Origin of the sequence: Texcoconibacillus texcoconensis (assembly GCF_014202575.1) — a bacterium.
Classification (GTDB): Bacteria; Bacillota; Bacilli; order Bacillales; family Salisediminibacteriaceae; genus Texcoconibacillus; species Texcoconibacillus texcoconensis.
The window spans coordinates 1-57,671 of the sequence record NZ_JACHHB010000005.1 but is presented as its reverse complement, the minus strand read 5'-3'; the positions used below and the strand labels follow the sequence as shown (position 1 = coordinate 57,671).

The 57,671-nt window shown below is 40.2% G+C and carries 51 protein-coding genes and 1 pseudogene (1 of these 52 running past the window's edge); 39 read left to right on the top strand and 13 right to left on the bottom strand.

What is annotated here, in order from left to right; translation table 11 throughout:
- A protein-coding gene (locus HNQ41_RS06645) for an RsfA family transcriptional regulator (RefSeq protein ID WP_184663645.1) crosses the window boundary here: on the bottom strand, positions 1–596 show its 5' portion. Its footprint begins 145 nt before the window's first position; only the first 596 of its 741 coding nucleotides appear in the window; the start codon lies at positions 594–596; its stop codon lies beyond the left edge, outside the window.
- Positions 597–722: 126 nt separating this feature from the next.
- Positions 723–2,081 carry an AAA family ATPase gene (locus HNQ41_RS06640; protein WP_184663644.1) on the bottom strand — a complete coding sequence of 453 codons (1,359 nt, stop codon included), beginning with the start codon at positions 2,079–2,081 and terminating at the stop codon, positions 723–725.
- A gap of 343 nt (positions 2,082–2,424) precedes the next feature.
- On the opposite strand from HNQ41_RS06640, the gene cymR reads away from it, so the two are divergent.
- The 23 genes and pseudogenes from cymR to HNQ41_RS16955 form a co-directional block, all read left to right on the top strand.
- The gene (gene cymR / locus HNQ41_RS06635; RefSeq protein ID WP_184663643.1) at positions 2,425–2,844 is read left to right on the top strand and encodes a cysteine metabolism transcriptional regulator CymR; all 420 of its coding nucleotides are present in this window, start codon (positions 2,425–2,427) and stop codon (positions 2,842–2,844) included.
- Between the two features lie 152 nt (positions 2,845–2,996).
- On the top strand, positions 2,997–4,136 hold the full coding sequence (locus tag HNQ41_RS06630) for an IscS subfamily cysteine desulfurase (protein WP_184663642.1): 1,140 nt from the start codon (positions 2,997–2,999) through the stop codon (positions 4,134–4,136).
- 35 nt (positions 4,137–4,171) lie between these two features.
- Positions 4,172–5,293: a tRNA 2-thiouridine(34) synthase MnmA gene (gene mnmA, locus HNQ41_RS06625; protein WP_184663641.1), complete on the top strand. Its 1,122-nt coding sequence runs from the start codon at positions 4,172–4,174 to the stop codon at positions 5,291–5,293.
- Positions 5,294–5,335: 42 nt separating this feature from the next.
- Complete coding sequence (locus HNQ41_RS06620; RefSeq protein ID WP_184663640.1) at positions 5,336–6,019, top strand: tetratricopeptide repeat protein; 684 nt, start codon at positions 5,336–5,338, stop codon at positions 6,017–6,019.
- A gap of 11 nt (positions 6,020–6,030) precedes the next feature.
- Complete coding sequence (recD2, locus tag HNQ41_RS06615) at positions 6,031–8,343, top strand: SF1B family DNA helicase RecD2 (RefSeq protein ID WP_184663639.1); 2,313 nt, start codon at positions 6,031–6,033, stop codon at positions 8,341–8,343.
- A gap of 25 nt (positions 8,344–8,368) precedes the next feature.
- A complete protein-coding gene (locus tag HNQ41_RS06610) occupies positions 8,369–8,803 on the top strand; it encodes a PRC-barrel domain-containing protein (RefSeq protein ID WP_246421528.1) in 435 nt (144 codons plus the stop codon).
- A 31-nt stretch (positions 8,804–8,834) separates the two neighbouring features.
- Positions 8,835–9,026 (top strand): hypothetical protein, encoded by a 192-nt coding sequence (locus tag HNQ41_RS06605; RefSeq protein ID WP_184663638.1) that lies wholly within the window; start codon positions 8,835–8,837, stop codon positions 9,024–9,026.
- A gap of 21 nt (positions 9,027–9,047) precedes the next feature.
- Positions 9,048–9,227 (top strand): hypothetical protein, encoded by a 180-nt coding sequence (locus HNQ41_RS06600; protein WP_184663637.1) that lies wholly within the window; start codon positions 9,048–9,050, stop codon positions 9,225–9,227.
- Positions 9,228–9,378: 151 nt separating this feature from the next.
- On the top strand, positions 9,379–10,470 hold the full coding sequence (locus tag HNQ41_RS06595) for an AI-2E family transporter (protein WP_184663636.1): 1,092 nt from the start codon (positions 9,379–9,381) through the stop codon (positions 10,468–10,470).
- A gap of 402 nt (positions 10,471–10,872) precedes the next feature.
- On the top strand, positions 10,873–13,509 hold the full coding sequence (gene alaS, locus HNQ41_RS06590; protein WP_184663635.1) for an alanine--tRNA ligase: 2,637 nt from the start codon (positions 10,873–10,875) through the stop codon (positions 13,507–13,509).
- Between the two features lie 105 nt (positions 13,510–13,614).
- Entirely contained in the window at positions 13,615–13,884 is a 270-nt protein-coding gene (locus HNQ41_RS06585; RefSeq protein ID WP_184663634.1) for an IreB family regulatory phosphoprotein, read from the top strand.
- Positions 13,885–14,301 carry a Holliday junction resolvase RuvX gene (ruvX, locus tag HNQ41_RS06580; RefSeq protein ID WP_184663633.1) on the top strand — a complete coding sequence of 139 codons (417 nt, stop codon included), beginning with the start codon at positions 13,885–13,887 and terminating at the stop codon, positions 14,299–14,301.
- Between the two features lie 50 nt (positions 14,302–14,351).
- Complete coding sequence (locus tag HNQ41_RS06575; protein WP_184663632.1) at positions 14,352–14,663, top strand: DUF1292 domain-containing protein; 312 nt, start codon at positions 14,352–14,354, stop codon at positions 14,661–14,663.
- 469 nt (positions 14,664–15,132) lie between these two features.
- The gene (gene mltG / locus HNQ41_RS06570) at positions 15,133–16,260 is read left to right on the top strand and encodes an endolytic transglycosylase MltG (protein WP_343043336.1); all 1,128 of its coding nucleotides are present in this window, start codon (positions 15,133–15,135) and stop codon (positions 16,258–16,260) included.
- 225 nt (positions 16,261–16,485) lie between these two features.
- Positions 16,486–17,133 (top strand): O-methyltransferase, encoded by a 648-nt coding sequence (locus HNQ41_RS06565; protein WP_184663630.1) that lies wholly within the window; start codon positions 16,486–16,488, stop codon positions 17,131–17,133.
- 38 nt (positions 17,134–17,171) lie between these two features.
- On the top strand, positions 17,172–18,107 hold the full coding sequence (locus HNQ41_RS06560; protein ID WP_184663629.1) for a peptidase U32 family protein: 936 nt from the start codon (positions 17,172–17,174) through the stop codon (positions 18,105–18,107).
- Positions 18,108–18,125: 18 nt separating this feature from the next.
- Positions 18,126–19,400, top strand: coding sequence for a peptidase U32 family protein (locus HNQ41_RS06555; protein ID WP_184663628.1), 1,275 nt, complete (start codon positions 18,126–18,128; stop codon positions 19,398–19,400).
- Complete coding sequence (gene udk / locus HNQ41_RS06550) at positions 19,400–20,035, top strand: uridine kinase (RefSeq protein WP_184663627.1); 636 nt, start codon at positions 19,400–19,402, stop codon at positions 20,033–20,035. The genes HNQ41_RS06555 and udk overlap by 1 nt, the downstream gene beginning before the upstream one ends.
- 408 nt (positions 20,036–20,443) lie before the next feature.
- Entirely contained in the window at positions 20,444–20,917 is a 474-nt protein-coding gene (gene greA / locus HNQ41_RS06545; protein ID WP_184663626.1) for a transcription elongation factor GreA, read from the top strand.
- 180 nt (positions 20,918–21,097) lie between these two features.
- Positions 21,098–21,760: a YrrS family protein gene (locus HNQ41_RS06540; RefSeq protein ID WP_184663625.1), complete on the top strand. Its 663-nt coding sequence runs from the start codon at positions 21,098–21,100 to the stop codon at positions 21,758–21,760.
- A gap of 503 nt (positions 21,761–22,263) precedes the next feature.
- Positions 22,264–23,919 (top strand): PTS transporter subunit IIBC, encoded by a 1,656-nt coding sequence (locus HNQ41_RS06535; protein ID WP_184663624.1) that lies wholly within the window; start codon positions 22,264–22,266, stop codon positions 23,917–23,919.
- Positions 23,920–23,922: 3 nt separating this feature from the next.
- Complete coding sequence (locus tag HNQ41_RS06530; RefSeq protein ID WP_184663623.1) at positions 23,923–24,732, top strand: endonuclease/exonuclease/phosphatase family protein; 810 nt, start codon at positions 23,923–23,925, stop codon at positions 24,730–24,732.
- A 45-nt stretch (positions 24,733–24,777) separates the two neighbouring features.
- Positions 24,778–24,881, top strand: a pseudogene (locus HNQ41_RS16955) (alpha-amylase family glycosyl hydrolase); the annotation flags it as partial.
- Positions 24,882–25,288: 407 nt separating this feature from the next.
- On the opposite strand, the gene HNQ41_RS06525 reads toward HNQ41_RS16955, so the two are convergent.
- On the bottom strand, positions 25,289–26,725 hold the full coding sequence (locus HNQ41_RS06525) for a sigma-54 interaction domain-containing protein (protein ID WP_184663622.1): 1,437 nt from the start codon (positions 26,723–26,725) through the stop codon (positions 25,289–25,291).
- Positions 26,726–27,106: 381 nt separating this feature from the next.
- Here HNQ41_RS06525 and HNQ41_RS06520 point away from each other — a divergent pair, with 381 nt between their 5' ends.
- The 6 genes from HNQ41_RS06520 (at position 27,107) to HNQ41_RS06495 (ending at position 33,354) form a co-directional block, all read left to right on the top strand.
- On the top strand, positions 27,107–27,883 hold the full coding sequence (locus tag HNQ41_RS06520; RefSeq protein ID WP_184663621.1) for a 3-hydroxybutyrate dehydrogenase: 777 nt from the start codon (positions 27,107–27,109) through the stop codon (positions 27,881–27,883).
- A gap of 213 nt (positions 27,884–28,096) precedes the next feature.
- On the top strand, positions 28,097–29,380 hold the full coding sequence (locus HNQ41_RS06515) for a GntP family permease (protein ID WP_184663620.1): 1,284 nt from the start codon (positions 28,097–28,099) through the stop codon (positions 29,378–29,380).
- A 270-nt stretch (positions 29,381–29,650) separates the two neighbouring features.
- Positions 29,651–30,316 carry an acetate CoA-transferase subunit alpha gene (atoD, locus tag HNQ41_RS06510; RefSeq protein WP_221301875.1) on the top strand — a complete coding sequence of 222 codons (666 nt, stop codon included), beginning with the start codon at positions 29,651–29,653 and terminating at the stop codon, positions 30,314–30,316.
- A 15-nt stretch (positions 30,317–30,331) separates the two neighbouring features.
- Positions 30,332–30,994 (top strand): 3-oxoacid CoA-transferase subunit B, encoded by a 663-nt coding sequence (locus HNQ41_RS06505; protein ID WP_184663619.1) that lies wholly within the window; start codon positions 30,332–30,334, stop codon positions 30,992–30,994.
- Between the two features lie 22 nt (positions 30,995–31,016).
- Positions 31,017–32,201: an acetyl-CoA C-acetyltransferase gene (locus HNQ41_RS06500; protein ID WP_184663618.1), complete on the top strand. Its 1,185-nt coding sequence runs from the start codon at positions 31,017–31,019 to the stop codon at positions 32,199–32,201.
- Between the two features lie 205 nt (positions 32,202–32,406).
- Positions 32,407–33,354, top strand: coding sequence for an MBL fold metallo-hydrolase (locus HNQ41_RS06495; RefSeq protein WP_184663617.1), 948 nt, complete (start codon positions 32,407–32,409; stop codon positions 33,352–33,354).
- A gap of 67 nt (positions 33,355–33,421) precedes the next feature.
- On the opposite strand, the gene HNQ41_RS06490 is transcribed toward HNQ41_RS06495, so the two are convergent.
- The gene (locus tag HNQ41_RS06490; protein WP_184663616.1) at positions 33,422–33,706 is read right to left on the bottom strand and encodes a hypothetical protein; all 285 of its coding nucleotides are present in this window, start codon (positions 33,704–33,706) and stop codon (positions 33,422–33,424) included.
- A gap of 197 nt (positions 33,707–33,903) precedes the next feature.
- Between HNQ41_RS06490 and HNQ41_RS06485 the strand changes: the two genes are divergently transcribed.
- The 5 genes from HNQ41_RS06485 (at position 33,904) to HNQ41_RS06465 (ending at position 39,080) form a co-directional block, all read left to right on the top strand.
- Complete coding sequence (locus tag HNQ41_RS06485; protein WP_184663615.1) at positions 33,904–35,721, top strand: terpene cyclase/mutase family protein; 1,818 nt, start codon at positions 33,904–33,906, stop codon at positions 35,719–35,721.
- Between the two features lie 120 nt (positions 35,722–35,841).
- Entirely contained in the window at positions 35,842–36,747 is a 906-nt protein-coding gene (locus HNQ41_RS06480; protein WP_246421527.1) for a M23 family metallopeptidase, read from the top strand.
- A 144-nt stretch (positions 36,748–36,891) separates the two neighbouring features.
- Complete coding sequence (locus HNQ41_RS06475; RefSeq protein ID WP_184663614.1) at positions 36,892–37,704, top strand: DUF2935 domain-containing protein; 813 nt, start codon at positions 36,892–36,894, stop codon at positions 37,702–37,704.
- A gap of 268 nt (positions 37,705–37,972) precedes the next feature.
- A complete protein-coding gene (locus HNQ41_RS06470; protein ID WP_184663613.1) occupies positions 37,973–38,485 on the top strand; it encodes a hypothetical protein in 513 nt (170 codons plus the stop codon).
- A gap of 85 nt (positions 38,486–38,570) precedes the next feature.
- A complete protein-coding gene (locus HNQ41_RS06465; protein ID WP_184663612.1) occupies positions 38,571–39,080 on the top strand; it encodes a GNAT family N-acetyltransferase in 510 nt (169 codons plus the stop codon).
- 227 nt (positions 39,081–39,307) lie between these two features.
- Here HNQ41_RS06465 and HNQ41_RS06460 read toward each other — a convergent pair whose 3' ends face one another.
- The 3 genes from HNQ41_RS06460 to HNQ41_RS06450 form a co-directional block, all read right to left on the bottom strand.
- The gene (locus HNQ41_RS06460; RefSeq protein ID WP_184663611.1) at positions 39,308–41,449 is read right to left on the bottom strand and encodes an ATP-dependent Clp protease ATP-binding subunit; all 2,142 of its coding nucleotides are present in this window, start codon (positions 41,447–41,449) and stop codon (positions 39,308–39,310) included.
- A 203-nt stretch (positions 41,450–41,652) separates the two neighbouring features.
- Entirely contained in the window at positions 41,653–43,077 is a 1,425-nt protein-coding gene (locus tag HNQ41_RS06455) for a hypothetical protein (protein ID WP_184663610.1), read from the bottom strand.
- 372 nt (positions 43,078–43,449) lie between these two features.
- Positions 43,450–44,094 carry a transcriptional regulator gene (locus HNQ41_RS06450; protein WP_184663609.1) on the bottom strand — a complete coding sequence of 215 codons (645 nt, stop codon included), beginning with the start codon at positions 44,092–44,094 and terminating at the stop codon, positions 43,450–43,452.
- 279 nt (positions 44,095–44,373) lie between these two features.
- On the opposite strand from HNQ41_RS06450, the gene HNQ41_RS06445 reads away from it, so the two are divergent.
- Positions 44,374–44,883, top strand: coding sequence for a hypothetical protein (locus HNQ41_RS06445; RefSeq protein WP_184663608.1), 510 nt, complete (start codon positions 44,374–44,376; stop codon positions 44,881–44,883).
- 513 nt (positions 44,884–45,396) lie between these two features.
- Here the strand turns inward: HNQ41_RS06445 and HNQ41_RS16615 are convergent.
- On the bottom strand, positions 45,397–45,990 hold the full coding sequence (locus tag HNQ41_RS16615) for a PilZ domain-containing protein (RefSeq protein WP_184663607.1): 594 nt from the start codon (positions 45,988–45,990) through the stop codon (positions 45,397–45,399).
- A gap of 639 nt (positions 45,991–46,629) precedes the next feature.
- Between HNQ41_RS16615 and HNQ41_RS06435 the strand changes: the two genes are divergently transcribed.
- Complete coding sequence (locus tag HNQ41_RS06435; RefSeq protein WP_184663606.1) at positions 46,630–49,140, top strand: helicase-related protein; 2,511 nt, start codon at positions 46,630–46,632, stop codon at positions 49,138–49,140.
- A 185-nt stretch (positions 49,141–49,325) separates the two neighbouring features.
- On the top strand, positions 49,326–49,469 hold the full coding sequence (locus tag HNQ41_RS06430; protein WP_184663605.1) for a hypothetical protein: 144 nt from the start codon (positions 49,326–49,328) through the stop codon (positions 49,467–49,469).
- Positions 49,470–49,519: 50 nt separating this feature from the next.
- Here HNQ41_RS06430 and HNQ41_RS06425 read toward each other — a convergent pair whose 3' ends face one another.
- Positions 49,520–50,743: a hemolysin family protein gene (locus HNQ41_RS06425; RefSeq protein WP_184663604.1), complete on the bottom strand. Its 1,224-nt coding sequence runs from the start codon at positions 50,741–50,743 to the stop codon at positions 49,520–49,522.
- A 225-nt stretch (positions 50,744–50,968) separates the two neighbouring features.
- Here HNQ41_RS06425 and HNQ41_RS06420 point away from each other — a divergent pair, with 225 nt between their 5' ends.
- The gene (locus HNQ41_RS06420; protein ID WP_184663603.1) at positions 50,969–51,520 is read left to right on the top strand and encodes a hypothetical protein; all 552 of its coding nucleotides are present in this window, start codon (positions 50,969–50,971) and stop codon (positions 51,518–51,520) included.
- A gap of 90 nt (positions 51,521–51,610) precedes the next feature.
- Here the strand turns inward: HNQ41_RS06420 and HNQ41_RS06415 are convergent, their stop codons facing one another.
- The 4 genes from HNQ41_RS06415 to HNQ41_RS06400 are packed head-to-tail and all read right to left on the bottom strand — an operon-like array spanning position 51,611 to position 55,495.
- Positions 51,611–52,624: an ABC transporter ATP-binding protein gene (locus HNQ41_RS06415; RefSeq protein ID WP_184663602.1), complete on the bottom strand. Its 1,014-nt coding sequence runs from the start codon at positions 52,622–52,624 to the stop codon at positions 51,611–51,613.
- Positions 52,596–53,630, bottom strand: coding sequence for an ABC transporter ATP-binding protein (locus HNQ41_RS06410; protein WP_184663601.1), 1,035 nt, complete (start codon positions 53,628–53,630; stop codon positions 52,596–52,598). Before HNQ41_RS06410 ends, HNQ41_RS06415 begins: the two co-directional genes overlap by 29 nt.
- Before the next feature lie 33 nt (positions 53,631–53,663).
- A complete protein-coding gene (nikB, locus tag HNQ41_RS06405) occupies positions 53,664–54,587 on the bottom strand; it encodes a nickel ABC transporter permease (protein ID WP_184663600.1) in 924 nt (307 codons plus the stop codon).
- 11 nt (positions 54,588–54,598) lie between these two features.
- Complete coding sequence (locus tag HNQ41_RS06400; RefSeq protein ID WP_184663599.1) at positions 54,599–55,495, bottom strand: ABC transporter permease; 897 nt, start codon at positions 55,493–55,495, stop codon at positions 54,599–54,601.
- Between the two features lie 411 nt (positions 55,496–55,906).
- Between HNQ41_RS06400 and HNQ41_RS06395 the strand changes: the two genes are divergently transcribed.
- A complete protein-coding gene (locus HNQ41_RS06395) occupies positions 55,907–57,532 on the top strand; it encodes a glutathione ABC transporter substrate-binding protein (RefSeq protein ID WP_184663598.1) in 1,626 nt (541 codons plus the stop codon).
- Positions 57,533–57,671 lie beyond the last annotated feature (139 nt).

Here is a 57,671-nt window from a genome sequence, read left to right as displayed (position 1 = left end):
ATCTTGTAATCTTTCTCTAATTGTTGAATATTGCGTTTCATATCTTCGATTTGTGATGTTAATTGTTCGTTTTCAGCTTGTAATCTCTCTACTTGCTGTGTTGATTGTTCATTTTTTGCTAGATGCTTTAAATAATCAATCACATCGTGAAGGTCGATTGAATGTTTATCATGATGTTGGATATGAGGTTGTGATTGGCTGTTTGTTTGATTTTCAAACGTTGGTTGCTGTGATGGCATTGCTTGAGTTGGTGTCGTAGATTCAGCAGTATATTCAAAAGATGGTTGTTCAAAATGAGATGAGAAAAGTCCGTTGCTTTGTTGTTTGTTCATATAAACGTCTGGCTTTGCTTCTTCAGCTTGACGGCGTTTGTTTTCTTTTCGTTGTTTCTTTGCTAGTTTAACAGCTTCATCATAGTTATTTCTAACAACGGCGTTCCATCGAAAACCACAGGCTGCTGAAGTGCGGTTTAACCGATCACCGACTTCGTCAAATGCTTTTAATTGAGTACCTCCTTCACGAATATGTCTTAAAACCGTTTCAGCTAACAGTAGATCGTCTTCATGTGACCATGCATCTTGTCTTACTTTTGTCATAACAGGCCATTCCTTTCTCTTAAGTTTCTTTGTTATTTCTAACATGACCTGTTCTTGTAAAAATTATACTAGGGAATAGAAAAATAATAGTCGAGGAAATAGAAACGAAGGTAGGGCTGATGTTCTTCAGCCCTTGTTTTTAGGTGAAGCTGTTGACTCGCGTTGCTTACGCTTATGAAAGTAGTCGAGTCTTTTGCGAACGGTTTTTTCATACCCATTGTCAGATGGGGCGTAGAAAGAACGACCAACGTGTTGGTCTGGTAAGTATTGTTGCGGTACGTAGTGGTTTTCATAGTGGTGGGGGTACAAGTATCCTTGACCATGACCTAACGTTTTTGCTCCTTTATAATGAGCATCTTTTAAATGGGCAGGAACAGCGCCAGTGGCTTCGTTTTTTACCTTTTCTAGCGCATAATCTATGCCACTAATGACAGCGTTACTTTTAGGAGCTGTTGCTAAATACAGTGCTGCTTCTGCAAGAGGAATGCGTGCTTCTGGTAGACCAATAAAGTCGACGGCATCAGCAGCAGCTTGAGCGATGAGTAGTGCATTCGGATCGGCTAAACCGATATCTTCAGCCGCATGTACATATAAACGGCGAGCGATGAACTTAGGGTCTTCGCCAGCATATATCATTTTTGCTAACCAATAGAGGGTTGCATCTGGGTCTGACCCACGGATACTTTTTATAAACGCAGACACGGTATCATAATGGTTGTCTCCTTGTTTATCATATTGCAAGACACGTTGTTGGATAGATTCTTCGGCTGTTTCTATGTCGATGCGAATCACATCGTCATCATCAGGATCCGTGGTCAGAACAGCTAATTCTATCGCATTAAGTGCGGTGCGAGCATCTCCATTTGCAACGCCGACTAAGTGATCTTCAGCCTCTTCTTTTAAGTCGATATCATATTCACCAAAACCACGTTCTTTATCTTTGAGAGCTTGTTGTATAATTGTCCGAATATCTTCATCGCTATGTGGTTCAAGGTGAAAGAGGCGGGCGCGAGAAAGAAGAGCATCGTTGACCTCGAACATAGGATTCTCTGTTGTTGCTCCTATTAACACGATCGTTCCGTCTTCAACGAAGGGAAGGAGTGCGTCTTGTTGACTTTTATTAAAGCGGTGGATTTCATCGATGAACAGTATTGTGCGTTCTCCTTCGTATTTTTTGCGGTCATTCGCTTTCTTTACAACATCACGAATTTCATTGACTCCTGATGTGACCGCATTCAATTGTTCAAACCATGCTGAGGTTGAATTGGCAATCACTTTTGCTAGCGTCGTCTTTCCGGTACCAGGTGGTCCATAGAAAATCATCGGTGTGAGGCGGTCAGCCTCTATAGCGCGTCTGAGAAGAGTTCCCTCCCCAACAATCGATGATTGCCCAACGATATCATCGATCGTTTGCGGTCGCATTCGCGCCGCTAATGGTCCTCGCGTTTCTTGATTTTGTTTACTAGTGTAATCGAATAAATCCATTGTCTCGTCCCTTCCTTTTGTAAAAGGTCAATTGGTATTAAGTCATATAGGGCATAGTTCCGTTATTTTTTAATATACTGATGCTTCACTGAATAGATGATGAGCTGTCTCGACGCAACTACCCTCGAAGTAAGGCTAGCGGTGGAAGAGATACTGCATTGCCGATGACCACGCGCTATACGCTTTTCTTGATACTGATGATATCATTTTGCCGACGAAAATGATATTTGTATGCTATAATAGGAACCAATAAAAACGGCATTCATCGCTAATTACTGAGGCATATGAAGGCTTGAACGGTGAATGAGGTTGTAACTTTGATAGAGAAGAGAGAGGGATTACGGTGAAGATATCGACAAAAGGACGTTACGGGCTAACAATTATGATCGCATTGGCGAAAAAACACGGGGATGGGCCAATTTCCTTAAAGTCGATCGCTAAAGATCATGGGTTATCGGAGCATTATCTTGAACAATTGATCGCACCTTTACGCAATGCTACACTAGTAAAAAGTGTTCGTGGTGCACATGGTGGTTACATGGTTGCACAAGATCCAAAAGAGATCACTGCCGCAGATATCATTCGTGTCCTTGAAGGGCCGATCAGTCCTGTTGAAGTACTTGACGATGAGGAACCGGCAAAACGCGATCTGTGGATTAAAATACGTGATGCGGTAAAAGATGTCCTTGAGGGTACAACGTTGGACGATTTAGCCAATTACGAGGATAAAGGTGAGCACGAATATTATATGTTTTACATTTAATCGAAAGTAAAGACTAAAAGTGAGGGGGACTGCTAGCTTTTTGTAGTCGTTGCCTCACTATTTGTTTGTTTAATAGTATGCCGTATATACGATTGTTTTAAAAAGCTCCCTTTTACGAGAAGAGTTACGAAGATTGAAGAAGGTGAATGAACGTGAAAAACATTTATGTAGATCATGCTGCGACAACACCTGTTCACCCAGAAGTCATTGAAGCGATGATACCGTATATGAACGAGGTGTATGGCAACCCATCTAGTATTCACACTTTTGGTCGCAAAGCAAGACGTGGGTTGGACGAAGCGCGTGAAGTGCTCGCTCGCGCCCTCGGTTGCCAGTACGAAGAAATCACATTTACAAGCGGTGGAACAGAAGCAGATAACCTTGCAGTCATTGGCTATGCAATGGCAAACCGTGAGAATGGAAACCACTTGATCACGACACAAGTTGAACACCATGGGGTTTTACACGCTTTTGAATTTTTAGAGAAAAACGGGTTTGATGTCACGTACCTTCCTGTAAATGCGGATGGTATCGTGTCTGTTAAAGATGTAGAAAACGCGTTAACTGAAAATACAATTCTTGTATCGATCATGTATGCCAACAACGAAACGGGCGCGGTACAACCAATTCAAGAGATCGGTGCGTTCTTAAGTGAACATCAAGCCGTTTTTCATAGTGATGCTGTACAAGCATTCGGTATTGAACGTTTAGATATGAACGAGTTAAATGTGGATATGCTAACAGTATCTTCTCATAAAATTAACGGACCTAAAGGCGTTGGTGTTTTGGCTGCGAAAAAAGAACTAACGATTCAGCCGAACCTATATGGTGGAGAACAAGAACGAAAGCGCCGTGCGGGGACAGAAAATATTCCAGGTATTATTGGTTTAAAAAAGGCAGTCGAACTCATGGAAACGACGCGCAATGAAAAACGAGCATTGTACAAGTCACTCCGTGAAACACTCCTTTCTCGTTTACAAGAAGCAGATGTCAATATGTTGGTGAATGGTTCGCATGAGCAAGTGATGCCTCACATTTTAAACGTTAGCTTCCCTGGAGTGAATGTAGAGTCATTACTTACAAACCTTGATTTAGATGGTGTTGCAGCTTCTAGCGGGTCAGCTTGTACAGCAGGGTCTATTGAACCGTCACACGTATTAGCTGCGATGTTTGAAGACTCGAACCGTTCACAATCAGCGCTTCGATTTAGCTTTGGTTATGGTAATGACCTTGAACAGATTGAGGAAGTAGCGAAAAGGACAATAAAGATTGTCCAACGACTGCAAACGTAAAGAAAAATAGATATGTGAAAGATAGGAGGGATACGATGGCGACTGATACACAGAAAGCACCAGAAGACACACGCGTCGTCGTCGGGATGTCTGGGGGCGTTGATTCGTCTGTTTCAGCTTACTTATTAAAAGAACAAGGATACGATGTCGTAGGTATCTTTATGAAGAACTGGGATGATACCGATGAAAATGGCGTATGCACTGCGACGCAAGACTATGAAGATGTGATTCGTGTCTGTAACCAACTTGACATTCCTTATTTCGCGGTGAACTTTGAAGAACAATACTGGAATAAAGTATTTCAGTACTTCCTTGATGAATACAAAGCAGGTCGTACACCGAATCCAGATGTAATGTGTAACAAAGAAATAAAATTTAAAGCATTTTTAGACCATGCAATGTCTCTAGGTGCCGATTATTTAGCGACCGGACATTACGCACGCGTTGATCATAGCAACGGCGAAGTACAAATGCTTCGCGGAGTTGATCGCAACAAAGACCAAACATACTTCTTAAATGCACTGTCCCAAGAACAAATTAAGAATGTGATGTTCCCACTTGGTGAACTACCGAAACCGGAAGTACGAGAAATCGCGAAAAAAGCAGAACTAGCAACAGCCAACAAGAAAGACAGCACAGGTATTTGCTTTATCGGCGAACGTAATTTCAAAGAGTTTTTAAGTGAATTTCTACCCGCACAACCAGGCGAGATGAAGACCCTAGATGGCGAAGTGAAAGGCAAACATGACGGTCTCATGTACTACACACTCGGTCAACGTCAAGGGCTCGGCATCGGTGGTGCCGGCGAGCCGTGGTTTGTCATCGATAAAGATTTGAAAGAAAACGTCCTCTACGTCGGTCAAGGGTACCACCATCCAGCTCTTTATTCAGAAGGGCTCACAGCAGAAGGCGTTAATTGGCTTAGTGATAAAGGAGCACCAGACGCTTTTCGATGCACAGCGAAATTCCGCTACCGCCAAGAAGATCAATCCGTTTATGTCGAACAAGGCGAAGATGGACAAGTCCACGTCACATTCGATGAACCGCAGCGCGCCGTCACACCAGGACAAGCGGTTGTCTTTTATGATGGAGAAGTCTGCCTCGGTGGAGCAACAATCGACCAAGTTCATAAAAAAGAACGAGAACAAGTGAGATAAATAAAAGAAGTTATGCAGCACGATATGGGGAGGCGTTGACAGATGGGAGATCGAAACGAACAAGCCGTAAAAATGATGCAAGAAGGAAAGATTGAGGATGCGGCAAATTTATTGAATGAAGAAATCGAAGAGAATCCAAATGATCCAATTGCTTACATTAACTTTGGTAACTTACTAGCCGCTGTACATGAAGATGAAAAAGCTGTGAAATTTTACGATCGTGCGCTCGAATTAGACGAAGCGCTTGGAACGGCCTACTACGGTAAAGGTAATGTATTATATAACCTAGAAAAGTACGATGAGGCGATACAAAGTTATCAAAAAGCGATCGATGTTTCACTAACCGAATCAGACGTCTATTATATGCTCGGCATGTGTTATTACATGAAAGAAGAATTTGCTCGTGCATTACCGAGTTTACAACGTGCGGTAGAACTAGCGAATGATGATGTCGACGCGCAATTTTATTACGGACTCACACTGGCGCAAACATCATTCATTGATGAGGCAATGGAAGCTTTTCAAAAAGTGATTGAGCTTGATCAAAAGCATGCAGATGCGTACTTTAATTTAGGTGTAGGGTATGCATATAAAGATGACGCAAAAACAGCACTCGATTTCTTCAATCGAGCTCTAGAAGCACAACCTGACCATGCATTAAGTGCGAACGGGAAAAAGCAGATGGAACAAGTTCTCTACGGAGAAGGAGAAAACGAGGCAGAATAGGTGGGCGAAAGATGATTGAGGAAACATCTTCTGAACAGCCGTATGTCAAAGGTGAAATTACCCGCATCATTTATCACCGTGACGAGACAATGTATACTGTTGCACGCGTCCGCATCCTTGAGGCGAGCGTTGAAGAGGAGGCGGACGAAACTATTGTCGTTGGAACGATGCCTGCGATGGAACAAGAGGAAACGTATTTGTTTTATGGTCAGTGGAAAGATCACCCTAAATTCGGGCGGCAATTTCAAGTAGATCATTTCCGAAAAATCATGCCACAAACAAAGCAAGGGATTATCCTCTATTTAAGTAGCGATCGCTTTAAAGGAATCGGTCAAAAGACAGCGGAACAAATCGTCGATACTTTAGGTGAACATGCTATCTCAAAAATTCTAGAAAGTCGAGATGTGCTACACGATGTTCCGAATATGAATGAGAAAAAAGTTGATATGATTTATGAAACACTGATTGAAGAACAAGGCGTAGAACAAGTGTTAATCGCTCTTTATGAATACGGGTTTGGGATGAACTTAGCAGTTAAAGTTTATCAAACGTATAAACACGATGCGATGCGAATCATCCAAGAGTATCCGTATCGGATGATTGAAGAAGTCGAAGGGGTTGGATTTGCAAAAGCAGATGCAATCGGTCACCATATCGGTATGACGGGAGATCATCCAGATCGTTTAAAAGCGGCGATTTATTATATTGTCAGTGAAGAATCATTAAGAAACGGACATGTCTATGTACGAACAGAAGACGTAATTATAGGCGTGCAAAACTTATTAGCAGAACGCGACGAAGCGGTGATTCCTGAAGAGACAATTGCTGAGCAGATTATTGAGATTGGTGAAGAAACGCGTTTAGTTGTCGGCTCCGAGCGTATGTATTTGCCGTCATTATATTATGCAGAACGAGGTATCGCTAGTCATATTGAACGTTTACAAAAGGACGATGAACAGACGACGACGGAATATCCAGATTCCGAATTTTTAAAGGCAATCGGTGACGTGGAGGAACGCTTTGAAATCACTTACGCCCCTTCACAACGAGATGCTGTGCGTGCTGCCCTTGAATCTCCGTTAACTTTGTTAACAGGTGGTCCTGGGACAGGAAAAACAACGGTTATTCGTGGTGTCGTTGAAAGTTATGCCATGCTAGAAGATATTTCATTGGATGAAGAAGAATATGACCAAGATGATCCATTTCCTGTTTTACTCGTTGCCCCGACAGGCCGTGCTGCCAAGCGTATGAATGAAGCAACAGGACTCCCAGCTTCGACGATTCACCGCTTGCTTGGGTATAAGGGGAGTCAAGATGGTTTTGAAAAAGATGAATACGAGCCTTTAGAAGGGAAGTTACTGATCGTTGATGAAATGTCAATGGTCGACGTTTGGCTTGCTAATCAGTTATTTAAAGCGGTTCCCGACGGTATGAAAGTTCTGCTCGTTGGTGATGAAGATCAACTCCCATCCGTTGGACCAGGACAAGTACTGTTTGACTTGTTAGAATCGCACAAAGTACCTGTACAGCATTTATCAGAAATTTACCGGCAAGCAGGTGGGTCAGCAATTATCGAGTTCTCTCACGGTTTAAAATCTGGAGAACTGCATCGTTCATTAACGAAAGAAAGTAACGACTTGCGCTTCTTCTCATGTGAACAACAACAAGTTATAGACGTCGTCGAACAAGTTTGCAAGCGAGCTGCTGACAAGGGTTATCGGGCGAAGGATATTCAAGTCCTTGCACCGATGTATCGTGGTAACGCTGGGATCGAACGTTTAAACGAAAGACTCCAAGCACTGTTTAACCCGCAAAAAGAGTCGCGGCGAGAAATCCCCTTTGGTGATGTCGTCTATCGTGTCGGAGATGTTGTGTTGCAACTTGTCAACAATCCGGAAGAGCATGTTTACAATGGGGACCGTGGGGAGATCGTTGCTTTATTTCGAAAAGAGGAAACGACGGAATCCGAAGACATGCTTGTGATTTCTTTTGATGGAATTGAAGTGCAATATAAAAAATCCGATTTATCCCAAATTACGCATGCGTATTGTTGTTCGATTCATAAGTCACAAGGTAGTGAGTTCCCGATCGTTGTGATGCCAGTTGTGAAAAGTTATTACCGTATGTTAAAGCGAAACCTCATTTACACCGGTGTCACACGTGCAAAATCGTTTCTGATTTTGTGTGGTGAGTGGAACGCACTAGAACTTGCGGTTGCAAAAATTGATGAGTCAAAACGGCAAACGACGTTGAAAGAACGTCTTCAAGGTGACACATTGGAAATAGAACCCGAGGATGAAACGATGGATGTTTCCGAAGACTAAGAAATGTTCGAGAGGTGGGATACCTTTGCGAACCATTCAAAGTCTTTTGGGAGCATCCGTTTTTTTTCCACACGAACAGCCGTCTTATGCCATGATCGTTGATGTTTGCTGTAAAGGAGAACAAGTCGACTCGATTGTGGTGAAGCCAAAACATTGGTTTAAACGAGAGAAGTGTATTTCATTTGCATCGCTGAAGTGGATAGATGGAAAATGGACCGTTGAAGGTAAACAGTTTACCTCCGACAACAAACCAGCATGTACGGTTCGTTTCTTAAAGGGGAAAAACCGATTATCTGGACAGCCTGCTTACGATGAAAGAGGGGAAACGGTCGGATTGGTTGAAAATGTATATTTTTTACCAGAAACGGGCAGAATCGTAGGGTATGAAGTTACGGAAGGGTTATATGCAGATTTTTTGAGTGAAAAATTAGTCGTGAAAACACTCAACAAAAGCTTATAATTTTCTGCTGAAAAGAGGAGGTACGTACCCTATGCGCTGTCCAAATTGTCAAAATAAAGATATCGGTAAAATTGGAACGAATCAGTATTACTGCTGGCAATGTTTTATTGAATTGAGCTTATCTGGTGGACGGTTATCTTTGCATGAAGTGGAAGAGGACGGATCGTTAAGCTCCCTCGATGACTTATTTTCAGAACAGGAGCGCCAAGTAGGTACAGAATAAATCATCGGGTGGTGGATATCGATGCGTTGGATTGTTTCAATGGCAGCGATTGGAGTAGGAGCAACCGCATATGCAATGACGATGGATCGAAAAACACGGAAACGCTTGAAAAAAAGGTTCGAACCAATGAGACAAATGAATATGACGAATATGCTCCCTAAAAATGGTGGCATGCGTAAACTTCGCAAACAAATGAGCTAATTAGACATGTAATAATAAGTTGACCTCATCACTAGGCATAACAACCTAAAGTGGTGAGGTCAATTTTTTTAACTGTCCTTTCAAAAGTTTCGTTCATAAACCTGTTTTGCTTGAGAAAAGCTATAGATATGAACGAAAGGGGAGGTGGATGATGGAAGAGAAGCAAATGCGTTACTGGTTATTTCTGTTATTGGTTGTTTTGCTTATTTTGATCAACGGTTATGCCTTTATTATGCTTGTTAAAGGATTACAACCGTTGTTTCAAATCATAGGTAAAATCATCCTCCCTTTTGCGGTTGCTGGTTTGATTACATATTTGCTTCACCCTTTAATAGAGTGGGCATATAGACACCGTGTTGGACGTGGTTATGCGATATTACTCATATATTTAGCTGTAATCGGCACAATTGTTTTAGCTGTCATCAAAGGGACGCCACATTTGATTGCTGAAGGAAAAGAGATGATTGAACAATTACCTGAGATGGCTAACTCTTATCGTTCTTTTGTTCAATCTTATGATCATCAAGCAGAAACATTGCCGGAACCAATTGAACAACAAGCTGATCATTTATTGGAACAGGGAGAACAATACGCTGCTAATTTGGTAACGCGTATGGTGGCATCATTAAAAGCCCTCGTAGATTATACTTTTGCGTTAATCGTCGTTCCGTTTATCGTTTTTTATTTACTAAAAGATTACGATATCATTGAAAAAGTTGCTTGGTACCTTACGCCAAAACGTTTTCGCAAACATATGAAACAGTTAGCTTATGATATTGATAAATCATTGGGCGGATACATACGTGGACAAATTATTGTCGGTGTTGTTGTCTTTGTTTTCTCTTTTATCGGATTTTTGATTATTGACATGCCTTATGCACTGATGTTTGCACTCTTTATTGGTGCGACGAACATCATTCCGTACTTCGGGCCAATCATTGGTGCAGCTCCTGTGTTATTAGTAGCTACCGCGGAGTCATTACAACTCGCGCTTTTTGCTCTACTTGTCATCGTGATCGTTCAAATGCTTGAAGGAAATGTGCTTGCCCCTTTGATCGTTGGAAAAAGTTTGCACATGCATCCAGTTTTAATCATATTTGCGCTTGTAATCGGTGCTGAATTAGCGGGTGTGATTGGGTTAATCTTGTCTGTGCCGTTACTTGCGGTTTTAAAAGTTATCGTTGTTCACGTTCGGGGGGCAATCAGAGTACGTCGAGGAATGATTAAAGATGAAGGTGGATGATCAAAAAGCAAACGAAATTTCAAATTCCATGCGCGAAGTTATGAATTTTATGCATAAAATTTCTTTTCTATTTGACAATAGGGCTGCTTTATCCCTATAATATTTTCTATAATAAAAGATCGAAAACTTGATGATGGAACGGTACTGCTAAAGTCCATCTTGCAGAGAGGAATTCCCGAGGCTGAGAGGAATTCTAGATGAAGGTTAGCAGTCAGCTACTCCTGAGAGCAGGCAAACCCTGCCGGCACCACACCGTTAAGTGGCGAGGTGACAGGCTTAAGGACAAGTCTGTAACCAGGGTGGTACCGCGTGAGAGATCTCTCGTCCCTGTTGTGAGGACGGGAGTTTTTTGTATGGAAAAAAATCTGAACGATCTAAATCATACATAAGGAGGACGTAATAATGAAACGGTTGACTTCAGCTGAAGTTCGGCAAATGTTTTTAGATTTCTTTAAGGAAAAAGGGCACGATGTTGAACCGAGTGCTTCACTCGTTCCCCATGAGGATCCATCTTTGTTATGGATTAACAGTGGTGTTGCGACGCTAAAAAAATATTTTGATGGTCGCGTCATCCCGAACAATCCACGTATTACAAATGCGCAAAAATCAATTCGTACAAACGATATTGAAAACGTAGGGAAAACCGCTCGTCACCATACATTTTTTGAAATGCTTGGTAACTTTTCGATCGGTGATTATTTCAAAAAAGAATCCATTCAATGGGCGTGGGAGTTTTTAACGAGCGAACGTTGGATTGGATTTGACCCAGAAAAATTATCGGTAACAATCCATCCGAACGATGATGAAGCGTTTGATTTATGGAATAAAGAAGTTGGTTTACCGGAAGAGCGTATTATTCGTCTTGAAGAAAACTTCTGGGATATCGGTGAAGGTCCAAGTGGCCCGAACACAGAGATCTTCTATGATCGTGGGCCAGCATACGGTGACGACATGGATGATCCTGAAATGTTTCCTGGTGGGGAAAACGAACGTTATTTAGAGATTTGGAACTTAGTATTCAGTCAATATAACCATAATCCGGATGGCTCTTATACCCCACTTCCAAAGAAAAACATTGATACCGGTATGGGGCTTGAGCGAATGGTATCTGTCATCCAAGATGCAGAAACAAACTTTGATACAGATCTTTTCGTACCGATTATTCGTAAAACTGAAGGTATCTCCGGTCGAACATACGGGAAATCGGCTGAAGAAGATACAGCCTTTAAAGTCATTGCTGACCACGTACGTACTGTTACCTTTGCTGTATCCGATGGGGCACTTCCATCCAACGAAGGTCGTGGATACGTGCTACGCCGTCTGTTGCGTCGTGCGGTACGTTATGCGAAACAAATTGGTATTGAACGACCATTTATGTATGAACTCGTACCGACAGTCGCTGACATCATGAATGACTTCTATCCAGAAGTAAGTGAGAAAACGGACTTCATCCAAAAAGTGATGAAAAATGAAGAAGAACGTTTCCACGAAACATTAAACGATGGTCTAACGATCTTGAATAAAGTAATGAAGCAAGCGCGTGAACAAGGGAAAACGGAAATTAGTGGTGAAGACGTATTTCGTCTTTATGACACGTACGGTTTTCCGTCTGATTTAACGCAAGAGTATGTTGAAGACGAAGGGTTTCATGTTGACTTAGAAGGCTTCGAACGTGAAATGGAAAAACAACGCGAACGAGCGAGAGCGGCGCGACAAGAGTCTGAATCGATGCAAATTCAGGATAAAATTCTCGGAGAGATTGAAGTAGAGAGTTCGTTTATCGGTTATGATCACACAGAAGCAGAGGCAGGAGTACAAACAATTGTGAAAGATGGTGCGTTTGTAGATGTTGTCGGTGAAGGTGAAGATGCCCAAGTCATCCTCGATCAAACACCGTTTTACGCAGAAAGCGGTGGCCAAGTTGCAGATACAGGTACTTTTACGCACGCAGATACAATCGTTGACGTCGTAGATGTACAAGCAGCACCAAATGGTCAAAACCTTCATAGTGTGAAAGTGACGAAAGGGACGCTTCGCACGGGTATGAATGTCACTGCTCAAGTGTCGACAAATGAGCGAGTAAGCACAATTAAAAATCATACGGCGACACATTTATTGCACCAAGCATTAAAAGATGTACTTGGTGAACATGTTAATCAAGCAGGGTCACTTGTAAATGAAGATCGTCTCCGTTTTGATTTCTCTCACTTCGGGCAAGTTACTGAGGAAGAAATGAACCAAATCGAAGCGATCGTGAATGAAAAAGTATGGCAAGCACAACCTGTTGAACGGTTGCACCAAACGTTAGATGAAGCAAAAGAGATGGGGGCAATGGCTTTATTTGGCGAAAAATATGGTGATGAAGTACGCGTCATTAAAATCGGTGATTATAGCATTGAGCTCTGTGGTGGTTGTCACGTAAACAACACAGCTGAAGTAGGAGTTTTCAAAATTATTTCAGAAGCAGGAATCGGCGCAGGAGTAAGACGTATTGAAGCAGTAACAGGGAAAAAAGCGTATGAGTACTTAAACGGACAACTGAACGTATTGAGAGATGCAGCAGACCGTTTGAAAACGAACATCAATGAAGTCCCTCAACGTATCGAACAGTTACAACAACAATTAAAAGATGTAGAACGTGAAAATGAATCTCTGTCCGCGAAATTGGGTAACATGGAAGCGAGTTCTCTTTTAGATGAGACTATCGATGTAGAAGGTGTGTCTGTTCTTGCTCAACAAGTTGATGTTCCGGATATGGATCGCTTACGTCAGCTTACAGACTCCTTGAAAGAAAAGATGGAATCTGGCATCCTTGTCTTAGCGTCCGTCAACAACGGGAAAGTGCAAATTGTGACGACGGTCACTGATGATTTAGTAAAAGAAGGGTATCATGCTGGAAATATCATCAAAGAAGTCGCAACCCGTTGCGGCGGCGGTGGTGGTGGACGACCAAATATGGCCCAAGCTGGAGGTAAAGATCCAGAAAAAGTACCTGAAGCACTAAAAATTGTGCCTGAAATCGTGAAAACAAATTCCTAAATGTCCATTGATCGTGTACAATGGAGGGAGAAACGACGAACGGTAGATGCGAAGGGTCATTTGTCATGATGGACGTCTTGCCGTAAGAGGAAAGAGGTGTTTGAAATGGCTTCTATGGATCATACGATGAAGTTTAATTTCCCCGATGATTCGATGGACGCAGGTGTACAGGAAGTTCTTCTATCCGTTTATTCGGCATTGGAAGAGAAAGGGTACCATCCGATTAATCAAATCGTTGGCTATCTATTGTCGGGGGATCCAGCGTATATTCCAAGACACAAGGACGCCCGATCTCTCATACGTAAAGTGGAACGTGACGAGATCATTGAAGCGCTCGTAAAGTCGTATTTGTTACAACATCAAGAGGAGAAGTAAATGAGAGTATTAGGTTTAGATGTAGGTACGAAGACGATCGGTGTTGCGGTCAGTGATGCATTTGGTTGGACGGCACAAGGTTTGGAAACCATCCATCGAGATCCTAATCATCAGGACCAAGATTTCGAACGGCTGCGAACATTGATTGACGAACATGAAGTCGAAAAAGTGGTTGTTGGATTACCCAAAAACATGAACGGAACGATCGGTGAACGGGGACAAGCTTGCGAAGCGTTCGCCGATGCAGTAAGTGAGCGACTCGATATTGATGTGGCAATGTGGGACGAGCGCCTCTCGACTTCTGCTGCTCAACAAACGTTACTAGAGGCGGATGTTAGCAGAAAAAAACGAAAGAAAGTTATTGACAAAATGGCGGCTGTATTCATTCTGCAAGGTTATTTAGATCGCCATCAGTAAGTGAATTTGCAGCTAGCAGCAAAGATTATAAACAAAAGCGAGGGAATAAAATGGATCAATCAAAGATTAACCAACCAACTGAACAAGAACGTGTAGTGATCCCTGATGAAAATGGTGACGAACATTTATTTGAAGTGTTATTCACATTTGACGTAGATGAAACGGAAAACTCTTACATGGTTCTTGTTCCAGAAGGATCACAAGATAACGAAGAAGAAGAAGTCGAGGTTCATGCTTTTCGTTATGAAGAGAATGATGAAGGTGAGCTTTCTCTTATTCCGATCGAGGATGAAGAGGAATGGAATATGGTCGAAGAAATGTTAAATACGTACATTGAAATGTCCGAAAACAACGAAGTTTAATAAGGCTTTGCGAACAAAACGAGGCGCAATGACTGCAAACGGTCATCGCCTCGTTTTTTTATGAAATTTTATCATTTGAACCAATTTCATAATGAAGGGTTTTAACAAATATCACGAATGTAATCAGTTATCACGAAGGTTAACGTTTGTTTTGAAACGAAGTGATTGAAACGAAAGGCGGCGACGCCCAAAGGATGAGCGCAGTCTGAAGATCCAATTCAGCCACGGTTTGTTAAGCTGAATTTAGCTGAAGACAAGCCCTTGGGAAAGCGTCCGCCTGCAGTGAAAATCACAATCAATGTTTGGAAATGATCTTTACATCATCTATTATGAAATTCATTCATCTTTCGACTTATTGTATAAGAATAAAACGATTTTTCATGATAAAGAATACTCAATGTTTTTTCGACACGATCTCGAAAATTTTGCGAGTTGTAGTATAATGGATGAGGTGAAAGGAGGAAGGAATGTGACGGATTCTAAAGACAATAATCAAAATTCCAAAAAAGATACAATAAAAGAACGTGAAAAAGAGGCGAAAACTGTAAGAAAAATTGTTTTAATTACGGTCGGTTCTTTATTTTTACTCGTTCTTATTGGTAGTATTTTTAGTTATTATTATGTCCAATCAGCACTAGGGCCACTTGACGAAGAAGCTGAAGAAACGATTGAAGTAGAGATACCTATTGGGTCAAATTCTTCAACAATCGGTGAGATTCTTGAGGATGAGGGTGTGATACGAAGTGCTACGATTTTTAGTTATTACGTACGTTTCCGAGGTGAGGCGGGGTTTCAAGCTGGTACGTACGAACTCACTCCAGCCATGAGCATAGATGAGCTCATCGCTTCCTTAAAAGATGGTACCGTTTATGAGGATTATGAGTTATCGTTTACAATTCCAGAAGGATATTGGTTAGAAGAAACGCTAGAGGTTGTAGCAGAAGAAACAGATCATGAATATGAGGAATTATTGGAACTCGTTTCTGATGAAGAATATATTGAGACGCTGATCGATCAATTTGAAATACTTAGCGACGATGTTTTGGAAGGGTCGATTCGTTGGCCGCTAGAAGGGTACCTATTCCCGGCAAGACATGATTTTGTAGATGAAGACGCATCACAAGAGGAAATCATTGAGGAAATGATCCGCCGAACACAAAATGCTGTATTTCAATTTGAGAATCAACTAGAAGAAAGTGAATATTCATATCATGAAATCCTTACAATGGCTTCAATTATTGAAGGAGAAGCAGCGCATGACGACGAACGAGCAACGATCTCAGGTGTCTTATATAATCGATTAGAGAAAGGCATGGCACTCCAGATGGATCCGACGGTATCATACGCGCACGAAGAGAGGCTTTCGCGAACGCTAAATAAACATCTAACGATCGATTCACCTTATAACACGTATGAATACCCTGGTTTACCAGTGGGGCCGATTAATAATCCTGGGGATAAATCGATAGAAGCAGCGTTAATGCCAGAAATACACGATTATCAATATTTCTATCATACGGAAGACAACGTATTCTTTTCTGAAACGTATCCAGAACATCAACAAGTGTTAGAGGAACATCGTGATAACGCTAACTAATGAAAAAACGGTGGATTAGTGTAAATGATTGAAAGGGAATGTGCTTAAGTCGCATTCTCTTTCTATTTATGTTAAAATCAGACGTTGCATCTAGGTTAATAACACATTTGCGTTGTTAATAATGGTGGAAATGTCTGTTCAAAACAAGGTTTTAAAAAGCGGTAATGATCTTTTGCCATTTTGAGAACCTTTTAAAAAGACAAGAATGATAAGGTGGTACAACGAATGTGGAATGCTAATGAAACAGGTTCTTATATCACGTCTCTCTTACCCCCTTCAACTGCTTTGTTTAAAGAAATGGAGCAGTACGCAAATATCAATGAAGTGCCAATTATAGAGAAAGATGGCCTCTGTGCAATCATACAACTATTGAATCTGCATAAAACGACGCAAATTTTAGAGGTTGGAGCGGCGATTGGTTATTCTGCATTACAATTTGTCGCAAATGTAGATGGAGCTCATGTAACAACGATTGAAAAGGACGATCAGCGTGCTAAAGAGGCACGTTCATTTATTGATCGTTCTTCCTTTGCTAACAAGATCACACTTTTCGAAGGAGATGCTTTTGATCACGTTGCGTCAGTAAAGAAAAATGCGCCATATGATGTCTTATTTATCGATGCTGCCAAAGGGAAATATGACGCGTTTTTTGATACATTTGAGCCGTTAGTTAAGATAGGTGGTCTTATCATCAGTGACAATGTCTTATTTAAAGGATATGTTACTGGAGAGGTGGAAGCAGAAACACGTGGATTAAGACAGATGATTAAAAAAATTGACCGCTTTAATAAGCGGATTATGAGTGACGAGCGTTTTCATTCTATGATCTACCCTATCGGTGATGGATTGCTCGTTAGTCAAAAAAAATATTGATATAGATGGATTTGATTTCTAGAAAGTGGTGAAAGATGATGTCAGATAAAAAACCGGAACTTCTTGTAACCCCTATCTCCGTTGAGCATGTTCGTGAAGTGTTTGAAGCAGGGGCAACAGCTGTGATGATTGGCGAAGAAAGATACGGTTTACGCCTACCTGAATCGTTCAATAGAGATGAAATTGCAGAAACGGTTAAGATTGCCCGTCAATTCAATGGTTTTGTGTATGTAGCTGTTAACGCGCTATTTCACAACGACACCTTACCAGAATTACCAGACTACTTAACGTTCCTGGAAAAAGTCGGTGTTGATGCAGTCGTTTTTGGTGACCCAGGCGTGCTAATGATTGCTAAACAAGAAGGGCTTTCTATTGATTTGCATTGGAATACAGAAATGACCGCGACGAATTGGTACACTGCTAACTACTGGGGACGTAAAGGGGCAAAGCGAGCTGTGCTTGCTCGTGAATTAAATATGGATTCGATTGTTGAAATTAAGGAAAACGCTGAAGTGGAAATTGAAGTTCAAGTCCATGGCATGACATGTATGTTTCAATCAAAACGTACCCTTGTCGGGAATTATATGGAATTCCAAGGGAAAAACTTATCTGTAGAAGGGCGCAGTAAGGATCGTTCGCTTGTCATTTATGACCCAGAGCGTGATGCGCGTTACCCAATCTACGAAGACGAAAATGGTACACATATTATGAGTGCGAAGGATATGTGCATTATTGATGAACTAGAAGACATGCTAGAGGCAGGTGTCGATAGTTTTAAAATCGATGGCATTTTAAAAACAGCGGATTATATTACAAAGGTTACTGCTCTTTATCGTGAGGCCATTGATGACTACTTGTCCGATGAGTCGATATATACAGACAAAAAAGACGACTATCTTGAACGAGCACAAAAGCTACAACCAGAAAGTCGCGATCTCGATACAGGATTCTTCTTTAAGGAAACGGTCTATTAAGTAAGGGAGGAAAGCATAATGGAACAAACGCTTGAGCGAACAGAAGCAACAAAGCGAAAAATAACTAAGAAGCCAGAACTGCTTGCGCCAGCAGGTAATCTAGAAAAATTAAAAATTGCGATTCACTACGGTGCTGATGCTGTATTTATCGGTGGGCAAGAATTCGGACTCCGTTCTAATGCAGGAAACTTTTCGATTGAGGAAATGGCTGAAGGAGTGCGCTTTGCCGATCAGTATGGTGCGAAAGTATACGTGACGACAAACATTATTGCTCATAATGAAAATATGGACGGATTAGATGCGTATTTGCAAGACCTCGAGCGCGTTGGTGTCACGGGCATAATTGTCGCTGACCCATTGATTATCGAAACCTCAAAACGCTTCGCCCCGAAACTTGAAGTTCATTTATCTACCCAACAATCACTCACGAACTGGCAAGGGGTGAAGTTTTGGAAAGAAGAAGGGTTAGAACGTGTCGTTTTAGCTCGTGAAGTTGGTTTAGAAGAAATGCTCGAAATGAAAAAAAATGTTGATATTGAAATCGAAACATTTATTCACGGTGCAATGTGTATTGCGTATTCTGGTCGTTGTACATTGAGTAACCATATGACGGCTCGTGACTCGAACCGGGGTGGGTGTTGCCAATCTTGTCGTTGGGACTATTACCTTTATGAAGATGACTTACCAGGAGTGTCCAAAGAAAAGAAACAATTGTACTCAGAAGACGATGCACCATTTGCGATGAGTCCTAAGGATTTAAATCTTATAGAATCGATTCCAAAACTTGTTGATGCAGGCATTGACAGTTTAAAAATTGAAGGGCGAATGAAATCGATTCATTATGTAGCAACCGTTGTTTCTGTATATCGTAAGGTGATCGATGCGTATTGTGAAGATCCAGATAACTTTAAGATCGATCCGAAGTGGTTGCAAGAACTTGAAAAGTGTGCGAATCGTCCTACAGCACCAGCCTTTTTTGAAAATACGCCAGGGTATGAAGAACAAATGTTTAATACTCATACACAAAAAACTTCTTTCGATTTTGCGGGTCTTGTGTTAGATTATGATGAGAACAACGGGATCGTCACCCTGCAACAACGTAATCACTTTAAACCAGGGGACGAAATTGAATTCTTTGGACCAGAGATTGACAACTTTAAAATGACAGTCGACAAGCTTTGGGATGAAGAAGGAGAAGAAATCGATGCCGCTCGCCATCCATTGCAAATTGTTCAATTTAAAGTTGATCGTCCCGTATATCCAAATAACATGATGAGAAAGGGAGCATTATAATGAACAAAAGACCTGTTGTCATCGGTGTGGCAGGAGGTTCAGGCTCCGGTAAGACAACGGTAGCCAATGAAATTTACCGCCAATTTCAAGAAAATTCCATCCTGATGATAGAACATGATTCCTATTATAAAGATCAAAGTGATCACTCTATGGACGAGCGTCTACAAACGAATTACGACCATCCTTTAGCGTTTGATACGGATCTTTTGTTACAGCAATTAACGCAACTTCTGCGTTATGAACCGATTGATAAACCAGTATATGATTATGCGAATCATACACGGTCAAATCGCGTCGTTCATGTTGAACCGCGTGATGTGATTATCCTTGAAGGGATTTTGATCCTTGAAGATAGCCGCTTACGCGATTTAATGGACATTAAGGTATTTGTTGATACGGATGCTGATGTTCGCTTGATGAGAAGACTCGTTCGTGACATTGAAGAACGAGGGCGTACAATTGAGTCAGTCATTGAACAATATTCATCAGTCGTTCGACCTATGCATGAACAATTCATCGAACCGACGAAGCGCTATGCGGATGTCATTATCCCTGAAGGGGGACAAAATCGAGTCGCTATCGATTTAATGGCAACAAAAATCCAACGAATCCTTGAAGAAAAAGTCATTTTGTAATACGATTGTTGTCATAAATAGGATGTTCCAAAAATAAGGATCGTAGCACCTAATCTGTTGACTGTCATTGTCAAACTGATTAAGATATTCTAGATCCTCTCCTTCGTTATCCGATGACTAAAATAAATAGACAATATAGCGAGCAAAGAGAACTTGTTTTGTCAAGTTCTTTTGCTTGCGATGTCTGAACAGTCGCTTTCAAGTATCGAAAGCGACGCCGTTTTATATTGGTAGGAAGTGAGTGCAGGAAACGTCCATCGTTACCTTTATGAAAATAGGTAACTAAAGAAAAACAGGTGGACACACATGATGAAATCCATTCTGTTAATAAGGTATCTTGAAAGCGTTCCACCTTTTAAAAATGAAAATGTTTCAAGTTAATCATTGTTGGTAAGGAGTGACCATAACATGGCAGAAGAAAAGCACTATATGACACTAGAGGGGAAACAAAAGCTAGAAGAAGAATTAGAGTATCTAAAGACAGAACGACGTAAAGAAGTCGTTGAACGTATAAAAATTGCCCGTAGTTTTGGTGATTTATCGGAGAACTCTGAGTACGATGCGGCAAAAGATGAACAGGCTTTCGTTGAAGGGCGTATTTCACAAGTTGAGTCTATGATTCGAAATGCAGAAATCATCTCAGAAGATAACGGAAATGGTTCTGAAGTCGCGCTTGGTCGTTCTGTGAAGTTTAAAGAGTTGCCAGATGGCGATGTGGAAGCATATACGATCGTGGGCCGTGCTGAAGCTGACCCATTCGAAGGAAAAATTTCTAATGATTCACCGATGGCACAAAGCCTTTTAGGTAAATCTGTTGGTGAAAAAGTAAATGTACAAACACCAGGTGGCGACATGGAAGTTGAAATTATGGAAGTAAAATAATAAATTGGCGTGATCCATAGAGGATCACGCTTTTTTGGTTGCAAAAAAAGAATAGTGAGCCCTTCTCTTAAAAATGATAGAAAAGTTCGTCTCGAATTCTGTATGGACTTATCTTATAATAATGAAGAAGGTAATTTTAGCAAACATTCAAACCACCTAGGGATGACGAGGAGGAAAAATATGACCGAATACAATAGTTATGGACTACGCCGTTCAGATATGCGTCGCAAAAAGAAAATTAGTAATATCTTAAATATAGCCATCATTGTTGTTGTCATCGCGATATTGTTTTTAGGGTATCAACTGTTCTTTGGAGGTCCGTCTGACCAAGCATCGATCGATGATCCAGAAGAAGAGACAGAATTGATCGATGAGGAAGAATCATCTGATGATGAACGAGGAGATGTATCTGAAGAAGAGAGCGAAACAGGTGGAATTAATGACGATCAGAATGGAGTAGAAGAAGAAATTAACGGCTCTGAAGAAGAGGCTGTTGAGAGTGAAGATGAAGATGAGACAAGCCCTGATTCTGATCATAGCGAAGGAGAATGGGAGCCGATCGGTACAGAACAAGAGGTAGACGATGAATTTCGTGCTTCTTATGACATGGATTCTCTTAATTGGGCTGAGATGGTAGAGGCGATTGTTTATGCGACTGGCCTTGATGAAGATGAGATGACGATTTGGCACCTGGGTAATGGTGGCGATCCTCAAAGTGCGAAAGGTATTGTTGGAAGATCAGAAAATGCAAACACCCCTTATGAAGTTAGACTCGAATGGGTGACAAATGAAGGGTGGATGCCTGTATCCATTGAAAAACTGGAGGAAAATAACTACAGGTAGAGCCCCTTTTGGATATATATGATGATGCATACGTACATGACATGGAATGGAGAATGAACGACCCCTACCTTATGATGATCAGGTAGGGGTTTTGTTGGTCTGATCTAATAACAAATGGAAAGTATGATAGTTACTTTCATGAATTCGCGGTTTTCGAAACGTTACATTTATCTTAACGGTTACTTATTTCCTTTTCCCTCCCTTAAATTCCATAATTTTTTTATTGCGGTTTTCACTTATTCGTAAAAACATTTTCTATTCCAACACTTCATCTAAGAAGTACATTTTAATTTTTTATACACGAAAAAACCTTTTAAATTAGCTTATTTACCAGACGGAATTTTCTGTCTTTTAAAAAAACCTTGTCGTTTTATATATATTTCGTTAAACTATTTTTTGTAACTAAGTTAACGAAACCGTTTGCACATTTTAGGATAGTAGATAAGCACTCAACACATTGATGTAAAAAATGACACCTAAGACATGGAGAGGAGAATTTAAAGATGGACAAAATCAAACAATTACCGATTTTTTCATTCGATTTTTGGCAAAAATTTGGTAAGGCCTTAATGGTTGTCGTCGCTGTTATGCCTGCGGCGGGTATTATGATTTCTCTTGGTAAAGCATTAGAAATGGTTTCAGATGTATCATTTATGCAAACGGTTGCTCAAATTATGGAGGAAATAGGTTGGGCCGTTATCGGAAACCTTCATATCCTCTTTGCGGTTGCAATCGGTGGAGCTTGGGCGAAAGAACGTGCTGGTGGTGCATTTGCCGCATTGCTCGCATTTATCTTTATCAATAGAATTACAGGTGCGATTTTCGGCGTAAACGGAGATATGCTTGCTGACGAAGGCGCTAAAGTGGAAACGTTAACAGGTAACACGATGATTGTTAGTGATTACTTCATCGATGTTCTAGGCGCACCGGCTTTGAATATGGGCGTTTTTGTCGGAATTATCTCTGGGTTTTTAGGCGCTAGTTTATTTAACCGTTTTAATACATTCGATAAACTTCCAGATGCTCTTGCATTTTTCAATGGGAAACGTTTCGTTCCATTTACCGTAATTGGTGCTTCTGTCATTACATCGATTGTACTTGCGTTCACATGGCCACCAATTCAAACCTCTTTAAACAACTTTGGAGAGTGGATCGCAACATCACGAGACACCGCTCCATTTATCGCACCATTTATTTTCGGAACGGTGGAACGTTTGATGCTTCCATTTGGACTCCACCATATGCTGACTGTTCCACTAAATTATACGGAACTTGGTGGTACGTATTTAATCCAGACTGGTTCTAACATTGGACAAACTGTAGCCGGCCAAGATCCACTTTGGCTTGCATGGGCAACGGACCTTTACAATGCCTCCATTCAAGGAAACACTGAACTTTACAATGAACTAAAAGAAGAAGTTACACCGGCTCGTTTTAAAGCAGGTCAAGTAATTACTTCAACGGCAGCATTGACAGGTATTGCATATGCAATGTACAAAAATGTTGACCCTGACAGAAAAGCGAAATATAAATCCATATTCCTATCTGCAGGATTAGCCGTCTTCTTAACAGGGGTTACTGAACCAATTGAGTTCATGTTTATGTTCGCAGCACCACTTCTTTATATTGTTTACGCTGTGATGACAGGTGTTGCTTTTGGTATCGTTGATTTCATCGACATTCGCGTACACTCTTTTGGTATCATTGAGCTGTTAACGCGTACACCACTCATGATTAATGCAGGAATTGCTCGCGATTTAATAAATTTTGTGCTTGCTTGTCTTGTATTTTTCGGATTAAATTATATGATAGCGAACTTTATGATTAGAAAGATGAAGCTCCCGACACCAGGGCGTAAAGGAAACTACATCGATAATGGTGACAATCAAGAAGCAGCGGCGACAACAGACGGAAATGACAACTCCCAAGCAGCTCAAGTAATCGAACTTCTTGGTGGAAAAGAAAACATTGTTGAAGTTGACGCATGTATGACACGTCTACGAATAACTGTCAAAAATTTAGATGTTGTAGCAAATGAAGATGATTGGAAGAATAACGGTGCCATGGGGCTTGTCGTCAAAGATAAAGGCGTCCAAGCTATATATGGCCCTAAAGCTGACGTTTTAAAATCTGAAATCCTCGATCGTTTAGGAGGGTAATGATTGCGCTTACTCACTTTGAATGTTCATGCATGGCAGGAAGAGCATCAATTAGATAAAATCAACACGTTAGCGAAGGTCATTCATGAAAACCGTTATGATGTGATCGCTCTACAAGAAGTGAGCCAGCTTTATAACGAGCCGATTGAATATGATCACATTCGCGCTGATAATTATGGTCTCCTTGTACAAAAAGAGCTTGAGAAGTTAGGAAGCAACGATTACACACTTTATTGGGATGTTTCCCATTACGGGTACGATATATATGAGGAGGGGCTTGCCCTCCTCGTTCGCCACCCGGCTATAAACGTTGAGTCCTTTTACATTTCCGCATCTCAAGATATCGATTTCTGGAAATCAAGAAAAATCGTCGGTGGCACATTTGATATTAAAGGGGAAAGGGTTGCGCTTTATTCTTGTCATCTCGGATGGTGGAATGACGAGGAGGAGTCCTATACCTCCCAAGTCGATCGCCTCTTAAACAAAGCTGACGAGCATGACTCCTTTATTTTAATGGGTGACTTTAACAGTGCCAGTATCGTTAAAGGCGAAGGGTACGAGTACTTATTAAAATCTGGGTTGTACGACACGCATACACTCGCTCATACTAAGTCAGGGCAAAACACAATTGAAGGAACGATTGCTGGATGGGATCAAAATTCTTCCGGGTTAAAAATTGATTATATTTTAACCAATTGGGGTGCTCATGTCACTGCCTCTCGCGTCATTTTTGACGGTGAAAACAAACCCGTCATTTCCGACCATTATGGCCTTGACGTTGATTTAAGGTTGTCCAACAATAAACAGAAGTGAAATTGACAATGGAATAGGCTTGGGAAAGAAGCTGTCGGGTATCAAATTTACCCTCGTAGCTTTCAAGATTCTAATGGCAAGGAATCGGTGATCTCCGAGGAATGATCGAACGGTTCGATTATTTACAAGATTTAGAGGGCGGCTTCATTTAGATTTGCCCTATGTACAAATTACCATTAGATAATAATGGTTACGATATTTCTGATTTATCCCACACGAAAAACAAACAACATTCATCCTCTAACCATATGAAACGAGAGTTTACCTTATAAAATAAGGACTGTTCCACTGCTGTTGATTAACCCTTATATGGAAGTGGGAATATAATCAAAAGACAAAAAGCCACTCACGTGTAAAATATTTTTGTTACCCCTAACAAAAAAACACGGAGAGTGGCTTTATTGATAGATTTACGAAAGCGCTAAAAAGTATGGGTTCCACGATACAGCACGCATGTTTAAACTTATGAACGACATACACTTTTGGATAATTTCTGCTTCAAAAATGGATGAATTTTTGGGAGGTCGCCCTTTATTGAGATAGAGTAACGAACTGCCTAATTAATCCCATGCCGCTTACATTTTTCGTAGAAACTCGTTTTCCCGACACCTAACATTTTTGCAGCAGTCAGTTTATTGCCATCTGCAATAGAAAGCGCATGTTTAATGGCCTCTTTTTCAGCAGATGCGAGTGTTTCTTTTAAAGGTTGTACTGAATCTGGTGACATATCAATAGGCGATTTATCAGGTGAATTTCTTTCGCTTCTTGTCGCTTTATTGATCCTTCTTTCAACGTCGCCTGCATCCCGTATATATAATGGTAAATGCTCGACTTGAATCGTTTGGCTATCTAAAACATTTAGTGTGCGCTCGAGGACATTTTCGAGTTCACGTACGTTTCCGGGCCAAGAATGTTGTTGAAATTTTTCTAGCACTTCAGATGAAATGGAAGTACCCTGGCGATAAAACTTTCCTTCGAGTTTTTTTATAAGCTTGTTTGTAATAAATTCAATGTCTTCTTTTCGTTTACGTAGAGGAGGTACTTCGATATTAATAACGTTTAATCGGTAGTATAAATCTTGGCGGAAACTTCCATCCTCAACCATCTTCTCTAAATCTCGGTTCGTGGCAGCGATGATTCTCACATCAACATGAACGAGATTTTGGCCACCGACTCTTTTGATTTCACGTTCTTGTAATGCACGAAGGAGTTTACTTTGCATGGAAAATGGCATATCACCAATTTCATCAAGGAAGACGGTTCCGTGGTTGGCAATTTCAAATAACCCCTTCTTTCCTCCTTTTTTCGCACCCGTAAAAGCACCGTCCTCATATCCAAATAATTCGGATTCAAGAAGGTCTGCAGGGATAGAAGCACAGTTAACGGGGATAAAAGGATATTTATCCCTTAAGCTACTATTGTGGATCGCGTGGGCAAATAACTCCTTACCAGTACCAGATTCCCCTGTTAACAAAACGGACGAGTCACTACCGGACACCTTTTCGGCAAACTGTTTTACAGATTGGAAGACTGGACTACTTCCCATTAAGTCTTGAAAGGTATAATTACTGTTTAAATCTTTTATCGTATTGGTTCGAGTATGTTTCAGTTCCTCAATAAGTTGTTGAACTTTATTTTTGTATTGTCTAAGGTCGTCTGGATTTGGAAACATGACCGTTCCCACCGCACCAACTAACTCTCCTTTAATAATCAAAGGGTAACGATTGGCAATCATGACTGTTCCATTAATTGGTTGGATATCTTCTAATTCTTCTTTCCCTGTTTTTGCAACGATATGCATACGGGAGTTTTCAATGATTTCTTGTACAGGTTGGCCAATAGCATCGTCCAAATTTACGGACAAAATGTCACAATAAGCTTTATTTAGATAATAAACCAAGCCTTCTTGATCAACGATTACTGTGGGTAATGTCGAAATATTAATGACCTCAAGTAACCATTCATATGGCAGCGGTTTCATGTTAGTTTTCATAGAATCACCTTAATTTTTTTATTATAAATTTTAAACTGAATAATTATTTTCGATATATAATTATATTTACTTCCGGAATAGCGGGAAGTGTTTACGGAAAAACGGAAAAGCACTACGACCTATGATAACAGTATTTTTTTATTCTTCATATCGTTTTTTTGTTTTTCTGTTCGAAAAAGCGGAATAAATATATTTTCTCTACATCTAAAAAAACGATGAGGAGGGGATTTTGGACTTGGCATAGATATTGCAATATTAATAGGTGACCAAGGAGGTGGTGGAAGCGTTTATAAAAATTCTATAAACCATTGTAAAATGGAAATATTTTTTTGCAGAAAAATGTAAGCGATTACGATGAGACGACAACAGGAGGAATGAACAATGGTTGAAAACAAAGTTGTATTTATTACAGGTGCTGCAAGTGGAATTGGATATGAAATAGGATTGAACTTTGTCCAAAATGGCGCGAAGGTTGTTTTTACAGACGTTAATGAAGAGAAAGTCAACGAAGTAACTGAGGAGTTAACGCAACAAGGGTATGATTGCTTAGGTCTGAAATGTGATGTAACAAATGAAGATGAAGTCAAACTGTCGATTGATGCGACAGTAGAAAAATATGGACGTCTTGATGTTTTATTTAACAACGCTGGTTTGCAACACGTTTCATCAATTGAAGAGTTCCCAACAGAGAAGTTTGAATTTATGACAAAAGTTATGCTTGTTGCACCATTTATCGCAACAAAACATGCGTTTCCAATCATGAAGCAACAAGGGTTTGGACGTATTTTGAATATGGCTTCAATTAATGGTGTCATTGGTTTTGCTGGAAAATCTGCTTATAATAGTGCGAAACACGGAGTGATTGGATTAACGAAAGTGTCCGCTTTAGAAGGAGCAGATCACGGAATCACAGTGAATGCGATTTGCCCTGGTTATGTTGATACACCACTCGTTCGCGGCCAATTTGAAGATTTAGCGAAAAACCGTAATATCCCCGTGGAGAAAGTGCTTGAAGATGTATTATATCCACTAGTACCGCAAAAACGTTTACTAGAAGTAAAAGAAATTGCGGACTATGCATTATTCCTCTCAAGTGATCAAGCAAAAGGGGTAACCGGTCAAGCGGCCATCATCGATGGAGGATACACAACACAGTAATTATCAAAAAAATTCTGTTATACTTCTCTCTGTCCTGGGCTAACGATTGCATTAGGGATGGTTCAGGACGTGACCACTCACTTGTTGAAATGAAGTAAGTGTTCGTGAGAAGAACATTCAATTTTCGGTTTGGATTAATCAATTTTTTTTAAAACAAAAATGTATGCGCTTTCCTATTATTGTATTTTGGAATGTTGTTAAAGGGGTGATTTGATGTTTGGGATTCTTCTCGGACTTATTCTATTAATGGTTCTTGCATATTTAGGTTGGTCGATTATTTGGGTAGCACCAATTGCTGCCGGTGTTGTTGCATTAACAGGGGGATTAGATTTACTAGATGCTTATACAAGTACATATATGAGTGGATTTGTAGGCTTTGCGAAAGACTGGTTCCCTGTCTTCATGTTAAGTGCTATTTTCGGAAAACTGATGGAAGATACGGGCATGGCACGTTCAGTAGCTGAAAAGCTGTCTAATCTAATGGGGAAAGACCGGGCAATTTTAGGGGTGTTGATTGCCTGTGCTGTTTTAACTTACGGCGGTATTAGTTTATTCGTTGTCGTATTTGCAGTATATCCATTGGCATTATCTTTGTTCCGTGAAGCGAATATTTCTAGAAAATTATTACCGCCAACAATTGCGTTAGGTGCATTTACTTTCACAATGACGGCAATACCTGGTACGCCACAAATTCAAAACTTAATTCCTATGCCACACTTTGAAACAAATGCAATGGCGGCACCAATTATGGGAATAGCAGCAGCTTTGGTTATGGCTGGTGGCGGATATTTCTATTTAATTTGGCGCCAAAAGCAACTAACAGCTAAAGGTGAACTTTATGATGAGCCAAAAGATAAAAGTGCTATGACAATTGAAGATGATGCGCCGAACTTCATCTTATCTTTAATACCGCTATTAACGGTTTTAATTACGTTAAATGTTTTCGAATGGGATATTGTTGTATCATTGATTACCGGTATTTTAGTTATTATCTTGTTTAATATAAGTAAAATCAAAGGTTTCACAGGTTCTGTGAATGCTGGAGCAAATGGTTCGATTACTGCGATCATCAATACAAGTGCAGCAGTCGGATTCGGTACAGTCGTTCAAGCAGTTCCAGGATTTGAGCGATTAACACAGATGTTAATGAATGTTCCAGGAAATCCACTTTTCTCTGAAGCTGTTGCTGTTAACCTTTTAGCAGGTGCAACAGGCTCTGCTTCTGGAGGCATGGGGATTGCGCTAGAAGCGTTAGGACCACAGTATTACGAAATTGCAATGAATACTGGCATAAGCCCAGAAGCTTTTCACCGTGTGGCTTCCTTATCGTCCGGTGGTTTAGATGTTCTTCCACACAACGGTGCTGTTTTGACTTTGCTTACAGTTACAGCGATGACACACAAAGATTGTTATAAGGATATTGCGGTGGTAGGAATTATAATCCCAGTTATTTCAACGGTTGTTGCAATTCTATTAGCGACAGTAGGAATTTACTAAAATCAAAAACGTGGAGAATTCCGGATTTCCGGAAAAAGACCTCTCAAAGAGTTCTGGAAAAAAGGAATTTTCCGCAAAATAGGAAAAAGGTAGTTTCTCATTATGGTTCATCAACACACGGACAGTTTTGTTTGTAAACGATTTGGCCAATGGGATCGATAAAAATGTAGATATGTCATTGGATATGAAGTAAGTTGGTACAGAAATTGCATGATTAATAAAGTGATTATGCTAGAGAGTTTACGATATATTTTATGGGGGTGCCGTTCAATGAGTAAATTAGCTTCAAAAAATAAGATGGTTTCCAGTAAAGAAGAACTTTCCTCATTTTTTAAAAATGGTATGACATTGATGTTTGGAGGATTTATGGGGGTTGGAACACCCGAAAAACTCGTTTCGGCGATTATGGATTCAGGCGTTGAAGACCTTACTTTAATCGGTAATGATACCGCTTTCACTGAGACGGGTGTAGGTCCTTTAATTCTTAACCGTCGCGTAGAGAAAGTCATTGCTTCACACATTGGCACAAATCCAGAGACAGGTAAACAAATGATTGCTGGAGATATGGATGTCGAACTAGTTCCTCAAGGGACGTTAGCTGAGCGTGTCCGTGCTGGTGGTGCGGGTCTTGGTGGTGTTTTAACGCCTACTGGTGTCGGCACCGTTGTTGAAGAAGGAAAAGAAAAGATATTAATTGATGAACGCGAATATTTGCTAGAAAAGCCGTTGCGTGCGGATGTAGCTATTATTAAGGCGAATAAAGTAGATAAGTCTGGTAATTTAGTATTCCATCGTTCAGCGCGAAACTTTAACCCGCTTATTGCACTAGCAGCTGATGTGGTTATTGTTGAAGCAGAAGAAGTTGTTGAGGTTGGAGAGATTGACCCAGATCATGTAGTAACACCAGGTATATTGGTAGACAAAATTTTTGTTTAAAGGGAGGTCTTTAAAATGACAGAAGTAAAAACTGCTAAGGAAACGATTGCAGAGCGTGTTGCAAAGGAATTGAAAGATGGCGATGTCATTAATTTAGGTATTGGTCTTCCAACCAAGGTGCCTAAGTTTTTACCGAAAGATGTAGATGTCATTATTCAATCTGAAAATGGATATATTGGTCTTGGACCGGTTGACGGTGAAGAGGACCCAGATCTTGTTGATGCTGGAGGACAGCCTGCAGGGATTCAACCAGGTGGTGCGATGTTTGACAGTGCGTTTTCATTTGAACTAATCCGTGGAGGCCATGTGGATGCGACGGTACTTGGCGGACTTGAAGTTGACAAACATGGAAACATTGCAAACTGGATGGTTCCAGGGAAGATGGTTCCTGGCATGGGGGGAGCGATGGACCTTGTGACAGGGGCGAAGAAAGTCATTGTAGCGATGGAGCACTGTAATAAGAAGGGGGCTTCGAAAATATTAGATCAATGTCAATTGCCTCTTACAGGTAAAGCGGTCGTTGATATGATTGTGACAGAATTAGCAGTCTTCCGTGTAATAGATGACGAGTTAGTACTCGTAGAGCTTCAAGATGGCGTAGATTTAGAGACTGTGAGAGAAAAAACTGAAGCATATTTTGAACTCCATCCAGATTTCAAAATTGAGCAAACGAATTAAATCGTAAGAGGAGGATTAATTGATGCGTGATGTAGTGATTGTAAGTGCCACAAGAACGGCGATTGGAAACTTTATGGGAACGTTAAGCAATACACCAGCTCAGGAATTAGGAGCAGTTGTTATAAAAGATGCCCTAAAGAAAGCAGGAATCAAAGGGGAACAAGTAGATGATGTCATCATGGGACATGTACTACAGGCAGGTCTTGGGCAAGGTCCTGCACGCCAAGCGGCGATTCAAGCTGGTATTCCAGAAGAAGTGACGTCGATGGCGGTGAACAAATTGTGTGGCTCAGGTTTGAAAGCGGTTCACTTGGCGAGTCAATCTATTCAGACCGGTGAAAGTGATATCGTTGTTGCAGGTGGAATGGAAAACATGAGCATGGCTCCATATCTATTACCAAACGGTCGAACAGGGTATAAGATGGGCGATGGAAAAATCGTTGATAGTATGATTCAAGATGGTCTACAGTGTTCAGTAAATAACTATCACATGGGTGTGACAGCTGAAAATGTTGCTGAACAATATGACTTGACACGTGAACAAGAAGATGAGTTTGCCGCTTGGAGTCAGCAAAAAGCAGAGAAAGCAATTCAAGAAGGAACATTTAAAGATGAAATTGCACCGGTTGAAATTCCACAACGCAAAGGGGATCCAATCGTATTTGATACTGATGAATTTCCACGTGCAGGTGTGACAGCGGAAAAACTAGCAAAGCTTAAGCCAGCATTTAAAAAAGATGGCACAGTAACAGCTGGAAACGCATCGGGCATTAATGACGGAGCAGCAGCACTAGTGTTGATGAGTCGTGAAAAAGCAGAAGAGCTCAACTTGAAACCGATGGCCGTCCTTCGTGGTAATGGAAGAGCAGGTGTTGATCCAAAAGTGATGGGTATAGGACCAGTTCCAGCAACGAAAAAAGTTTTAGAACATACAGGATTATCGATGTCAGATATTGACCTCGTAGAAGCAAATGAAGCATTTGCAGCTCAAGCTCTTGCTGTAGGAAAAGATTTAGAAGTGGACGACGAAAAACTAAATGTCAACGGTGGTGCGATTGCACTAGGTCATCCAATTGGCGCCAGTGGCGCGCGCATTTTAGTTACGTTACTGCACGAAATGAAAAGGAGCGACGCACAATACGGCTTAGCAACACTTTGTATCGGCGGTGGAATGGGTGTAGCAAGCATTGTGGAAAATGTACAGTAAATGTTTCTTTAGTTAGTTAAAGAGTAGGTGCTACCGAAGTAGCACCTACTCTTTATCACTTTACACAGGTAAAGTGAGAACCTTTTCTATCTGCTAATAAGACGATCACCTTGTCCATTTGTTTCACTAAGTTGAAATGTTTTCGTTTGCAAAGATGTGATACGATGAGTATATCTAAAATATGAATGGGGAGGAGTTACATATTATGAAGGAAAGAGCACCGATTCGCTACGATGAACGTATCAGCTTGATCGATGGATTTGATTTAGATGCACCAGGGAGAACTGGCACATATGTCATTAATGAAGAACAATTAACGATCGTCGAAACTGGACCGAGCCCATCTGTAAAATATGTAAAAAAGGGGTTAGAGCAATTAGGTTTCTCCCTAGATGAAGTGAAATATATTATTGTCACACACGTTCACCTTGATCACGCTGGTGGAGCGGGACTCCTAGTCAAAGAATGCCCGAATGCGCAAGTCGTCGTTCACCCACGTGGAGAGCGTCATATGGCAGACCCGAGAAAGTTAGCAGCAGGGGCGCGAGCGGTTTATGGTGATAGTTTTACAGAGTTATTTGACCCAGTTGAACCCGTTCCTGAAGACCAGCTACTCGTAAAAGGTGAAGGTGATACGCTGCAAATTGGTCCTAATTGTACATTGGAATTTCTCGATACTCCTGGGCATGCCAAGCACCACTTTAGTATTTATGACCCAGTAAGTCACGGCATGTTTACAGGGGATACGGTCGGCATTCGCTACGATGGCCTTATCCGAGAAGGGGTTGACCTATTTATGCCTTCCACCTCCCCTAACCATTTTGACCCGAACGATATGCGTGCTTCCATTCAACGTATGGAAGAAAAGAACCTTGATCGTATTTATTTTGGTCATTTTGGCATGACGGAAGCCACCACACTAGCATTACACCAAGTTAACGACTGGCTCGATGTCTTTATGGAAGAAGCAGAAAATGTGGTCACAGAAGGTGGTCAATACGATACACTTGCAGACCGTCTACTAAGTCGAGTACAGCAACATCTACGGAAGCAAGGGATCGATGATGAACACGAGATTTATATTTTCATCAATATGGATATGCAGCTGAACGCACTAGGCATGGTTGACTATTTTCAAAAACTTAATCAATAACACGTGCGCATTATATGTATAGAAACCAAGGTGGTTTACTTTTATAGACCACCTTGGTTTTTTTCAACTACTGATAACTACTTAATAATCCCCACATTCGGCTACGGTGCCTAGGGTTGTGTGGATCAACACCACAAGTCATTAAATAATGTGCCCCATAGTCACGCTGCTCCTTTGTCAGTTTTACACCACAACAGTGAGCTAACTGATCTACAACCCAATATGCCCCCTCTGGCGTACATAATTGTTGGTACGTACAGCTATTTAAAACTTTATACACTTTTACTGCACAGACGGGATTACAAATTTTACAATAAAATAATCTCATCAAATGTGGATCTGGATGTCCCATCATCTCACCTCCTAGTGCAGTGTATGAGTGTGTGTTGTTCTTGAAACGGCATGTATTTATGTTGGTTATGGCAAAAAACAAAAATCCAGTCTCAAAATGATAAATTCATAGACACTTATGACTGTCTTTTTTCGCACCTTCAACATAAATTAATCCAAGGAAGAAAAGGGAATTTCTCCACCTTGGAGGGAGTTGAGATGGATAGACAGTATATCAAAGATTATCAACAAAAATATATCGATAATTTAAAAGAGAAGCAAAGGCAGGATGGCTCATGGCACTTTCCGTGTGAGAATGGTCCGTTAACTGATGCTTTTTTATTAATTCTTTTACGCGTATTAAAGGTTAATGATAAGTCATGGATTGATCGGTTAGTAGATAGGCTTTTATATACACAAAGCCCTGAAGGTGTGTGGAAAATTTATGAAGATGAAGAGGGAGGCAATTTATCAGCGACAGTTGAAGCATATACAGCTTTATTATTTTCAGGAAAAGTGACAAGAGAAGATAGAAATATGAAAAAAGCAGAGGCGTTTATTTTAAATCGAGGTGGATTATCGCAGCTTCACGTGTCTACAAAGTTTATGTTAGCTTTAAACGGCTTATACCCTTGGCCACGTTTTTTTCCGCTACCTCTTTCTCTTCTAGTGATGCCGAAATCCCTCCCTTTCACATTTCATCGCATGACAAGCTACGTAAAAGTACACTTTGCTTCGGTTCTGATTGCTGCACATGAACGATTTACAATCGAAAATGAATGGACACCTGACTTAACCCATTTAATAAAAGAAGACAAAAGAATAAAAAGGTTACACAAACAGCGAAAAGAACGAACACATTCATTAAAAAAGGTGCTCTCCCCTCAATTTTTAAAGAAAAAAGCGTACCAAAATGCCGAGGAATATCTCTATCAAAATCTTGAACGTGACGGCACTTTAGGTAGCTATACGAGTGCAACATTTTATTTTATTTATAGCTTATTAGCATTAGGTTATCAATCCAATGCACCGCTGATTCAACATGCGCTCTCAGGTATGAAAGGGTTAGCGACACGTATCGATGGGGAGTATCATATCCAAAATACCCCTTCTACGATTTGGGATACGTCCTTAATCTCTTATGCTTTACAAGAGGGAGAAGTTTCTCCCGATGCCCCAACGATAAAAAAGGCGGAAGCGTTCTTGCTCCGTCATCAACAATCATTACAATCAGGAGGCGCATGGGGTTTTTCTGAAAATAATACCGAAAATCCTGATGTCGATGATACCCAAGCTGCACTACGAGTCATACACAAGACGTCCTATAAACACGAACCGTATCGCCAAGCATGGAACAAAGGGTTTTCCTGGGTGTTATCGATGCAAAATAAAGATGGCGGATGGAGTGCCTTTAACAAAAACCGAAACAACCCTATCATTGCCCGCTTACCAATCGAAAATATATCAGACACAGCAGTTGATCCATCAACAGCAGACATAACAGGAAGAACGCTACAATTTTTGGGCGAGTATTCCCGTTTAACTTTGGACAATCGTCACGTAAAAAAAGCAGTGAATTGGCTTTTCAATCATCAAGAAAATAACGGGTCTTGGTACGGCCGGTGGGGTGTTTGTTATATTTACGGTACATGGGCAGCTGTGACAGGTTTAAAAGCTGTGGGGGTAGAAAAGAATCACCCAGCAATGAAAAAGGCTTCCGATTGGTTAAAAGAGATTCAGCATCGTGACGGGGGATGGGGAGAATCTTGTGCAAGTGACAGTGAGAGAGCGTTCATTCAACTTGATAAAAGTACGCAAACGCAAACGGCTTGGGCTGTCGATGCACTTATTGCGTTAGAAGAAAAAATCACACCTGAAATTGAGCGTGGTATTGCTTATTTAGTAAATGAAAATGGTGACGATGATTATCCAACCGGTGGTGGGCTACCGGGCAACTTTTATTTGTATTATCATAGCTATCAATATATTTGGCCTCTTCTTGCAGTGAGTCACTATTTAAAGCTTTCAGAAGACTGAGGGTTCATCACCCTCAGTTTTTTTGATAACCATTTCAAATAATAAAAATGTAAAAGATTACATAGTACCTTATAATATATGTTACGTGAGATGTTTAAAATTTAGGTGGTGGCAGCAACGATGCTCGTTTTACAAGTGATCTTCATTCAAATGATTTTACCGATTGCATTTCTTTATGACTTATGGAGAGGGAAATATGAAAACAGGCTAGACTGGATGATAAAAGTCGCTTTTTCGGCATTGTTTGTGGCGTGGCTTTTTCAAACAGGGCGATGGGATTGGTTAGGTATTTATATAAGTTATGTATGGCCCTTGCTCTTTTTTGTTGCAGGATTTGTGTCTTGGAAAAAAACGAGCGATCTGCCCTTTTTAACACCGTTAAAAACAAGCGATAAAATCTCTAAAGGAATTTATGTCGTACTCCTTGTTGTGTTTGGATGGTATAACTTATCTGCCCTAAGTGGTTACTCAACAGAGAATGAAACATTAGATTTGACGTTTCCGCTTCAAGATGGGTCATATTATGTTGCGCATGGGGGAAGTTCAACACAACTTAATTATCATCATGCTTATGAACCACAGCAGTATGCGCTAGATATCATGAAAGTCAATTCGTATGGGGCGCGAGCAAATGGATTGTTACCTGAAAATCTTGATGATTATTTGATTTATGACGATCAGCTTTACAGTCCTTGTGATGGAGAAGTCGTAGAAACCAAAGATGGAATTGCTGATATGCCTCCATCAAAGGCCAATCCGCAACAGCCAGAGGGAAATTATGTAACGGTCCAATGCGAAGAAACCGAGGCGGTGGTTTATATTGCGCATATGCGGGAAGGAAGCACGCTTGTTGATGAAGGGGAAATGATAGAAGAAGGTGACCCAATAGGAGCGGTAGGGAATTCTGGGAATACATCTGAACCCCACTTACACATCCATGCAGAAAGAGATGGAGTCGGTGTTCCGCTAACTTTTGACGGACGCTTTTTAACAAGAAATGATATTGTTAGAGTCCCCGTTCATTGAAGCGGGGATTTCATTGTCCCTAAACCAAGAAGTAATAACCTATGACGCAATATGATTTAGCGTAGTACATAAAAGTCCGTCCATTCTCATAAGTTTCATGATTTTGACCTAATCCGTATAAGTATTATATTGGAGGTGTGTGGATTGGGGAAAAATTTTCGTGAGGAAGCATTGTTTGAGCTTAACTTTTGGTTACAAGTGTTAGGGGATCATGGCCGTTTTATCCATGATTCATTATCACCGAGTGAAAAAGAATATGTGCAAAGAGCCAGTCAGTTTATCAAACGATTTGATCAATTGTTGGAAAAGGCACGACAACAGTCATTAAGTGAACAAAATTTGATGTCGTTATTGAATGAAACGAATGCAACGGCAAAGGAGTTACGCCAGTTAAAATTAGATATCATTGAAGATCACTTAGTAGGTGATGTCAATATTCAGCTTCCGCCGTCTTTTTTAAACCATATGGTGAATGAACTTGATGAGGCGTTGAGAGTACTTTCTTATTTGGTACAGGGAGAAGTGCCAGCGGACGTTCATCCCCTTCACCACGATTTGATTTGGTTGTTAGACGCGGCAGGCCATGCAAATGCCATTTCAGGGAATTTAGATCGTGTTGAATATGATTTAAAACAAAAAGGTGATCGTTTTACAAAGGATTGGGAAGAATTTTATCTCAAGGCTGTTGAAATGGTAGGGTACTTGCGAGCCAATGTCGACCGTTTCCCTGCCCTTACAAGGTTTCACAAAGATATTGAATTGGAAATGGCTGTCTTTAAAACATTTTTACGTGAATTAGAAGAGATGGAATTAAATAAAGAAAATTTAGGTGTCTTATCACCTTTAATGGCCGATCATATGGCAAGGGAAGAATGTTATTACTTAATGAAGTTAGCCGAGACGACAGAGGTTTCTATGCCTGAGTGTGATCCGACAAAGCCAAGAACCGAAGCATAAAGAATACGTTAAAGATTGATCGCATGGTTTCTAATGAGAATTCATGCGATTTTTGTTTTATAATGATGATAAACGGATGATATGATGTTTTTTGGAATGAATGCTGGGTGGATAGGGTTTCTTTACATGACGATCTATACATACAAACCTCCATTCTTGTACGTTCAGGTCAAGGTTGAAAATATCGAATCATGCCGTCGTGATTTTGTGTATATTGCAAACGCGCCATCATATGACGGTCAGATCCTTTTGAAAGAGAGTGAAACAGGTGAACATCCAATTTGACCGACCTTTGTTCGGAGCAAGTACGAAAGCATTAGCAGTGGAAAAGGGTGGTTATGATATAGCGGAAATGAAGCGCTGGTTTCGTCGCAAAGAAGAGCAGGAAGCGGCGAATAATCCGATGTACGATGTGAATATCAAGGTTGTCACGGCAAATGAAAACTACGAAATCATTCAACGCTCAGTCTCCTTACGGGAAGGTCATCACTGGGAAGTTTTCAAAGATAATCAGTTCATTGGTGACATTACAAGTGCTCGAGAGTTGAAAACAAAAGCACGTGTAGATCTAAAAGGTGAAAACCTTCCTAATCTTTCCATAGAAGCGACGTGGAGAGGGAGGGGAAAAGTAACGGTCAATGGCCAAGATTCTGGAGAAACGAAACGGAGTGGTTTTTTGGTCAATATGAAGTACCTCATAGAGATTGAAAACAATGATGTATCCATTGATCCTACATTACTTGCTGGGGTTACTTACGCATTTTGGGCGTCTTCTGAATAGTTAGGTCTGAAAAATAGTGTGTGATTTCCATTTAAAATAAGTTAGCATGAAGTATCAAAGTTTTATCATTCAAGGAGGAAGAGAAATGGAAGATAAGCTACAATTCCGACCACTTGAGAAAGATGACTTGGAATTTATCTATAAAATGAGAATAAATCCAAATGTCATGGATTATTGGTTTGAAGAACCTTACACAACGAGGGAAAAATTGAAGAAATCTTTTGAGGAAGAACAAGACAACAACTCGCACAGAGAATTCATACTATATAACTTAAAAGAAACCGTTGGTTATACTTGTCTTTACGATATTGACCATCGTCACCGGAACGCAGAATTTGCGATCATGATTGACCCTTCTCAGCAAGGCAAAGGTTATGCAACTGAAGCTACACGACTGATCGTAGAGTATGGCTTCAATCAATTGAACCTGAAAAAGCTTTATTTGTACGTGATAAAAAACAATGAAAAAGCCTTTCACATTTATCGAAAATTAGGATTTCAAACTGAAGGAGAGCTGAAAAAGCACTTTTTTGTGGATGGAAAATATCATGATGCATTGATGATGGGGTTGCTGAGGGAAGATTATGTAGCCTAGCAATAAAAGAAAGCCTGGTTCAAAAATAAAAATGAGATGACCTATTAATATTTGAGCTTCTCAAAATGACTATCAATAACAAAAGGTTGTGTTCAGCGAAAGAACACAACCTTTTATTCGGATATTTAACTAATATTGTATGCGTCATTAGAACGATACTCAATTACATGGATATTCTACTCGGTGACGAAGCTTCGCTAAAGTCACCGAGTAGAAAAAGTAGCAAGTTACTTAGATTGAGCTTCTACAATGATTTTTTCATCTATTACATCGACGTGTAAAGACTTGCGATCTTCGTTGTCAATCAGTTGGTCTGCAATGGGGTCTTCAATTTGCTCTTGAATCACGCGACGAAGCGGGCGCGCACCAAATGCAGGGTGATAACCTAAGTCAGCAAGGCGTTGTTTTGCTTCACTACTAACGGTTATTGTCAAATCTTGTTCCTGTAACGTTTCTTCAAGGTCACTTAACATCGTATCGACGATGGCAATTAAATGATCCTCGTTAAGGTGGTTAAAGCGGACGATATTATCGAAACGGTTCAAGAATTCAGGCTTAAAGTAAGCACCGAGTGAATCGAGAATATTCACTTCCTCATGTTTGTCATTTTCCCCGAATCCAACGGTTACTTTCTTTTCATTTACCCCTGCGTTACTTGTCATAATAATTGCTGTATCCTTGAAACTGACCGTGCGCCCTTGGCTATCAGTCAATTGACCGTCTTCAAGGATTTGTAAGAACATATGATGCACATCAGGGTGTGCTTTTTCGATTTCGTCTAGCAAAATGATGCTGTACGGATTGCGACGAACGCGCTCTGTTAGTTGTCCTGCTTCCTCGTGCCCTACATATCCAGGTGGAGAACCGATTAATTTAGAGACAGCATGTTTTTCCATATATTCACTCATGTCTAAGCGAATCATCGCATCTTTTTGACCGAACAATTCTTCAGCAAGCTGTTTTGTCAACTCTGTCTTACCGACACCTGTTGGTCCAACAAATAAGAATGAGCCGATCGGACGATGTTTTGCTTTTAAACCAACGCGACTACGGCGAATCGCTTTGGCCACTTTTTGAACGGCTTCTTCTTGTCCGATCACCTTTTCAGCAAGGCGTTTTTCTAAACTTTTAAGTTTCGATTGTTCATCTTCTTGAAGTTTACTAACAGGGATACCTGTTTTTTGCTCAATAATATTTTGGATATCGTCGACTTGAATGACCACTTTTTCGTTTGTTGATTCTTCTGCGTGATCAAGTTTGTCCAAAAGTTCTTTTTCTTCTTTTTGCAATTCAGCTGCTCGTTCATATTTTTCTTCTTTGATCGCTTGTTCTTTTTCAACATAAATTTCATTCAGACGTGCTTTTGGATCTGTGGAAGTTTGACCATCACTATACGCTAAATTCATTTTCGATCCTGATTCATCCAATAAGTCAATCGCCTTGTCTGGCAATTGTCGGTCTTGGATGTAACGATCTGCTAGCGTCACACAAGCACGAATAGCCTCATCAGTAAATGTGACTTCATGATACGTTTCATATTTATCTTGAATTCCTCTTAGAATCTCAATCGCCTCATCAACAGTTGGCTCCTTAACGATAATTGGTTGCAGACGACGTTCAAATGCAGCGTCTTTTTCAATTTGACGATATTCACTGAGTGTTGTCGCACCGATCATTTGAAACTCACCGCGTGCAAGCGCCGGTTTTAAAATGTTTCCTGCATCCATCGACCCTTCAGCAGACCCAGCACCGACAATCATATGAATCTCGTCGATAAACAAGATGACATTCTGACGTTCTTTCAATTCCGCAATTAGCTGTTTCATTCGTTCCTCAAACTGACCTCGAACCCCTGTGTTTGCGACAAGTGAAGTAACGTCTAACATATATACTTGTTTATTTCTCAGTTTCTTTGGCACGCCGTTTTCAGCAATTTTTAAAGCTAACCCTTCAGCAATCGCAGTTTTTCCGACACCCGGTTCACCAATCAACATCGGATTACTTTTATTTCGACGGTTGAGTGCCTCAATCACTTGCTGAATTTCTTCATCACGTCCAATCACAGGGTCGATGAGACCCGCTTTGGCTGAATGACTGATGTTTTGTGCCAATTCATCTAAGAGTCCATGATCTTGATCTTTGGCATGGTTGGACTGTTCTTGTTCGGAACCCATGTCAGAATGCATCATTCCGCCAAGGAACTTGTTGAAGGGACTACCGTTTCCAAAGGATTGCATATTGCCAACAGACATGCCGTTTTTCAATTCTTGATAACAAGATTCACATAAACGAATGCGTTGTCTTTGCTCGTTAACCTGAATATTCATTTCAACGACAGCTTGTTTGTTTTGACACTTTTGACAATTCAATGTGATTCCCTCCTTGATATGGTTTTATATAGGTTTATGTTCATAATTGACTTTGACTATCTTTGACCTTTGTTGACTATATTATACTTTAACCTTCTTTGACCTTCAAGAGGTAAGTCTAAAAATTTGATCAAATCAACATTAAAAAGAACCTAAAGCTGGAGAGCTCTAGGTTCGTCAATAAGTTGAGCGGGGAGGTTTCTTTAAATGATCAAGATTGCAACAACGACTGCGACTAAAAGGCCTATCGAAACTGGAATAAAGTTTTGGCGGACGAGATCCATCGGTTTTACACCGGCGATTCCAGCATCTGCAGCTGCACCAAATGCCCAGGCTGCAAGTGTTCCACCACCTGCGAAAATGGTTGCTACTTGCCCGATGGATGCCAAAACGGCAACATCGATTCCGACGCCTTCACCTAAACCAGCAGCCAGCGCACCCACTAATGGCAACCCAGAAAAACCTGACCCATCCATTCCAGCAAGAATCGAAATGACGACCATACCTAAAACAACGGTAATAACATTGCCATCAATGTAATGTGCAAGGGCTGTTCCAAGGTCAAAGAGAAAGCCAGGAGCGCCTTCACCAAGCACTTCTTCTGCGTTATCTGGATGCCCTAATAAGAAAAAAGCGGCAATCGGAATCACAGGCGCAAAGATTTTTATAGCGAAGAAGAAACCTTCGCGTATATGAACGACGATGTCTTCAAATGCTTTCGTCCCTTGTGTTGTAAATGAAGAAATGATTAGAAGCGTTACCGCTGTACCACCGAGTAATGCTGTCGCTTCACCACCTTGAATCGCTTGTTCTTGATTAAAAAATGCTCTGTAAAGCATGAGTAATACGACAGAGAATAAAACAAATGGTACAAAGGCAGCCAAAAATTTCGTGCTTTTTGTTGGTGTAACAGTTGGTTCATCTGCGATCTCTACACCTTTTGTCTCTAACTGATCCCATTTCCCATTTGTCATATTACGGCGCATTTTCAAGAAAGCCAACCCGATGGCTACAAAACCTACAATCAATGAAAATAAAGCTGTGTAAGGTAAGATATCAACTGATTCCAAACCTGCTGCCGAAGAAGTGATACTCGTTGCACCTTGAATGACTAAGTCCCCAGATAGTGCCATTCCATGCCCGAATAAATTGATTGAAACAGCTGCCCCCATTGCAGGCAAACCAGCTTTCATGGCCACGGGAATAAGCACAGTTCCAACGAGTGCAACTGCAGGTGTTGGCCAAAAGAACGTAGCAGCAAGATACATCGCTGTGCCGAGTACGAAGAAGGCTGTTGTTGGATTGACCATTAGGCGTCTTAAAGGAGATACCATGAGTGTGTCCGCACCAGCATGTTGTAGGGATTTAAGCATCGCAACCATCAGTGCGATGACTAACATAATGTCAAACAAAACCATACCTGAATTTAAAAATGACTCAAAGACGGTTTGAAAGGAAGCAACGATCCCGTTTAGAAAACCTTGATCAAGGTTATATACGAAACCGAGTATAAAGATCCCAATAATTGAAGGGAGGACAACGTCTCTCCTAAGGATCATAAAAGTAAAAATCGTTAAAATCACGAAAAGGAACACCCAATGAGAAAACGTTAACGTTACAGCTTCCATGTTATCTCCTTTCACCCCAAACACAAATCATGGAGTTTCTGACGGTGTCTAACTATGATTAATGTATGGCGTTTCGTAGGCAGGAGTGACATGGGCAGTTGCGGAGAAAGAGATAGGAGCTGCTGCATGGGTTGCCATTGTGCGGAGCGGACATGAGTTCCGTTATCTGTGACAAAAAGGGCTTTTCTGAGGGTGTGGCGGACATTGGTTCCGTTAATCGGTAAAAAATGAGTTGAAATGGTAGGTTTTGCAGCAAATAGCGGAATGTATGTCCGTGGACCATTCAAAAATACAGTTTTTTGAGTAAATAACGGAACATATGTCCGGAGCGACGTAAAAATTATATAATCATTGAACAATTGTTGAACAATCTCATCTTAGTTGATACGTTCTCACACGTTCTTTTCCACTTACAACTTGTAGAACCTGAATATCAACAAGTTTATGCAAAATACGTCTAGCATGGCGGTCACTTATTCGTAAATGATGGGCGACTTCCAAAGGAGTAATCGGTCGTAATAAGCGACGACATAGGCGGATAACCTCGGCTTCCGAAGAGGATAATTGTGAAGGGACGTCAGAAGAAGTGAATTTGCCTATAAAAGAAAGAATCAATTGTTGACATTGTTTGGGTTCATCTTTAATGGACAAATAAGCAACAGGTAAAAAGGTCCAACCATCAAGGGCTAATAGTGAGTGGCGCCAGCATAAATCTTTAAACCGTCTGACATCAAGGTCCCGGGCATGGGGTCCATAACCTTGAATTTCAATCCCTCCTTTTGCACCAAAAGGCATGTAAGCAAGGTCTAAATAACGATATCCATTGTTGAAATCACGTACCTCCCATTCAGGGTACAAATGATCGAAATGCCCTATAGTTGGGAACCATATGTACCGAAGGAATTCAACTGTACCGTGACCAAGCCCCTTACGAAGTATTTCTTGTCTCCTGTGATTGTTCTCTTCCAAGAGATTTTTTTGAAGCCATTCTTCGTATGCTTGTTCGAATTGCGACATGTAAGCACTCCTTTCTATTTGGGTAAGGTTATGAAAATGTTAGTCCCTTGAGTTGGATCAACTCAAAAAATATATTCCCAAAAAAACAACAATATAAAACAAATTTTACATTAGAGAAGGTAAATAAAAACTTTCTCATAGGTGAACGTGTCTTTTGCATCATCAATCCACGCCGCAATCTAAATCTCGTGTTTTTTTCAATACATTCATTTACACATAAAAATCCCATCAATTAAAAAACTAAGAAAAGAACTTCCAAAAATAAAGGAGGAAGAAAATATGAAGAAATTATTCGCACTACTAATAATCGTTCTCTGTCTCGCCTTCGTAACGGTCGCTTGTGGTGGAAATGACCCAGTCGATGAAGAAAACGGGGATGATCAAATGGAAGAAACGACAACGGAAGAAGAGACTGATGAATTAACAAGTGAATATCCATTTCCTGATGATGCTGATGAAACTGGGGAAGGTGAAGTGACGGTCGATGAAACGAGTGGCGACCCAGAAGATATACCGGTCAAATTTGTCTCCTCTGATACTATGCTCACGCAAATAGGCTATACGATAGAAAATTTCGATGCAGATAAAGAAGTCTTTATTTACGTAAACGAAATATTTGTGGAGGCGAGACAAGGTGCAGAATTAGCGCAGTCTTCTTTGAACTTAGAAGGGTGGTTACTGGAACCAGGAGAATATGAAGTCGTAGCTGCTCAATTTGAAGATAACGATCCTGACAATGATGTTCTACATTTATCGAAGTCACGATACAAAATTGAAGAGGGCAGTTAAACAAGGATCGACTTTTTATTATGTTCTTTTCTTAAACTTTGTTGTTTGGGATAAGCTGATAGAAGCGAAAGGAACGACTTCAGAATGGTTAAATGCGGTCACGTCCACTGTTTCAGTCGATCCGGACATTGATTCCGTTATTCACTAAAAAAAGGCTGTTTTTGAGCTTTTTCCGGACATGAGTTCCGCTATTTGCAAAAAATCGGCCTTTATAGCATGCCAAATTGAGGATTAACGGAACATATGTCCGTCCGACTCCTAAAAATGGCGTATTTGGCTGAAATAACGGAATGTATGTCTGCGTGTCCGCATCCGCAAGTGAAGATATTTATATTTACGCGCAAAACATTTACGGGGATTTTGAGTGGCGGAAAATAGCAATGAACTAATCGATCTTCAAATAAAAGAAAAATTAGCGTGTCTATAATGTTTTAAGAGGTTGTGTAAAAATTGAGTTTTAGGCTCATTTTTGACAACCTCTTTTTTCAATTTCCGTATATCATAATATCTAAATCAATTCTTGTAATTTTCGAAAAAATGAACGTTTTTATACCCCTTTGATCTCATGTATTCACGTTCTGTTGCGATAAGCAAAGAGGATAACTGTTCTTGCTCTTGAATAGACATACCAATAAATTCGATGCCAAATTCTACATGATTACCTTCAAAATGTTCAATTTTACGAACGAGTTTGGCTCTAAAAGAAAAGTGTTCTTCTCTAAATATAAAATCAATACCAATGATAATTCCTTTTCGAACGGGTAAGTCGTAGTGACAAGCGAGTCTAGCCCCGTTTGCACTTAAGTCATGAATAGTCCCGGTTCCTTTTTTTCCAATAAGGTGGTTAAGCTTGCGGTCTCCTATTCCATTCAAAGTAATTTCACAATCTACATTAGAGACTTCCAACCGAAATGCTTTTCTGCGCTCAATCTCTTGTTGTTTTTGTTTTAAATGATAAACATTTTCTAAAAGACGCTCATTTTCACCTTTTTGTTTGACTAAATTTTTTTTCAATCGGTATGTCAAAATTGAAAAAGTGCCTAAAGGTAAAAATAGAGATAAAAAAATGGTCACTGAGGCGATCAGTAGTGGCGGCTCGAATGTCACTCCCTCCTTCGTAAAGCTACTTTAAAATGAAAACTAGGCAGTTGACAAATTCCCTAAAAATTAACATCTAAACATAAAAATCGACAATGTCACAAAAATGTAACAATAGAACCAATTTCATCATGAAGGGTTTTAACAAACATCACGAAGGTTAACGTTCGTTTTTGAAACTGATTGAAACGAAAGGCGGCGACTCCCTCAGAAAAGTTGATCTGAAGGGCTCCCAAAGGATAAGCGCAGTCTGAAGATCCAATTCAGCGACAGTTTGTGGAGCTGAATTTAGCTGAAGACAAGCCCTTGGGAAAGCGTCCGCCTGCAATGAAAATCAAAATCATGTTGGGAAATGATCTTTTCATCATCTATTATGAAATCCATTCAATATACAGAAAATTTAAGTGTATCCGTAAATACCGTAAAATGATATCCGTATATTTGAATATAGTCGATATCGACACTCTCCTTCGTTTTAGATAGAAAAGGATTGGATTGTCCATTGAATAATGTATAATGTTAACCGTTACAATAAACAATAAGCTCATTTTACACAATCGGAGAAAAAGTCTGTTTTTTACATAGCAATATCTTAATTGGAAATAAAAGAAGGTTTCCCCCTAATGAAGAAAGGAGTTTTAGAACACAATGGATCAGCTAGAAAAAGTTCACCATCACGCTGTTGAACATACGAAAAGAAAAGTTCATGAAGACATCAATCGTTTTCTTGAAACAAAGGAAGAAATGCCTTCTTTTGAAACGTATAAACGAGAGCGACAACCGTATATCGAACAAATTTGGACGAATGTATGGATTAATAAAGCGTCAAACGATGTATCTAAAAGAGGGAAACGTGCCTTTTTGACGGATATAGGGTATGACGTTGAAGGCGTGAGCCGAAAAATTATCAATAAACTATTTCGAGATGAAATCAAATTGTATATGCCTTTTGATGTCATTGGCTGGCTTGATGAAAGGTACGCCGAGAATCATGAATATTGGGCGTCAAAGTACCAGAAATCGCGAAGTGCCTATATAGAACGAGAAGAAGAGCGGATTTTAAAAGAGAAAAGAAGCGCGATAGAACGAGAAATCGAAATAACAGCGTATAAGAAGTTAGAGAAGCGAGCGTTTCTCTATTTTTTGTATGTACGTCATTTAATGGGGGAGCACATTGCGAAGGTTACACCTGAAATCACTGCTCGTGTAGAAAAAGTATGGGAGCTTTACGAAGAGCCGACAGGTGCTGTTTTGTTTGGGGACGATTGGCGTTCATACAAACATGGCCGTGTAGACGAAACGTACTATCACGTATTTGACCAACTTATTGACAATAAATTGTATGGTCCTATTGCCAAGGAAATTTTAGACGACCTCCCTAAACATTTACGTGAACAATATGACGCTCTTTCAGACCAAACGTTAACAAGTTCGACATTAATGTGGATGATTATGGAGGAGATTGAGGAATTCAAAATTGATTGGCTATCACATATGCAAGAGGAATATATTGATGATTTGCTTTTATTGGCCCATGTTCCATTTGACGAAGAGCGTCATCAAGCGATGTACGAAGAAAGTCTAGAGAAACGAAAACAAAGAGAAGCAGAAGAATTGGCGGAGATCGAACGACAAAAAGAAGAAGAAGAGCGGATGCTTGAAGATATTTTCGGTCGTGAATATCGTCCACAAACAGGCAGAGATATACGGTATGTTTTACATATCGGAGAAACGAACACAGGAAAAACACACCATGCTTTAAAGCAAATGAAGAAAGGAAAAACGGGTTTGTATTTGGCGCCTCTTCGCCTTCTTGCCCTCGAAGTATATGAAAAGTTAAACAATGAAGGGCTTGATTCTGGCTTAAAAACAGGAGAGGAAGAAAAAGATCTTGATGACGCGACACACTTATCTTGTACTGTAGAAATGTTCCACGAAAGAGATTTTTTCGATGTCGTCGTGATTGATGAAGCTCAGATGATCACGGATAAAGACCGGGGGTTCTCGTGGTATAAAGCGATTACCAATGTTAATGCAAACGAAGTACATATTATCGGAAGCAACAATGCGAAATCGATCGTTCTTGAATTGCTCGGTGATGCAAACATCGATATTTACGATTATGAACGAGATATCCCTTTGCAAGTTGAATCAAGTCCATTTAAAATCCAACAAACGGAAAAAGGGGATGCGCTTGTTTGTTTTTCGCGAAAGAGAGTGCTCGAAACGGCATCAAAGTTACGAAAAGACGGATATTCTGTCAGTATGATTTATGGAAGCATGCCTCCTGAGACGAGAAAGAAACAGATGGAAAGGTTTATTAAAGGGGAGACGACGGTTATTGTTTCGACAGATGCGATTGGCATGGGTTTAAATTTACCGATTCGCCGCATCGTGTTTTTAGAAAATGAAAAGTTTGATGGCACGAAACGACGTCGTTTAACGTCTCAAGAAGTGAAACAAATTGCTGGGCGTGCTGGAAGGAAAGGAATCTACAATGTAGGAAAAGTAGCCTTTACGAAAGATATCCAATTAATGACACGTTTGATTGAACAGCCAGATGAACCTGTTCAATCGTTTGCGATTGCACCTACGAACAATGTGTTTGAGCGTTTCCAAAAATATTATCGTGATTTAGGTACATTCTTTGAACTTTGGGATAAATTTGATAGTCCTTATGGGACAATAAAGGCGACTTTATCAGAAGAACGTGAACTGTACGAACTCATCCGTGGAACTGAAATCGAGGGACGTCTGTCAATGATGGACTTGTACGGGTTTTTACACTTACCGTTTTCTAAAAAGGAAATGCCGCTCATTTTACAATGGAAAAATAAGATGAAAGCGATCGCGCGTGGTGGTGAGTTGCCGGAGCCTAAAATAAAAACGGATACATTAGAAGATCTTGAGCTTACTTATAAGTCGTTAGGGTTACATCTTTTATTTTTATACCGTTTAGGCCGTCAAACGGAGGCAATTTATTGGGAGCGCGTCCGAGAGGAAATCAGTGATGATGTTCATGAACATTTGAAGACAGACATGACAGTTTATAATAAGAAGTGTAAGTATTGTGGACGTTCTCTTCCTTTTGAGTTTCCTCATACTATGTGTGATGATTGTCATTCGAAAAGGTATCGGAGGAGATTCACCAAAAGCTAGGGTGAGACACCGATTGTACGATTTTTACGTGATGAGTAGAAGGTCACCTCGGAATGAGGGGCCTTTTTTTGTATCTCTCGTATAAGATGACGAAGGAAATTTGTTTGTTGAAATTGAAATGGAACATACTTTGGCGGGTCACGCCCACATTTATGTCAATGGAGAGCAAGAAGGGAGGGTCTATGGTGATTTTTTTTTGGGGAGTTACAAGACGGTCCTATGATTTAGAAGTCGTCTTGGCAACTCCTTATCACGAAATCTTGACGTATGAAGCAGAAAAGGTTGGCATAAGTAAAAGTGTAAATATCGCGTCGATCATTCGACCATAGGATTGAAAAATGAAAACATGTTAGGGTGGGTGGTTAAAGGGATGCACGTGCTAAGCTTTCGTTATTTTGATTTTTCGAATCATTCGCCCTTCTATCTCAACGATTGTAAACTTTAGATTGTTCCGCTCAATCACATCCCCTTCTTCGGGAAAATCATCGCATTCTTTTAGCAAGTATCCTGCTAAAACATCCTCTTCTTCTGGAATATTTGAACGAAAAATCGAATTTAAACGCCTCAGCGTAATCTTACCATCACAAATCATTTCTTGGTCCGTGAATTTCTCAATAAGCAGTTCGTTTTCACGGTCCATTTCGTCTTCAATTTCTAACCCAATCATCGACTCAATGACATCCTCATGTGTGAGTATTCCTTCTGTTCCTCCATATTCATCTAATACAATCGCCATGTGCTTTTTTTCTTTCGTCATTTTACGAAAGACCCATTCGATCGAATGAAATTCATATACAATCAATGGATCAGGGTCACAAAAATCTTTAAATGATTTTTCACGATCTATGGACCACGATAGCAAGTATTTAGAATGAAATACGGCTACAATATGGTCAATGCTTGCTTCAAATACAGGATATCTTGTAAATGGATTTTCAATGACGACATCACGAACTTCTTCATAGGTTGCAGTAATCGGAAGGGCGCTCACTTCGATTCGTGGTGTTTTCAATACATCTTTGACATTAAGGTTATAAAAGTCGAGGACGCCTTTAATACGGTGAGATTCAGCTGGGTGAAAGGTACCTTCTGAGTCTGCGATATCGACCATCGTTTTTAATTCTTCTTTTGAGATTGAAGGGTTGGTGACTTGTCCTTTAGATAACGCTTTTGTAATGTAACCCGTTAACGCATTCAAAACCACAGAAAGTGGTTTGAATACATAGACAAAAAAACGAATCACTGGGTAAATGAGAAGTGAGATGCGATCTGGAAATGTTGCTGCTATAGACTTCGGGATCACTTCAGAAAAGATAATGATCGTGATCGTTAAAATGGCAGAAGCAAGTCCAACGTGAAAACCATATTCAATTGCAAGTGTCGTCACAAGTGTTGGCAGCAAGATGTTTGCAATATTGTTTCCTATTAAAATCGTTGTTATAAATTCGCTTGGTTTAGAAACTAATGCTAAAAGTTTCTCAGCTTTTTTGTCATGATGACTCGCCATGGTTTGAAGTCTCATTTTGTTGGCGGCAGTCAAAGCCGTTTCACTTCCTGAAAAGAAAAGTGATACGAAAAATAACAATATGATGGCAATGATCAAAAGGATGACCTCCTTTCACATGAAAATGCATAGGAGTAATTGTTCCGTATGTACTATTTTTCATATCTATAAGATGTTCATCATGGTGAGAAAAATACAAATTTATTGCATTTTGCGATTCCCGTTATTCCTGTATTTTCACTTCACCAAAAAATTGTTTATATATGTAAATGATGTCGATATGTTACGATTTTAAGAAAGGTAAGTGATGAAAGGAGGGAAAAGGTGAGACTCCCAAGTAGTGAAACGTTAAAGCGGCCACTACAAATTTCATTAATTCTTCTTTTCATCATCATGGTTAGCAATCGTATTGAAGTGAATTCTGGACCTTCTGGACAAATGGACGCTTCGTTAAAGGAAGAAGATGAATTTGAAATTTATCAGCAATCTAGAAAGTTTGTAACAGACCTTTTTGTACAAGATCGGGATGAAACCCATGAACAGTACGTTCATACAGATATCATAGAAGAAGATGGTTTAAAAGAACATTGGAACAATACTTTGGATGACATTCAAGAAAATGAACTTGCGGCGATTCCTAATTACCGTGAACAACTTGATTTTTACATAAGGGAAAGTGAGAGTAACGATGGTACCCCGCATAAACGTTACGGTTTGAATTTAACAGTGGAATTGGATGTAGGTAGATCAACAAGGGAGACAACCGTACCGCTAGAATGGGTGGAAGAAAACGGGGAATTTAAATTGTATCGTATGAAGTTTCCTTATCGTTTTATTCCAATTCCGATGGTTGGCCCGGTTAGTTACAAGAATTAAAAGAGAAGAAGGAAGTGAAATAGTGAAGACTTTTGAATAGTTTAATACATAAAAAAACCGAGCGAGGAGGAACCACGCTCGGTTTTACTGTTAATATTTTGGCTGCATTTCACCGGATTCGATTTCTTCGATGTAATGACAAGCCGCTTGATGTTGTTCACCCATAAGGTTTTCGTTTTGTCGAAGTTCTGGAACTTCTTCTTTACAACGGTCTGTTGCAAATGGACAACGTGTGTGGAAACGACAACCAGTTGGTGGGTCAATTGGTGAAGGAACATCACCTTTAAGAACAATTTGTTCTTTTTTTGCATTCGGGTCAGGAACTGGAATCGCAGATAGTAAAGTTTTAGTATACGGATGTTTTGGATTATCAAATAGAGACTTCTTATCTGCGATTTCAACGATTTTTCCTAAATACATGACAAGAACGCGGTCTGAGATGTGACGCACAACCCCTAAGTCGTGTGAAATAAACAAGTAAGTGAGGTTGAGGTCTTTTTGTAATTTCTGCAACAAGTTTAGTACTTGTGCTTGTACAGAAACGTCCAAAGCAGAAACAGATTCGTCACAGACAATCATCTTAGGATCGACAGCTAAAGCACGAGCAATACCGATACGCTGTCTTTGTCCACCGCTAAATTCGTGAGGGAAACGATCCAATTTGTCAGGGCCAAGACCAACTGTTTCTAACAACTCGATCATGCGGTCATAACGCTCTTCTTTAGGTAATACATTTTGAATCTCCATCGCTTCATTTAACACTTGTCGAACCGTTTGACGCGGGTTAATGGAGGCGTATGGATCTTGGAAGATAATTTGTAAGTCTTTGCGCTTTTTTTGCATTTCCTTCTTATTAAGAGATAGTAGATCTTCACCATCGAAAGTGACTTCACCAGAAGTTGGTTCATCTAAACGAAGAATCGCACGTCCAGTTGTAGACTTACCACAACCGGACTCACCAACGATACTTAATGTTTCACCTTCATTGATTGCGAAAGTAATATCGTCAACAGCTTTGACGTCATTAATTTTACGTCCGAAGATCCCACCTTTAATAGGGAAATATTGTTTTAAGTTATGAACTTGTAGCAGTTCCGTAGTCATCTTTTACATTCACCTCCGGATCTCCGTCCCATTTATCAGAATAAACCCAGCAACGAACCTGGTTTCCATCCTCGAGGTCATCTAATGTAGGAAGTTGTTCCTTACATAGATCTGTCGCAAATGGACAACGAGGGGCGAAACGACACCCTTCTGGCATGTTTGTAGGAGATGGGACCATTCCTTTAATCACTTGCAGTTCTTCTTGGTCAATATCATGACGTGGAAGAGAGCTTAATAGCCCAACAGTATAAGGGTGTTTTGGTGATTCAAACAGTGTTTGAACATCAGCATACTCGACGATTTTTCCGGCATACATAACAGCTACATAGTCACATGTTTCAGCAACGACACCAAGGTCGTGTGTAATCAAGACGACTGACATACCTAATTCGTCTTGTAGGTTATTAATAAGCCTTAAAATTTGTGCTTGAATCGTTACGTCTAATGCTGTCGTCGGTTCATCAGCGATTAATAATTCTGGTTTACAAGCAAGAGCAATCGCAATCATGACACGTTGGCGCATTCCACCAGATAGTTCGTGAGGATACCGCTTTAAACGGTCTTTTGGTGATGGGATACCAACGAGCTCAAGCATTTCCAACGATTTCTGTAAAGCTTGTTTTTTGGACAAGCCTTGGTGAATTCTATAAGCCTCTGAAATTTGATCTCCAACTGTAAATACAGGATTTAATGAAGTCATCGGCTCTTGGAAGATCATTGAAATTTCATTACCGCGAATGCGGCGCATTTCACTTTCAGATTTATCTAGTAAGTTATCAGATTTAAAGTTAATCTCGCCACCAACGATCTGTCCAGGTTCCTGAATTAATCTCATAATTGAAAGAGAGGTAATACTCTTCCCTGAACCTGATTCACCTACGATGCCAAGCGTTTTACCACTTGGGACGGAGAAGCTTACACCGTCAACGGCTTTGACTTCAGCTTCTTCTGTAAAAAATGATGTTCTTAAATCATTTACTTCGATAATGTTTGAAGATGGTTCCATAGGGAGAATCCCCACCTTTCTTTTCTGTCAAAGTTAATCTAATTCAATACGTTTATTTAGGAAACGATAAGAAATATCGACTAAAAAGTTTACGAGTACAAATAGTAAAGCGATAACGAGTACGGTACCTTGAACGATAGGGAAGTCTCGTGCATTAATCGAATCAATGACTAACCGCCCCAAACCGTTAATAGAGAATACTGTTTCAGTAAGAACAGTACCACCTAGTAAAGTACCAAATTGTAGACCTACAACAGTTACAACTGGAATGAGTGCATTTCGTAATGCGTGCTTGTAAGTGACAATTTGTTCTTTTACACCTTTTGCTCTAGCTGTTCGAATATAGTCTTGGTTAATTACTTCTAACATACTTGACCTTGTCATTCGTGCGATAATAGCTGCCCCAGCTGTACCAAGTGTGATTACTGGAAGCACCATGTGTTCAATTGATCCCCAACCTGAAACTGGGAACCATTGTAGTGGTGGTAAAGCGAAATACTGGATTAACATTAAACCTAGCCAGAAGTTAGGCATTGATAATCCGAATAATGCAATCACCATAATTGATGTATCTAAAAAAGTATGGCGCTTTGTTGCGGAAATAACGCCAGCAATAATTCCAATAAAAATACTAAGCAAAGTACTGAAGAAAGCTAATTCAAAAGTGACCCAGAACCTAGAACCGATTTCAGCACTGACAGGGTTACCACTTCGAATCGAATTACCTAAGTCGAACTGCATAATATCACCAAGGAAGCGACCATATTGTACGAGCAAATGATCATTTAAACCTAATCGATCTCTCATTTGTTGAACTTGTGCATCACTTGCAGCTTCACCAGCAATGATTTGCGCAGGATCCCCTGGGATGAGGTGGATCATTAAGAAAACAAGTATCGTTACCCCGAAAATGACGGGGATTGTTTGAAGAATACGTCTTAAGACAAATACTAGCATGTTTATCCCCCTTACCCTTTCGTTTTTGGATCTAGTGCGTCTCTTAATCCGTCACCAAATAGATTGAATGCGAGAACCACGACCACAATAGCAAGCCCAGGGAAAAGTGCATAGTGAGGGTCGTCCCACATATAGTTGCGCCCTTGACTTAAGATCGCGCCCCACTCTGGTGTAGGTGGTTGTGCACCTAAACCGAGGAATGATAATCCACTTGCTGCGAGGATGGCTGTCGCCATACGTAATGTTGCTTGAACAATAATAGGTGACATAATGTTCGGTAGTATGTGTCGGAAAATGATGCGAAAGTCTGAAGCACCAAGTGCACGAACGGCATCAACATACTCCAATTTTTTCACAGCTAGTGTCGATCCTCGGACAATTCTTGCAAAAACGGGTATGGAGAATACCGCAACAGCAATAATAACGTTTTGTAAACTTCCGCCGAGTATACTTACGATTGCTAATGCAAGTAAGATACCAGGGAATGCAAGAAGAACATCCATTGACCTCATCAAAATAGCATCAATTTTCTTTCCATAATAACCAGAAACAATACCAATAACAGTACCGGCAACAGAACCTAATAAAACAGAAGAGAAACCAATATATAGCGTAATACTTGTACCGTGAATAATCCGGGTGAAAATATCTCTTCCGTGATGGTCTGTTCCAAACCAATTATCCGCGTTCGGCGATGCTAACCGATTCGTATAATCTTGTGCATCAGGATCGAATGGAGTTAGGACCGGACCGATAATTGAAACAATGATGAAAAATAAAATGAGAATACCACCGACCATCGCCGTTTTATTTTTCTTAAGTTTTTTATAAACTTTTTTCATATTTTCTAATTGTGGCGATGGTGGTTTCGTCTCGGCCTGTTGTGTTTTAACACTTGTCTCAGCCATCATATCTACCTCTCTTTTCTTTATATTATCTCTGAACGTTAAAGCACATCATTACTCTAGTGTGCAGAACGGTTCTTGATTTGTAAATAGAAGCTTTTTGGAAATTCAGTTTTTGTCGAATTCTTGGTTCTTGGAATTAAAAATATTATAACAGGATATTAAAATAACTCAATAGAATAAAATGAACAAATTTATATGGAAATGATAGGTTTATTTCGCGAAATTACTATATATATCATGTTGCCACTATGTATTTTAAAACGAAATCTTTAATACAGCAATTATTTAATGTGTTAAACGTTATCTTTCTAATTAAAATTTTGCAATAATTTATCTTGTGTTTTTTTGAACTATCGTGTAATTTAATTAGTGAGAAATATGAAAAAAATTCATAAAAAAAGGGGGATACAAATGTTTCATACAAAAACATTTAAATTTGGCGTAACATCCGTTGCGCTATCATTGGCTCTTGCTGCTTGTTCAAGTGAACCTACGGATGAAGGAGCTGTTGATGAGGACACTGGCGATGCAGGTGAAGGAGAGGGAGAGGGAGAGGTTGTTGAGACAGACGACTTGATCATTTCTAATTTGTCTGATATTGAAGCGATGGACCCACATGGTGTCAATGATACGCCTTCTAGTAACGTACAGACGAATATCTTCGAATCACTTGTCTCTCAAAATGAAGACATGGAGTTACAACCACTTCTTGCTGAAGATTGGGAAGCGGTGGAAGAGGATGTTTGGGAATTCACATTACGTGATGACGTTACGTTCCACGACGGTTCTGAATTTAACGCTGAGGTTGTAAAAGCAAACATCGAACGTATATTAGATCCTGATATTGCATCACCACGTCAATTCTTATATGAAATGGTAGAAGAAGTGGTTGTCGTAGACGATTATACAGTTCAGTTTGTTACAGAATACCCGTTTGCACCTCTCCCATCACACCTTTCTCATACTGGTGGTTCTATGATCAGTCTTGAGGTGATTGAGGCAGATTATGCGAAAATGGAAGAAGAAGATGCACAACCAGGTGAATATATTAATAACAACCCAATTGGTACAGGTTTCTTCGAATTTGAAGAATGGGTATCAGGGGAAAAAGTTGTTTTAAATAATTATGAAGATTACTGGGGTGAAAATGCGAAAGTTGATAGTGTGACATTCCAAGTAACACCAGAAGACCAAACACGAATTGGTGAACTTGAAACAGGTTCGGCTCATATTATTGACCCAGTAAGTCCTAGTGACCATAGCCGTGTTAACTCAGGAGAGTCAACGCTTGTCAATGAGCAAGACAGCTTGAGCCTATCTTATATTTCTTTTAATACACAAAAAGAACCATTTGACGATCCAAAAGTAAGAAAAGCCATTTCAAAGGCAGTCGATAAAGACGTGATTATCGACGGGTTATTGGAAGGATTTGGTACGCCGGCGGTTGCTCCAATCGGACCAAATGTGTTCGGTTTTAGTGATGAAGTCACACAATTAGAGTATGATGTGGAGCGAGCACAAGAGCTCTTAGCTGAAGCAGGTTATGAAGACGGGTTTGAAACAACAATTTGGACAAATGATAGTCGCGACCGTCAGGACATTGCAGAAATCGTTCAAGCGCAATTAGGGGAGATTGGGATTGATGTATCCATTGAGGTTCTTGAGTGGGGTGCATATCTAGACAACACAGCTGAAGGACAGCACGATATGTTTATTCTCGGTTGGTCAACAGTAACAGGTGATGCGGACTACGGATTATATGCTCTATTCCACTCTTCAAATCATGGAGCAGAAGGTAACCGTTCGTTTATCGACAATGAAGAGCTCGATAATCTTCTAGATCAAGGACGTAGAGAAGCGGACCCAGAAGCACGTGAAGAGATCTATGAAGAAGCGATGGAAATTTTAGCAGAAGAAGCACCATTTATTAATATCCATCACCAAACATTCCTCGTAGGTTTGCGTGAAGAAGTTCAAGGATTCGGTCAACATCCAGACGGGTTGTTTGAACTTCAAGATGTAACAATTGAACAATAAGGTTATAGTGAAAAGCTGAGGGCAAATGCTCTCAGCTTTTTTAGGGTGTGCCCGGCATGTCTGACAGCTAGGTGGTGAAAGTCCACTACAGGCTTGGCAGTGGGAACTGTTAGCGAATGGCAAGGGTGTCCACCGTGAG

What these genes read in the sequence shown, in the direction of transcription:
- HNQ41_RS06480 (WP_246421527.1), top strand. Translation starts at nt 35,842, where the DNA reads ATGCTCGTTTTACAAGTGATCTTCATTCAAATGATTTTACCGATTGCA.
- HNQ41_RS06395 (WP_184663598.1), top strand. Translation starts at nt 55,907, where the DNA reads ATGTTTCATACAAAAACATTTAAATTTGGCGTAACATCCGTTGCGCTA.
- HNQ41_RS06515 (WP_184663620.1), top strand. Translation starts at nt 28,097, where the DNA reads ATGTTTGGGATTCTTCTCGGACTTATTCTATTAATGGTTCTTGCATAT.
- HNQ41_RS06620 (WP_184663640.1), top strand. Translation starts at nt 5,336, where the DNA reads ATGGGAGATCGAAACGAACAAGCCGTAAAAATGATGCAAGAAGGAAAG.
- HNQ41_RS06535 (WP_184663624.1), top strand. Translation starts at nt 22,264, where the DNA reads ATGGACAAAATCAAACAATTACCGATTTTTTCATTCGATTTTTGGCAA.
- HNQ41_RS06450 (WP_184663609.1), bottom strand. Translation starts at nt 44,094, where the DNA reads ATGTCGCAATTCGAACAAGCATACGAAGAATGGCTTCAAAAAAATCTC.
- udk (WP_184663627.1), top strand. Translation starts at nt 19,400, where the DNA reads ATGAACAAAAGACCTGTTGTCATCGGTGTGGCAGGAGGTTCAGGCTCC.
- HNQ41_RS06435 (WP_184663606.1), top strand. Translation starts at nt 46,630, where the DNA reads ATGGATCAGCTAGAAAAAGTTCACCATCACGCTGTTGAACATACGAAA.
- HNQ41_RS06415 (WP_184663602.1), bottom strand. Translation starts at nt 52,624, where the DNA reads ATGACTACGGAACTGCTACAAGTTCATAACTTAAAACAATATTTCCCT.
- HNQ41_RS06600 (WP_184663637.1), top strand. Translation starts at nt 9,048, where the DNA reads ATGCGTTGGATTGTTTCAATGGCAGCGATTGGAGTAGGAGCAACCGCA.
- HNQ41_RS06555 (WP_184663628.1), top strand. Translation starts at nt 18,126, where the DNA reads ATGGAACAAACGCTTGAGCGAACAGAAGCAACAAAGCGAAAAATAACT.
- HNQ41_RS06565 (WP_184663630.1), top strand. Translation starts at nt 16,486, where the DNA reads ATGTGGAATGCTAATGAAACAGGTTCTTATATCACGTCTCTCTTACCC.
- HNQ41_RS06490 (WP_184663616.1), bottom strand. Translation starts at nt 33,706, where the DNA reads ATGGGACATCCAGATCCACATTTGATGAGATTATTTTATTGTAAAATT.
- HNQ41_RS06445 (WP_184663608.1), top strand. Translation starts at nt 44,374, where the DNA reads ATGAAGAAATTATTCGCACTACTAATAATCGTTCTCTGTCTCGCCTTC.
- HNQ41_RS06505 (WP_184663619.1), top strand. Translation starts at nt 30,332, where the DNA reads ATGACAGAAGTAAAAACTGCTAAGGAAACGATTGCAGAGCGTGTTGCA.
- HNQ41_RS06525 (WP_184663622.1), bottom strand. Translation starts at nt 26,725, where the DNA reads ATGAAAACTAACATGAAACCGCTGCCATATGAATGGTTACTTGAGGTC.
- mnmA (WP_184663641.1), top strand. Translation starts at nt 4,172, where the DNA reads ATGGCGACTGATACACAGAAAGCACCAGAAGACACACGCGTCGTCGTC.
- alaS (WP_184663635.1), top strand. Translation starts at nt 10,873, where the DNA reads ATGAAACGGTTGACTTCAGCTGAAGTTCGGCAAATGTTTTTAGATTTC.
- HNQ41_RS06585 (WP_184663634.1), top strand. Translation starts at nt 13,615, where the DNA reads ATGGCTTCTATGGATCATACGATGAAGTTTAATTTCCCCGATGATTCG.
- HNQ41_RS06485 (WP_184663615.1), top strand. Translation starts at nt 33,904, where the DNA reads ATGGATAGACAGTATATCAAAGATTATCAACAAAAATATATCGATAAT.
- HNQ41_RS06500 (WP_184663618.1), top strand. Translation starts at nt 31,017, where the DNA reads ATGCGTGATGTAGTGATTGTAAGTGCCACAAGAACGGCGATTGGAAAC.
- HNQ41_RS06495 (WP_184663617.1), top strand. Translation starts at nt 32,407, where the DNA reads ATGAAGGAAAGAGCACCGATTCGCTACGATGAACGTATCAGCTTGATC.
- greA (WP_184663626.1), top strand. Translation starts at nt 20,444, where the DNA reads ATGGCAGAAGAAAAGCACTATATGACACTAGAGGGGAAACAAAAGCTA.
- atoD (WP_221301875.1), top strand. Translation starts at nt 29,651, where the DNA reads ATGAGTAAATTAGCTTCAAAAAATAAGATGGTTTCCAGTAAAGAAGAA.
- HNQ41_RS06560 (WP_184663629.1), top strand. Translation starts at nt 17,172, where the DNA reads ATGTCAGATAAAAAACCGGAACTTCTTGTAACCCCTATCTCCGTTGAG.
- HNQ41_RS06410 (WP_184663601.1), bottom strand. Translation starts at nt 53,630, where the DNA reads ATGGAACCATCTTCAAACATTATCGAAGTAAATGATTTAAGAACATCA.
- HNQ41_RS06575 (WP_184663632.1), top strand. Translation starts at nt 14,352, where the DNA reads ATGGATCAATCAAAGATTAACCAACCAACTGAACAAGAACGTGTAGTG.
- ruvX (WP_184663633.1), top strand. Translation starts at nt 13,885, where the DNA reads ATGAGAGTATTAGGTTTAGATGTAGGTACGAAGACGATCGGTGTTGCG.
- HNQ41_RS06520 (WP_184663621.1), top strand. Translation starts at nt 27,107, where the DNA reads ATGGTTGAAAACAAAGTTGTATTTATTACAGGTGCTGCAAGTGGAATT.
- HNQ41_RS06400 (WP_184663599.1), bottom strand. Translation starts at nt 55,495, where the DNA reads ATGGCTGAGACAAGTGTTAAAACACAACAGGCCGAGACGAAACCACCA.
- HNQ41_RS06540 (WP_184663625.1), top strand. Translation starts at nt 21,098, where the DNA reads ATGACCGAATACAATAGTTATGGACTACGCCGTTCAGATATGCGTCGC.
- recD2 (WP_184663639.1), top strand. Translation starts at nt 6,031, where the DNA reads ATGATTGAGGAAACATCTTCTGAACAGCCGTATGTCAAAGGTGAAATT.
- HNQ41_RS06465 (WP_184663612.1), top strand. Translation starts at nt 38,571, where the DNA reads ATGGAAGATAAGCTACAATTCCGACCACTTGAGAAAGATGACTTGGAA.
- HNQ41_RS06640 (WP_184663644.1), bottom strand. Translation starts at nt 2,081, where the DNA reads ATGGATTTATTCGATTACACTAGTAAACAAAATCAAGAAACGCGAGGA.
- HNQ41_RS06595 (WP_184663636.1), top strand. Translation starts at nt 9,379, where the DNA reads ATGGAAGAGAAGCAAATGCGTTACTGGTTATTTCTGTTATTGGTTGTT.
- HNQ41_RS06455 (WP_184663610.1), bottom strand. Translation starts at nt 43,077, where the DNA reads ATGGAAGCTGTAACGTTAACGTTTTCTCATTGGGTGTTCCTTTTCGTG.
- HNQ41_RS06605 (WP_184663638.1), top strand. Translation starts at nt 8,835, where the DNA reads ATGCGCTGTCCAAATTGTCAAAATAAAGATATCGGTAAAATTGGAACG.
- nikB (WP_184663600.1), bottom strand. Translation starts at nt 54,587, where the DNA reads ATGCTAGTATTTGTCTTAAGACGTATTCTTCAAACAATCCCCGTCATT.